This is a genomic window from Oculatella sp. FACHB-28 (assembly GCF_014696015.1).
Classification (GTDB): Bacteria; Cyanobacteriota; Cyanobacteriia; order Elainellales; family Elainellaceae; genus JAAUTN01.
Map to the genome: position 1 here is coordinate 1 of NZ_JACJPJ010000047.1, position 57,671 is coordinate 57,671.

Sequence of the window (57,671 nt, forward strand, 5' to 3'; positions counted from 1 at the left end):
TGAATTGAAAGATTTATTTCAAGCCATCTAATCGCAAATGGGAAAGAGGAAGCTTCTGATGATAAGAGGTGATGAAAAAAGCGGTGATCTGAGTACCCAGATCTGACAGTTTCGTCCCTGGTTGACCACAGTTATCGATACCTATTCCCGTTGCATTATGGGAATTAACTTAGGATTTGATGCCCCAAGTTCTCAAGTTGTGGCATTAGCACTCCGTCACGCTATTCTGCCAAAGAAATATGGGGCAGAGTACAAGCTGAACTGTGAGTGGGAAACTTACGGAAAACCACAGCACTTCTACACAGATGGCGGTAAAGACTTTCGTTCTAATCATGTACAGCAAATTGCTGTTGATTTGGGCTTTGTTTGCCATCTGCGCGATCGCCCTTCAGAAGGTGGCATTGTTGAGCGTCCGTTCAGAACCTTAAACGACCAGCTATTCTCAACCTTGCCTGGATACACCGGATCGAATGTGCAGGAACGCCCAGAGGATGCTGAGAAGGATGCTAGTTTAACGCTACGAGAGCTAGAACAGCTGATTGTGCGGTTTATTTGCGATCGCTACAACCAAGGCATTGATGCTCGGATGGGTGACCAGACGCGCTTTCAGCGTTGGGAAGCTGGATTACCTGAAGTACCTACTGTGATTGACGAGCGACATCTCGACATTTGCCTCATGAAAGCGTCACGGAGGAGAATTCAGCGCGGTGGTTACTTGCAATTTGAGAACCTGATGTATCGCGGAGAGTACTTGGCTGGCTATGCCGGAGAAACGGTAGCAGTTCGGTTTGACCCGAATGACATCACAACACTTCTGGTGTATCGACAGGAGAATAACCAGGATGTTTTTTTAGCTCGTGCCTATGCTCAAGGGTTGGAAACTGAACAATTGTCGTTCGAGGAAGCAAAAGCGAGTAGTCGGAGGCTCCGTGCAGTTGGCAAGACTTTGAGCAACGAAGCCATTCATCAGGAAGTATTAGAGCGAGATGCCCTGACAAGTAACAAGAAAAACCGGAAACAACGGCAAAAAGAAGAACAGAAAATGGCGCGATCGCAACCTGACAAGCCTGTTGAGCAACCTGCATCTTCACTACCAGAGCTAATTGAGCCTGAATTGGCTCAACCTGATGTTGAGGCACACTTTGATACTGAATTGTTTGCACCAATCGATTTTGATGAATTGCGAGGTGAGTGGTAAGTATGGTTCAAGCAAAAGAATGGGCTGAAGTTTTAGGCGAAACCCCACCTGATCCAGGTTGGTTACAGGGAGAAATTACGCGGTTGCGGAAAAAAACTATCATGCCTCTGGAGCATGTAAGCCAACTGCATAACTGGCTGGATGGAAAACGGAAATCAAGGCAATCCTGCCGAATGATAGGGGAATCTAGAACAGGCAAATCCGTTGCCTGTGAAGCTTACTTCTACCGCAACAAGCCCAAGCAGGAGTTAGGAAAGAAGCCTGTTGTAGCAGTTACACATATTCAGCCACCACAGAAGTGTAGTTCCAAAGATCTGTTCAAGGAGATTATTGAGTTTCTGAAGCATCGAGCAACTAAAGGAACGGTATCAGATTTTCGAGGAAGAGCGTTCGAGGTGTTGCAAGCCTGTGAAGTGGAGATGTTGATTATTGATGAAGCCGATCGCCTCAAACCTGAAACCTTTGCCGATGTGCGAGATATTTATGACAAGTTAGCGATCGCTGTCGTTTTAGTAGGCACCGATCGCTTAGATGCAGTCATCAAACGAGACGAGCAAGTTTACAACCGCTTTCGTGCCTGTCATCGTTTTGGCAAATTGTCGGGTGAGGATTTTAAGAAGACAGTTGCTATTTGGGAGCAAAAGGTTTTGCAATTACCCGTTGCATCCAATCTAACCAGTAAGGAAATGCTACGAATCCTGGTAACTGGTACGGAAGGATATATAGGGCGAATGGATGAAATTCTACGAGAAGCAGCCATTCGATCGCTCTCCAAGGGTTTCAAAAAGGTAGACAAAGGAGTTCTTCAAGAAGTAGCGAAGGAGTATAAGTAACGGTGGAAACGGGTATTCAGCCTTGGCTTTTTTTGGTAGAACCCTACACAGGCGAAAGTCTGAGCCACTTCTTGGGAAGATTTCGACGACCTAATCACCTTACTCCGAGTGGATTAGGGCAATTAGCAAGTATTGGAGCGGTCGTAGCTCGATGGGAACGATTTCACCTCAATCCACCTCCTAGCTCAGAAGAATTAAAGGACTTGGCACGAGTGGTTGGAGTCACTGCCGAACGATTGGCAGAAATGTTGCCTCCCGAGGGAGTAGGAATGCAGTGGAGTCCGATACGACTTTGCGGTGCTTGCTATGGCGAAACGCCCTGTCATCAGATTGAGTGGCAATATAAGTCGATTTGGAAGTGCGATCGCCATACTCTGAAGTTACTTGCTAAGTGTCCAAAATGCGAAACAAAGTTTAGGACTCCAGCATTGTGGGAAGAGGATGTTTGCCATCGCTGCCGAACACCATTTGCAGCAATGGCAATATACCAAAAATCTGCTTGATTAGCTGTTGAATTCTGCTGGAAATCAACCACAGAGTTGAGAATAGTTCGGCTCTCACGGACTTCTCAGAAGAACCATCCACTAACAATTGAAATTCAATCAATTCAGGAACTGGTTAAACTCCACAATTGTGTTTGCTAAAATCCCCTTTGTTGACGAGCAACCTAGCTGAAGTAACTGCGGGTTTGACAACCTTTAAACAACCTGAAGCTTCTTCTCAAGCCGTTCACCCAATGTTTCCATCCAAAGTGGAATGATAGCCTGTCCATTCTGGATAGCGGTAATTGCCTTCTCTTCATTGAATTCTACACAACGTAGTCTTTCATCTTCTTCACTTTGCCAGAGCATAAACCGCTTCTTAACCTTGTAGCTGAGCGGATTCTCAAACAAAGCTGGTTCAACCAATCTCAAAAAGTCCAAGGTAGATTGGCAAACCTCAAAGCTTAAACCCAGGGAAAGCAGGTACTGCATCAGAGTTAAAGTCCATAGGTCGGATACAGAGTAATAAACATTGCGTCCCTTACCTGTTGTATTCACAGTTGGTACAACGACTTTCCGTTCCCGCCAATACTGGAGTTGTCGTCGGGAGCATTGGGTAATCTTAGCCGCTTCTGTACTCGTAAAAAATTTCTCTTCCATACAATCCATCGTACAGAAGGAGATTAAATACACATAAGCCTCTTGAAAACACAATGTGTTTATAGTACATTTGTTCTAGTCAATAGGGTTTAGCTTATGAGCCAAATCACAATTCAATGTCGCCTCGTAGCTGATGAAGTAACTCGTCAATTTCTCTGGACGCTAATGGCTGGGCGTAACACGCCACTGATTAACGAACTCATTGAGCAACTTAGTCAACATGAAGAATTTGAAGCCTGGAGGCGCAAAGGTAAAGTTTCTTCCAGCGTAGTTACCCAACTTTGCAAGTCGCTCAAAACAGATTCACGTTTTAGCGGTCAGCCTGCTCGACTTTATGTTTCAGCAGAACATACCGCAGACTATATTTTTAAGTCTTGGTTAGCAATCCAGAAACAGCTTCAGCAGCGACTTGATGGGAAGCTGCGCTGGCTGGAGATGCTCAAGAGTGATGAGGAATTGGCTCAGGAAAGTGAAGTTGACATTGCAGAAATTCGCGATCGCGCCTCTGCTATCCTCGCTCAGTTTCAACCCTCAACTTCCTCAGATAAATCAATTCAGAAACAAAGTAAGAAGGGTAAAAAGAGCAGAAAGGCAGATTCGTCGGACCCGAGTTTGGCAAGCCAACTTTTCGACCGATATCGAGATTCAAAATGCTTATTGGAGCAGTGTGCGATCGCCTACTTGCTGAAAAATGGCAGCAAAATTCCTGACCAGGACGAGAACCCGCAAAAATTTACCCAACGTCGTCGCAAGGTTGAAATCCAAGCCAAGCGACTTCAAGACCAGATCGAGAGCAGAATTCCTCATGGACGGGATCTAACTGGGCAGAGTTGGCTAAACACGCTTGAAATAGCTACCCAAACCGTTCCACAAGATAATACCGAGGCTAAGCGCTGGCAGGACAGATTGCTTACTGATCCAACCTCTCTGCCATTTCCGCTCGTTTTTGAAACGAATGAGGATTTAGTTTGGCAGAAGAACGTTCAAGGTCGGCTTTGCGTTCGGTTCAACGGTTTGAGCGATTACACCTTCAAAGTTTATTGTGATCAGCGCCAATTACACTGGTTTAAGCGATTTTTGACAGACCAGAAAACTAAAAAAGCTGGCAAAAATCAGCACTCCAGTGGTCTATTTACGCTTCGCTCTGCCCGTCTAGCATGGCAGCAGGGCGAGGGAAAAGGAAATCCTTGGGATCTTCATCGCCTTACTCTCTATTGCACAGTAGACACTCGCCTTTGGTCTGCTGAGGGAACTGAACAAGTCCGACAAGAAAAAGCGGCTGAAGTTGCCCAAAAAATCACCCAAATGGAGAACAAGGGCGACCTCTTAAAAACGCAGCAAGCCTATGTAAAGCGCCTAAGTTCTACTCTTGCTCGAATTAACACACCCTTTGATCGACCTAGTAAGCCTCTTTACTGTGGACAGCCTCAAGTGATTGTTGGGCTTAGCATTGGTTTAGAGAAACCCGCTACAATCGCCGTTTGGGATGCTGCTACCAATCAAGTTCTTGCTAACTATGGTATCCGACAACTTTTAGGTAAGGACTACAGGTTACTTACACGACGACGTTCAGAGCAACAAAAGACGGCTCATCAGCGCCACAAAGCTCAGAAGCAGTCAGCCCCCAATCAGTTTGGTGAGTCTGAATTAGGTCAGCATGTTGATCGCCTCTTGGCAAAATCAATTGTGGCGATCGCAAAATCTTATAAGTCCGGCAGTATCGCAATCCCCAAATTAGGAACTATCCGTGAAATTGTGGAAGCAGAAATTAAAGCCAAAGCAGAGCAGAAGTGTCCTGGCTATGTCGAAGGCCAGCAGAAATACGCCAAGCAGTACCGTGCTAGCGTTCATCGTTGGAGCTATGGGCGGCTGATTGATAGTATTCGTAGCCAAGCCATTAAGCTCGGTATTGCCATTGAAGAAGCCAAACAACCTCTTGCAGGGAAGCTAGAAGAAAAAGCTAGAGATGTGGCGATCGCTGCTTATCAAGCCCGAAGCAATTGAGGCTGTAGGCAAAGTTTTGTACCTTGAAAATCAAATAGCTCAAACAGCGCCGCGACGTATGCTGCTTGCAGTATACGCATCGTGCAAAATTAGGGTTAGTTTGACTGTCGGTAGACAGTCTTGCTTTCTGACCCTGGTAGCTGCTCACCCTGATGCCGTCGGATGGGAAATTTCGGTTTCTCAGTCGAGATTAAGTCATGGTTGAGGAATTAGTCTGCTTCAATTATGGCGTAGGTGCGCTCCCGGCAAAAAGGGCGCGGATGTACTGCTGTAGTGGCTGCCAAACCACCCCCGACCAAGGGGGAACCCGCTTCTATTCTGAGTTCTGGCGATCGATAAGAGACTAGTTTCTCGAAGCGATCCGCGCAAAGCTTCAAATCAAGATACTCTAAAGGTTTCGGCCTCTAAGGGTATTTGAATCTTGAAGTTTGATGACCTGAAAAGGGAGAGACTAAAGCGATCCGCGCACACGAACCTTGAAATGCATAGCTAGTCAAGGTTTAAGAAATGTGCAGTCGCAATTGCCTGTCTCTATGGGGGCAGGTTGAAAGCAGCTGCGCCACCGGCTGAACCACTGCCACCGGTCGTCGCAATTGCCTGTCTCTATGGGGGCAGGTTGAAAGTAATGTGTGATGGGTAAGCGATAGACTGCCTCTGATGTCGCAATTGCCTGTCTCTATGGGGGCAGGTTGAAAGGCGAGCAAACAAGTGATTGAGTGAAATGAGTAACGTCGCAATTGCCTGTCTCTATGGGGGCAGGTTGAAAGTAAAAATTTTCCAGATCTAGATCCTGCTACGTAAGGTCGCAATTGCCTGTCTCTATGGGGGCAGGTTGAAAGACAGATGGAAGAAAGGACGAATTAAAGTTTCTTACCGTCGCAATTGCCTGTCTCTATGGGGGCAGGTTGAAAGCTATCAAACGAAGTTCGGCTACCACCCAGACAAAGGTCGCAATTGCCTGTCTCTATGGGGGCAGGTTGAAAGATAGCGTAATGCAGCAAAACCCGTGTAGCGGTTGTCGCAATTGCCTGTCTCTATGGGGGCAGGTTGAAAGGAAACACATGTAGGGAAGGATGGATTTGAGAGAACGTCGCAATTGCCTGTCTCTATGGGGGCAGGTTGAAAGATCCTGGCAATGCAGCAGATGAAACAGAAGAAACGTCGCAATTGCCTGTCTCTATAGGGGCAGGTTGAAAGAGAATACTCACTATCTTTTGGCGATCTTTGTTATGGTCGCAATTGCCTGTCTCTATGGGGCAGGTTGAAAGTAAATCCGTGCCATGCAGCGCCAAGAAGTCTAGATGTCGCAATTGCCTGTCTCTATGGGGGCAGGTTGAAAGAATTATCTCCTACACACATATCAGCGCTGCAACTCGCACTGAGTCACAATTGCCTGTCCCTATGGAGGCAGGTTGAAAGTATGTACACCAGCACTAGCAAGATGTCAGACAGCGGTGGGGGTCACAATTGCCTGTCCCTATGGGGGCACGTTGAAAGCTCATGCAGAGCAGATTGAGTCTAGCACCCTCATTGCAATTATCTGTCTCAATTAAGGTAGGTTGGAGGACAGTTCCTACTCAATAGGCAAACTGAGGACAGGTTGCAACACTTATCCCGAAGGTACAGTCTGGGGGGTTATGAAACCTCATCAATTGCCAAAAAGAATTTCTTACAAGCGGAAGTGGGTTGAAAGAGAGCACCGCCCTGTCACCAGGGAGGATGGACAGGAACGCGACAAATAATTTGTCACCAGTGCTTCAGCGACACTAATTTGTCACAACGACACTAACTCGTCACCGATGACAGTAATCTGTCACCGATGACAAATAATGTGTCACTGTACAACTCTACGGGACTGACGGGGCTCGAACCCGCAACTTCCGCCGTGACAGGGCGGTGCTCTAACCAATTGAACTACAGTCCCCTGTTAGGGGCAATATCTAGTGTGCCGAAAGAAGGCGGATTTGTCAAACAAAAATCGAAAATTTCTTTTGGACTTATTACCCAAACCATAAGCTTCCCATAGTCCAGCCTTTAGATGCGGGTGATATCTTCCTGAGCGGTAACCCGGTTTAAGCCCTCTAAACCTATATACCGCTAGCTTTTTCCATTTCCAGGAATAAAACTTTACCTCGTCAAGGAAGCTTTCATGGTAAATCCCGATACCGTTCGTTTTGCCCAGTTCAACGCCTCGCTGAACCGCAACAACGCAGGCGAACTAGTTACCGATTTGTCCACCCCCGACAATGCTCAGGCTAAGACCGTCGCAGAAATCATCCAGCGAACCAATCCGGATGTGCTGCTGATTAACGAGTTTGACTTTGATGAAAGCGGCACTGCTGCTGAGCTGTTTCAGCAAAACTATCTGGGTGTCAGCCAAAACGGAGTTGACCCGGTTGAATATCCCTATTACTACATCGCGCCTTCCAACACGGGCATTCCCTCTGGCTCTGATCTGAACAATGACGGCAGGGTGAGCGGGCCAGATGATGCCTTTGGGTTTGGCTTTTTTCCCGGTCAGTATGGCATGGTGGTTTATTCCAAGTACCCGATTGACACTGAGAATGCCCGCACCTTCCAAAATTTCCTGTGGAAAGACATGCCGGGGGTGCTGCTGCCCGATGCCCCCAACACGCCGGAGGCAAACGACTGGTATTCAGCGGAAGAGTTAGCGGCATTCCGGCTCTCGTCCAAGAGTCACTGGGATATTCCGATTGAGGTGAATGGCGAAACGATTCACTTTCTCACCAGCCATCCTACACCACCCGTGTTTGACGGACCGGAAGACCGCAACGGTCGCCGCAACCACGACGAGATTCGCTTTTGGTCAGACTATATAACTCCAGGCGAAGGCGATTACATCTACGACGATGCGGGCAATACTGGCGGCTTGGCGGATGGCTCGAAGTTTGTGATTGCGGGCGACCAGAATGCTGACCCCTTTGATGGCGACAGCGTTGAAGATGCCGTTCTCCAGTTGCTTAACAACCCGCTGATCAACACTAGCGTCACACCCAGCAGCGAGGGTGCAGTGGATGCATCAGAGCGTCAGGGCGGTGCAAACACGGCTCACATCAACAATCCGGCCTTTGACACGGCAGATTTTGCTGATACGACTCCGGGCAATCTGCGGGCTGACTATGTGTTGCCTTCCCAGAATTTGGAGATTACCGACGCTCAGGTATTTTGGCCCACTAGCGATGATCCTCAATTTGGGTTGGTGGGCAATTTTCCGTTTCCTAGTTCTGACCATCGGCTGGTGTGGGTTGACCTGGCAACGGAACCTGCGGCAGACCAGAATCGACAAACGGTGGCAGGGGTAGATTTCTTGGGAGAAGTGACGTTTCCAACCTCCCTCACCTTTGAGGGAACTCAGGTTGGCGGACTGTCAGGAATTGCGTATGACGCAGCTAACGACATTTACTACAGCATTGCGGACGATCGCAGCCAATTTAACCCAGCTCGATTCTACACGCTGTCGATTGACCTGAGCGCTGGAGAACTGCGAGACGGCGATATTAGTTTTGAAAACGTAACCACTCTGCTGGATGAGTCGGGTGAACCGTTTGCTGAACTTAGCCTTGACCCAGAGGGAATTGCCCTTTCCCCAGATGGCACCCTGTATGTCTCCTCTGAGGGTGACGCAACTCGACTGATTAGCCCATTTGTGAATCAGTTTTCGCTAGATGGGGAGCAAATTGGGGAATTGGCGATCGCCGACAAATACCTTCCCACCGCTGCCAACAGCAGCGGCATTCGCAACAACCTCGCCTTTGAGAGCGCCACTATTACCCCCGACGGTCGCTACCTCTACACCGCCACTGAAAATGCGCTCAATCAGGACGGCCCAGCCGCAGACCTGGAGCAGGAAAGCGTTTCCCGCATCATCAAATACGACTTGCTTACCGGCCAGCCCGTGCAGGAGTTTATCTATGAAGTCGATGCCGTAGCTGAAACCCCAGTTCCAGCGGATGCCTTCCGCACAAATGGGCTGGTGGAACTGCTGGCGATCGACAACAGCGGCACCTTGCTAGCCCTAGAGCGCTCCTTCTCCACAGGCGTAGGCAACACCGTCAAGCTCTACGAAATCAGTACCCAGGGCGCGCTGGATGTTAGCAGTAGAGATAGCTTGCTATTTGAAGACGGCGTTGCTTTAGAGGTTGACCCAACCGTTTCTAAGCGAGAACTGCTCGACTTTGCTGATTTCGGCATCACGCCAGACAACCTGGAAGGCTTGGCGCTAGGACCAAAGCTGGCAGATGGTCGCCAATCGCTGATCGTGGTCAGTGACAACAACTTCAGCGACACTCAGGTGACACAGTTCATCGCCTTAAGCCTGGATTTGGACACGATTCCCGTCGTTGCGCCAACGGTTGAAACGCCTCCTACCTTTGACATCGAGGAACCACCCAGCGGACCAGCTCTCTCCAGTGCAGACGATCCGGCGATTTACGTGCATCCAACCGACTCTTCGCTCAGTCTGGTGGTTACAGCGTTAAAAAATGGCGGCTTGCAGGTACACGACCTGAACGGGGAACTACTGCAAACGATCGCTCCTGACTCTCCCGAAGACCTGCGCTACAACAACGTTGATACGCTGTATGGCTTCAATCTGGGTGGTGAAACGGTGGATCTGGTGGTTGCTAGCGATCGCCTTAATGACACCATCGCCATCTATCGCATCAATCCAGAAACCCGCCAGTTAACCAACATCACTGCTCCAGACATTCTGGAAACCATCTTTGGCGTAGATGACGGCGAGAAAACCGCTTATGGGGTAGCAAACTATATCAGTCCCATTACGGGCAAAGCCTACGCCTTCGTCACCCAGGCTGATGGCAACCAGATTGCTCAACTGGAGCTGATCGACAACGGTGAAGGACAAATTGATGCCCAAATCGTCCGAGTTCTGACCGTTCCCGTTCCCGCAGACGGAGAGCGAGAAGCGCTGACCGAAGGCGCAGTCGTCGATGCTGAACTGGGCTACCTCTACATCGGTCAGGAAGATGTTGGCATCTACAAATTCTCCGCAGAGCCAGAAGGTGGCGACGAAGGCGTACTGATCGACGCGGTAAAGCCAGAGGGCAAAGCTCTCGAAGCTGACGTAGAAGGATTAGCTCTCTACTACGGTGCAAACAGTACGGGCTATTTGATTGCCTCCAGTCAGGGCGACAGCACCTTTGCCGTTTACAGCCGCGAAGGGGACAACGCCTACCTGGGTAGCTTCATTGTAGGTGAGGCAAATGGTATCGACAGCGTAGACGGCAGCGACGGGCTAGACGTCATTAACGTACCGCTTGGCCCCAACTTCCTCTCTGGGCTCCTCGTCGTCCACGATCAGCAAAATGAACCTGCCCTGATTGTTGAAGACGATGGAGAACTGGTCAACGCCAGCGGCAACTTTAAGTTTGTCCCCTGGAAGAATGTCGCCAGTAGCTTCCCAAATCCTTTAGACATCGACACCAGCAGCTATGATCCGCGCAATCCCTCTGCTAGAACCCTCATCGTTGGCACCCCAGATGCAGAGACGCTGGTCGGCACTGCCGATGATGAAGTCCTCAACGGCTTTGGCGGGAACGACACGATCGCAGGTGGGCTAGGCAACGATATCGTTTATGGTGGTGCAGGCAATGATGTGTTGAGGGGCGATCGCAACCAGTCCAGCACGGGCGGCAACACAGGCGGCGACGACATTCTTTATGGCGGCACAGGCAATGACCGGATCGGCGGTAAAAGTGGCAACGACAAACTCTACGGCGAAGCAGGCAATGATCATCTCTTTGGCGACAACGGCGATGACCTGCTGCGCGGCGGCTTGGGCAACGACAGATTAGTAGGCGGCAGGGGTCGCGACACCTTTGTCCTGGCAGCAGGCGAAGGAACCGACACGATCCGCGACTTCCAGGTCAGCGAAGACCGAATCGAACTGACAGAAGGCTTAACCTTCGGGCAGCTATCCGTGATTCAATCAGGTCAAAACACTCGAATTCTGCTAGGCGAAGAAACTCTAGCAATCCTCCGACAGGTCAATGCAAGTACTCTGGTAGAGACAGTTTTCACCATCATCTAATACCAATTTCAAAAATTAGGGCTACAGATGGAAGGGCACCCCGCGCTTTCCATCTGTAGCCTCTTTTTGGAGAAACGTTATAACCCTCTTTCATCACTCTCGCTGGAGAATAGCTGAAACGACATAAATTCGTTGTAGCCGAACCAAATGAATTCAGTAGAACCGTATGTCAACAGAACAAGAATTTATTCTCTTCTCAGAGTGATGAAAGAGGGATAACATCATTTGAACTTTGAACTGGTGGTTTCTCGTTGCCAAGCTCTGGCTGAGTGACGGCTGATAACAAGCTCCAGCTTCCAGTGGAAGCTGGAGCTTCTCCAGTTGTAGACAGGTCCCATAGAAGGTATACGAGAATGAGCCACTGCTAATGGCAAAATCTTGCAGTTAGAAACAATCATCATGGATTGGAAAACAACACTTTCATTTATCGTCAGCGCCACACTCCTGATTCTATTGGGCGGTTGGCTGCTTGAGGCGAGTGTATTGCCCATTCCAACTGAACTCAATTACAGTGAGACAGAGCAGCACCTCACAAGGATTTGGCTTCAGGCTGCGGTCGTAATTGGATTGATCCTGCCTGGAATTTCATTTTTGGCTCACCTGCGTCGCCCTAGAGCCAGATCAATCCTTGGGTTTTATTTATTGGTTCTTATTATTCAAATTATCACTGAGCAAATTCTTAGTGGCGTTTTTCCTTCTGGTCTATTACTTATTATTGGACCGCTCTACACCGCGTTTCGCGTTTGGCAACTATGGCAGGGGCAACAGCTGATGAGAGCGGATGCTGAAAAGAGGAGTAATCGCGATCGCGGACTGCTTGGCTTGCTGTGGCTCATGCTGCTGTTTTGGTCAGCAAACCTAATCGTTCTTGGGGCAATTGGCTGGTCTCAATTTACTCGATAGACTAAATTAGCGTGAATCACTTGGGCACGATGTCGTAGATTCAAGCGATCGAAAAGTGAGTTACATGAGTTTTTACCGTTCTTTCCGTAATGTAGAGCTGTTCAGCAATTTCTCGATTCGTTGAACCGTTCTTGTGTATAGCTCCGATGCGCCGTGTGTCTCGTAACGTTTACTTTGGCGATCGCCCTGCTCCTACCCAAATATGTCACCATTACCTCGTAGCTCGTCTACCGCTTCAACCGGTTCCTCGCATGAAAATTGCCCTCAAACTAGTCACACTCAGCAAGCGCTATGGCACTCATGAAGCCGTCAATCGCCTCAGCTTGCAGATTCCTCAAGGCTCTCTCTATGCCCTGCTAGGACCAAACGGCGCAGGCAAAACCACCACCTTGAGGATGGTTGCCGGACTGCTTCAACCAGACAGCGGCGATGTCCTGATTCAAGGACACAGCATCACCAAAAACCCTAGCGTTGCAAAGCGGGTTTTAGCGTACTTGCCAGATGAACCGCTGCTCTACGGCAAACTGCGTCCAATGGAGTATCTAGAATTTGTGGCAGGTCTGTGGGGAATTCCTGCAGTACAGGCAGAAACTCGTGCCCAAGACTTGCTAAAACAGCTCAACCTGTGGGACGTGAGAGGCGACCTGAGTGAAACTTTCTCTCGCGGGATGAGACAAAAACTCAGTCTGGCGGGCGCATTCATTCACCAGCCACAACTCATCATTCTAGATGAACCGCTGTCCGGGTTGGATGCTGCTGCTGCTCGCCTGGTCAAAGATATACTGACAGACTATGTACGGCAGGGCAACACGGTTATTCTCACGACCCACATCATGGAAATTGCCGAACGCATGGCTCAGCGGATTGGCATCATCAATCACGGACGGCTGATTGCAGAAGGCACTCTGGACGAACTGAGGATACAAAGCGGTGAAACAGGTGGCACTCTAGAAACCGTCTTTTTAGATTTAACTCAGAGCCAAGACATTAACGACCCGCAACCAGAGGGGCAAAGAGGATGAAAGCTGGTACTTTACCCTGGTTGCTGCGGCATGAGTTGCGCCTGTGGTGGCGTGAGATGAGAAGTAAAACCTTGTTGATTGCCCTAGCAGTTGCGTTTGGGCTATTGATAGCGGTGCTATTTACCCTGTCTTGGTTTGCTCTGTCCCCGGTGCGGCAGCAGGTTTCTTTTGACACGATTCCTGAACCTGCTGTGTGGGCTGCTGTAATGATTTGGCTGGTCGGATTTTTCTACGCCTTCATTCAAGCAATGGGTCAGAGTATTGTGGCCTTGTTTGATCGGGGTGATCTGGATCTGCTAATTGCTTCGCCCATTTCCAGCAAAGTTGTTTTTGCGAGTCGTTTGCTGGGAGTGGCGGTTGAAACTTTCCTGGGCTTTTGCTTGCTAGTTGTGCCGGTTAGTCTGGTTGCAGTTCTTGTGGGTGTGCCGCGACTACTCGGTCTTTATCCAGCTCTAATTGGAATCAGCCTTTACGCTACCAGCCTATCGATGCTGTTGTCACTGTTGTTGGTGCGGCTGTTTGGCGCAAAACGAGCACGCGTCTTTGCTCAGGTTCTCACCGTTTTCTTTAGCGCTATCGTATTTTTGGGTGCTCAACTGCCGAACCTGGTAAGTCAAGACTCGATCAACGGGATCAGCGGAGCAAGCGGAGCATTTTGGCTGCAGGTGCAGGGCTGGTTTCGTACAGGTAGCCTGCTCGGTGCAGACAGCCTGATCTGGTTTCCTGCTAAAACGATTTTTTTGGACCCGATCGCCACACTTTTGACGCTTTTGACCAGTGGCTTGCTAGCGTGGCTCACCGTAGAAACGCTGCACCGTTCCTTTGTTGCAGGAACGCAGCAATCGATGACCCGCAAGCAGCGGCAGCTTCGTCCTGATCAGTCCACGCGCTTTACCAGTGGGTTTAACCGCGTGGTTTTGTTCAAAGAATGGCGCATTGTTTGGCGCAATCCTTATCTAATTTCCAACATATTTTTGCAAATCCTGTTTTTGATTCCAGCGTTGGTGATTGTGTCGAGAGGAGATATGGGGGAGGCGATCGCCTCCCTTTCCACCTTTGTGGCCACCGTTAGTACTTTTGTGGGTAGCACCCTGGCTCAGTCCCTCACCCAAATCTGTATCTCTGGTGAAGAAGCTGCCGATCTGCTCAAAGCCTCTCCAGTGAACAGTGCCACCCTGCGCCGTCTGAAATTGCTGGCTGCCCTAATTCCGGTATGGCTGTTGCTGTCTCCCTTGTTTATCACACTAATTGTGAAAGGCGAAGCGTGGCTGGCACCGCTGGTGGTGTTCCTTTGCGCCACCACCAGTGCGGCAGTCTTGCGCCTGTGGAATTCCCGTCCCATTTCTCTGTCTGATTTGTTTAAGCGACGACAAAACGTTCAAGGCGACCCACTTTTAGGGTTCCTGGAATTCGTTTCTACATTTGCCTGGGCTGGACTAGGGTTTGGTTTAGAGCAAACTCACTCCGGCTGGATTTTTACCCCATTAGGTATTGTGCTGATGGCGATGACCATTGCCTACGGGCGCAGTCGCCAGCTAGGAACATCCTTAGGCTTTTAGGTAAACTGAACCTTCCTCCTCTTCACGTTTTGTCAGTCAGGTCAATGAGTCAATGAGTAGCGTGCTCTAATCCTCTAAACCTAGCACTGCTATTCATCTCCATTGAAGTCTTCACACTCCAGAAGCTCGTTGTAATAGTGCGATCGCTCACTGGGAAGATACATTGTTTGCTGCAACGTTTGGTGCTGTAGGCGAAACGAGCGAGTGATGTTAATCCGACTTAAGAAATCTAGATCATGTGAAATCACCCAAAGTGCGCCCTGATACTCGTTCAATGCTTCAACGATCTGATCAACGGTTGTAATATCAAGATTGTTGGTCGGCTCATCGAGAATCAGCAAATCAAGTTCTGAGATGGTAATCATGGCGATCGCTAATCTCGCCAATTCTCCACCACTTAACACCGATGCAGATTTGTATACATCGTCATTGAAGAACAGAAAATGTCCCAACTGCTGCCGCAATAGCTGATAGTTGAGAGCCGGATTTGCCCGCTGCATATTTTCCAGAACCGTTTGAGTGCGATCGACAAACTCATAGCTCTGATCAAGATACATAATCTGCATCTGCGCGAGTCGAATATTACCCTGAAGTTGAGCTAGGGCTGCTTCAATCCCCACAATTGCTTTCACAAAACAGGATTTACCGGAACCATTAACGCCTGCAATCGAAAGGCGATCGCCACTCTCAACCTGAAGCTGAATGTCTTTGAGCAACAGACGATGATCGACCCAAAGATTTGCCTGATTGATCTCGATTAAATTTCTGTGTTTTTGACTTTTTCCCTCTAGTTGAATGCTGGTTGTTTTATGTGTTCTCACTTTGGTCGCTGCAACTTTCTGAACTGCAGTCGCGATCGCCTGATCGTGTTTCACTTTCAACGTTGCTGCCGTTGCTTCGGCTTGCCGCTTTAAACCTCCTGCTGCAATGCGTGGCATATCGCCATTCAGCTGTCGCCTGCGACCGTTGCGGCTCGATTGAGCGGCTCGTTCCTGTTCGCGCAAGGCAGACGTTTTCGCACGTTTGAGTTCTTTTCGGGCAGTTTCATGCGATCGCATTCGTGCTGAGTGTTCTAGCTGCTTTTGTTCCCGGTATAGGGAATAATTGCCGCCATAAACTTGCAATCCTTCAGGTGTGAGTTCCCAGGTTGTGTTGGTCACTTGATCTAGAAAGAAAGGTTTGTGCGAGACAATCACAAATGCACCCTGAAACTGGCAAAGGAACTGCCTCAGTTCTTCGAGTGACAGGTAATCAAGATGATTAGTCGGTTCATCCAGAAACAAGAGATTGGGCGATCGCGCTAACCCAACCGCTAGAAGCAATTTGGTCAACTCTCCACCGCTCAGGTTTTGAATTAACAGCGACAGATCTAGAGTAGTGCTAAATATCGTTTCGAGAATCTGTTCAATCTCCCACCACTCGTTAGAGATGGCGTTAAGAAAATTAAAAATGGACTCTGATTGAATGGACTCTCGAATGGTGCTGATCTGGGGCAGATAATAGGTTGAACCATTGCGAACTACTGATCCCTGTCTAAGTGGAAACTCACCTGACAAAAGTTTGAGCAATGTTGATTTGCCGACTCCGTTGGAGCCGACTAAGGCAACTCGGTCACCTGCTGAGAGACTGAGATGAATCCCTTGAAAAAGATGTGTGGAATTCAGTTCATAGCTCAAGTTCTCAGCAATTAAGTAGGGCTGTCGATCGTTTGACATCCACTACCTCCTTACAAAATAAAACTGCAAGAGTGCTGATAGCGTAGCGATATTCGTTGTGTAAAAGCTTAAGAAGCCAGAGCAGAGAGTGATTTTAGCTCATGTCTGTTTTGCCATATCGAGAGCCCGGCTGATTTCAACCGTTTAGTAAACGACTCTGTTAGGTGCTCGGCTTTGGAATACTACTTCATTGCTGTTTGGACTTGAGGAGTTTTGATCAGGATAACGCAAATTTATCTACAACGTCTAGCGATCGATGATCGAGTTCATATTATTTCAGTACTGGTTAGTACTGACTAACCACCAAATGTCAGCGTTTATAGACCTTGCGTTAATCTTGCTGTGATTGGGTATAAGATATATTTTCATTTTACTTGAACACTTGTTCAAAGATCTCTAACTCTGTGCAACCTAGCAGTCCTAAATCAGCTGTAAGACAAGCAAGTTGCGAGAAGCATACCCTTCAGGGATACGCCTCCCACAACTGATCTAGGGTTGCTTACATCCATTAACAAAAGTGCGTCAGCAACTGGTTAACACGTCACTACTTTGCTTGAGCTACGCTTGTAGCGATCGCAAACCCAAGCCCTCTTCAAATTTCCTCAAGTCCTATTAGTTCGCAACAATTCTTTTAACGCATGTGTACGATCTGTAACTTTTTTGGTTTGAGCGACTCTCTGCCTCAAACAACTTCCAGCGCTGCTAAAACTTCAGATTCCACCGTGGGCGGTGCAGGTGTAGGTGATTCACTTTATCCGGGTTTTGGCAACAGTGGCTATGATACTCAACATTACACCCTTGATCTCAATGTTACTGATGTTGACACCAGTACGCTCGATGCAACTACCACAATCGAGGCGATCGCAACCCAAGATCTGAGCAGTTTTAATCTAGATTTTATCGGATTCACCATTGACGAGATTATTGTCAACGGAAAGCCCGCAGAGTTTAGTCGCGATGGGCAAGAGTTAACCATTACACCAGCAGATCCTCTGGCTGAAGGTGAAGCGTTTACGGTGGCGGTAGATTACAACGGTGCCCCAACCCAAATTGATTCGGTTGCCTTTACTTTCCCTGTACCAACCGGATGGGTCATCGTTGATAGCGGAAACTTCGTTCTGAGTGAGCCAGATGGAGCTGCCAACTATTACCCAGTCAATGACCACCCCCTGGATAGAGCCTCGTACACTTTCCGTGTGACGGTTCCAGAGTCCTATGAGGTGGCTGCTAACGGAGTGTTGGAACAAACGGTTGATAACGGCGATTCGACCACTTATGTGTTTGAAGCTCGCGATCCAATGGTGAGTTACTTGACAACGGTAAACATTGGCAGTGGTTTTAACATTGAGACTTCAGAAAGCTTATCCGGTGTACCCATTCGCAATTATTTTGCGGAAGGACTTCCAGAGGAAAAGCTTGCGCCGTTTGACCTTCAGCCAGAGATGCTAGATTACTTTAGCGAGATCTTTGGACCCTATCCATTTGAGGTGTATGGCTCTGTCGTCGTAGATGCTGAAACGGGTGGAGCACTGGAAACTCAAACTTTATCTATCTTTGGCTCAGATTTACTAGACTCACCTACCTTAGAAGAAACCATTGCCCATGAGCTATCGCACCAGTGGTTTGGTAATGAGGTAGCTCTAGCAGACTGGAGTGATATTTGGTTGAACGAAGGGTTTGCGACCTACTCGGAAGGGCTATGGATTGAATACAGCAGAGGAGATGAAGCCCTGGATGAGTGGGTTGAAGGACAGTATAACGAGGTTGCCACTCGTCTTAATCAGTTGGTGTCGCCTGGTGAACCTCCTGCTGATGATCTATTTAACAATGGAGTGTACAGTTGGGGAGCGTTGGGGTTACATGCGCTAAGGCTAGAGGTTGGTGATGATAGCTTCTTCGACATAGTGCAGACGTATTATGATCGCTTTAAGGGCGGCAATGTTAAAACTGCGGACTTAATTGCCGTTGCAGAAGAAGTCAGTGGACAAGAGTTAGTATCATTCTTCGATCGCTGGATTTACAGCGGCAACTTGGCTCCCCTCCCAGAACTAGGTTTGGTATTTCCCGGCACGATTTCTGGTAGTACTGCTGGTGAGCAGTTGGTTGGTTCCGATGATGCAGACGACATTATCTATAGCTACAAAGGCAATGATGTAGTTGCGGGTGGCGGGGGCAACGATATGCTCTACGGTGAGGCAGGCAATGATGTACTGCGGGGTGATGCTAATAGACCCTCCAGTGGCAGCCCTGTAGGGGGAAATGACATCCTCTATGGAGGTGCTGGGAGCGATCGCCTCGGCGGTAAGGGCGGCAACGACTCCCTTTACGGTGACGAGGGCAATGACGCAATTTGGGGAGATAATGGGGACGACTTACTTCGGGGTGGAAGAGGTCGCGATCTCCTTTATGGTGGCAAGGGGATAGACACATTCGTCATTGCCCCGGGTGAAGGTACAGATGTGGTTCGGGACTTTAAGCTGGGTGAGGACAAAATCGGACTAGCAGATGGGTTAACTTTTGCTCAATTGTCTCTGGGGCAAAGCGGCAAGACCGCACTCATCAGCTTTGAGAATGAAGTTCTATCCCGGGTTAATGGTGTAGCTGGCTCACTTACAAGCGCTGATTTTGTGGCGATCGCCTAAGCGATCGGTGTTTGTTATAACGTTTCTCTAAAGAGGCTACAGATGGAGGGGCACCCCACTACGCGGGGTACCCCTCCATCTGTAGCCCTAATTTTTGGAATGGGTATTATCCGATCGCCAAAGCGATGACTCCTAAAACCATCAGACTCGCTGCTGTGAGCCGACCTCTGGCGTTGCCTTCAGCTAACAACTGTGTTCCCATTAATGCTCCAATGACAATACTGATTTCACGGGTAGGAGCAACATAGCTCACTGGGCTAAAGGTTAACGCAGTGAGAACCAATATATAAGATAAAGGAGACAAAACTGCTACTCCAACGACCTCTCGATGATGAGTTTGCCAGAGCTGCTTTACTTCCCCAAGCCGGGACAATGTGAAGGGGGTAACTAATGCAGCACGAGTCAGATTAGATGCCCAATCTTGTAATAGAGGAGGCACTGCCAGTTGGCTTACGGCATATTTGTCCCACTACGCTATGGCTTACCCACTTAAAAAAGCTGTATCAGCTTATTGGACGTACTCCCAGGCTAGGAACGATCGCTCCATCTGGAGGAACAATAAATCCCACCATGCCGTGATGAGTTGTGCAGAGATTGCAATCGCCCAAAGACTGAGTGATTTGTTGATAAAGGCTGCTATCCCAATTCTGTCGGCTTGTCAATTGGCTAAACTTGTGACGAATTGTTGCGTCTCCTCCCCAGAGAACCCGTGCAAACAGAAATAAACTGAACACCGGCAGCACCCCTTCAGCAGAGAAGGAATAGCTAATGCCAATAGAGCCTCCCGGTAGTTTGTTGCGTAAAGCATATCCATAACTTTCTTCCAGAAGTTCCAGGAGTTCCTGAGCTCGCTCTCCTAGCCCACAGTAAATCATTAGGTTTTTCAGATGATAGGGAGTGGCATTGGTAACACGAAAATAGGATTCAAGTCGGTGTGCTGTGACGTGATAGCCAAGCATCCGCAGGGGAACGGGGCGATCGCTCAGTTGCGGACGGGGAATTTGCAGGGTGTGAAGAGCTTGCTCTAAAGAAGACGAATTCTCTTGAGGAACTTCTACATAGAGCTTGTAGCTGTCATTGGTGTTGCTATGGCGTCCTCCCACCCAGGCTCCATATTGCAGATCTGCACCCTGCTGCATTTGACGAAATGTATTCTGCATTGCTGGGGAAACGGGATGACCCAGTTGAGCGAGTTGTTGAAAGGTTAAGGAAAGTCGCTGTGGTGGTGGAATGAGCGGTGTCCCAACCTCGGTTGTATAGCGGAGGTCGGTATCTGCGGGAGTAAAAGCAAACTCAAGGGGGAAACCATCGCCTGTGAGAGAACTGCCCTGCCAAGTGATCGCCTCATCGGGTTCGCGATACATTTCCTGAAGCAGTACTTGCAGCGCTGAACTTGCACGTTGGGCAGCGGTAGGCATGGGTTGCGCGAAAATATCCAAACTAGATTGGACATCTGATTGGTGAATGGATGCAAGTGTCGCAGTCATGATGAGTTTCTTAAAGAGAATGGATTGAATAATATCGGTTTTCTGAAGTTGGACTATACACCAACCCCCTCTGTAGGGCGGTTCGCGAACCGCCCCTACGCTATGACTTACCCACTTTAAACTGGCTGTAAGTGCTCACCAACAAAGACGACGGCTGCATCTGTGGTGACAGGTTGCTCCCGACGAACAGAATGATCTGTTCCCAGAACAGTAAGTTGGAAAGTGTAGGTCTTCCGTTGAGGATTAATTCGAGCAATCCGTAGCTGCTGGGGCTCAAGGCTTTGCCCCTCAAAGCGCAATCGCTCTTCTCGGGTGTAATGGTTTTGCGGATCTTCGTACTTCACATCAATAATCAGCATCCGAATAGCAGATGCATCATAGTTGGGGAGAAACTCAAGATTGAGCGAATCCTCAAACGGATCGTTAACCACAAGGGTAGTTGCCTGAGTCGTGGTAGGAATCCCCTCTCGCACTGAGCCATCTTTTAAATGGTGAACTAACCGATAAGAGTAGGTGCGCTGTTCTGGACGGTTGAGCCGCAGCCGCCAAAACTGTTCCTCTGAATCTGGTTTAACGGTAATTACCTTGTTACGTGACCAGTTCCCGGGATCTTCGTAGTTGAAATGCACATCGATTGAGTCCACCATGCCTGCGTCGATATCTCCTGGAAGAACTTTGATTTCCAGGAAACCAAAGTCATTAAAAGGATTAATCAACAAGGTGCGATCTTGGGTAGGACGCGATGCAAATTCGTAGCTGAACGCATTTCCATCCCACCCCGACAGCGGATCGAAGTGATACTGCACCTGATAGTGATAGCCCAGATCGAGTGCCCGATTCATAAAGAAGGAATAGCTTTGTTCTCTGGGGCTATTGCGGTCAAAGGTAAAGTCTTTGTGTCTCAGGGTAGCTGGATCTTCTGCACTGCCATAATCCAGGGCTACATCGATCGCCGTTAAACCCAGTCGCTCCAGATCAACAGGTGCATCTACAGTTACGTCGATCTGACGGAAAAAGGGATGATCCAAATCAACATCAATAAAGTGTCCAGTACCTACCAGATCACGAGCTAGCAAACCAATCAATCCTTGGGGGGCGTAGGTTCGCTGTACTGCATCGGTGCGGTTATACCGTAACGTGATCACCTTGTCCTCAATCTGTTCAATCTTCTTGAGACTGAAGGCAAGCCGTATGCCCAGTGGAGGCTGTCCATCTGGCTGTTCCTCGTTGGGTTGCTCATCGTTAGGCGGCTCTCCACTAGGCGGCTCTCCACCAGGCAACTCTCCACCAGGCAACTCTCCACCAGGCAACTCTTCACCAGGCAACTCTTCACCAGGCAACTCTTCACCAGGCGGCTCTCCTGGCTGATTAGTAGGACGAGATAGTGTAGCTTGCAGGGCGATCGCCTCATCTCCCTGCACCATTCCTCGAACAATCGCCACCCGATCGGTAGGATCGCCGTTTCGCCCTGCGGTAAAGGCTTCGGTATGTCCGTGAGCAGCATTGGACAGGATAGCAGGAGGATTAGGAGTGTCGAGAATGATACCTTCTGCAACCTGTCTGCGGCGATCGCTTAAATCCTGGTTGCGCTGTCGCATCTGTGGAGTATTGTTGCCTTCATAACTAGCATAGGCATCAATGCGAACTTGTCTAGGAGTCGCTAGCGAATTCTGAATCCAGTTCCGCAAAGCGGCAGCACCCTTAGCGCCGCCGCCAATCGAAAGAATGTTACCTGTGCTGGCTTGAAAACGGCTGTCTAGAGGCGTTGTCGCATTATTCAGATAGCGTCGGTAAGTAGTGCTGGGAGGATTGACAGACCAGCCTGGTTGAAGTGGTTTATCGTAATCAAAAAACAGGTAGAAGGCTTCCTCATGCTGTACCGGAGGGTAATCTGCCTCGATCGCCAAATTGGCACCGGGAGGCACGTCCAACGTCCTCTGACGTGCGGCATTTAATGTTTGCACAGCATCCCCAATTTTCACGACGGGAGGTTGACTGCCACCTGCAAAGGTCAACGTTACCTGGGTGCTGTCGGCAACGGGAGTATGGGTGACGGTGTAGCCTGATCGGTTGGGTGTAACGCTAGTAATGGACAGTTGATAGGGCTGTACCTCATCGGTTGCTGATGCTGTTTCAGCTCGATCACGAAGGGCGATCGCAGTCCGTCTCACCCCCGTCGTTGCGGTCCTTTCACTGCCCCCTGAAGTACCTCCTGGCGCAGAGCCACTTCCTGACGTAGAACTACTTCCTGAGTTTCTGCCCCCTGCATTTCCCTCTGTACCATTTCCCTGTGGATTTCTGCCGCCTGTATTTCCACCCGCAGTTCCATTTCCCGGAGAAGGAGTACCACCCTGCCCATTGCCCGTCCCTGGAATTCCTGGTAATCCGGGAATTCCTCCACTGTTGTTATTGTCAAAGGTAATAGGGGCGAGAGTGGGTTTAAACCACTCATTCAGCAGCGTTTCCTTAAAGAAATCCAGTGCCCATTGCTCTTTGTTGGTCTGATCCTGTGCGTCAGAGAAGTTAATTACCTTAATCTGGATGATCCCTTCCTGTTTGAGTTTCTCGAACGCCATATCGACGCCTGCTTGCAGATACACTGGAACACCAGCGATAGGTCCACCCGCACTGAAATCTACACCAAAACTCAGGTGATCATAGATGCGCTTATAGTTTGCTGTAATCTCGACTTCAAGCGCTGGGCGTAGGGCAGTGTATTTCAGGTCGTAAATCACCCCGACAGGCTTCCCCCCCTCCTGAAACGCCTGGCGCAGAATGATCGCCCCTTCCTGACTTAGAGTGAGTCCAAAGACAGCATTGTTCGTGTCGTCAAGGGCTGGTTTAGTCGTACCGAGAATCTTTTCGACAGCACGAAATGCACCGGGAGGAGCAGGCTCAGCATTAGTGCCACCGCCTCCCTGCAAGTCCAGTGCCATCACCTGCACGGTGCCTTCGTCAAAGGGAACGGCGGCAAGACGCGGACGACCACGAGTAACAGAAGCCAGTTTGCTTAGAATTTTTTGTTCCAGTTCTTTTTTAAGCTTCAGTTCAACTTCCAGGGTCAGGAAGCCGCCCCCGGAGATGCCGCTGTTGGCTACGGCAGGTCGATATGTAATCAGGGTGAATTGTGGTTCTTCGTCGGTTCCTCGTCGCGCTAGATCGACCGGATTAGGTAAGAACCAGTATTGTTGAGGGTCGGCATGGTCGGCAAAGACCGTGACTCCCTCAATGGTCATTGTTTTGCTGCCAAGTTGTAACATGGCACCTCCTTGAAGTAGGTAATAAATTAATGAGTTAGCTCACCCGCAAAACCAATTGGTCGCGTTCAATCTCGCCTAAATCCGTTTCCCTGGACATGCCATTGGTGTAGATCGTTCGGACAGTACAGGAGTAGGCTTGCTTTTGGGCATCAGCGTAATCGTACTCAAACAGGTTTCTGTCATTCGGCGAGGTAAAGATGAAGGTGTCCGCAAATCGTAAGCCTGCATCGGGGTCTTCGTACCTGAGCTTGACCTCTAACCGAACAATATTGCGATCGCCAAATTCCACGGGTTCGGGTTGCACCGTCACAATCCGATGACCCATCATATCTGCCCGCACAAAGATCTTGTCGCCCATCGTTTCTGAAGGGGCCACTTCGATCAGGCGATTGTCGGTTAGCAGTAGCCGCACTACATAGCTGACTCGTCGTTGCTCAGGATTAATCAGATCCACCACGAAGTGTTTGGGTTTATTCGCATCTTTGTCAAAAAACAGTGACTCATCCACCCAAATATCGTTATCCAAATCTCGATAGGAAAGATCGACAAAGATCATTGAAACCAGGCTCCAGGTCACTGCTGGCACCACAGTCACGGTTCGTCTGCGAGGAGTCGGATTGGGGACAGTCAAACGCTCTTGAGTGGTAGTTTCCCATACCGTCTCGCGATCGCCAGAACTCACCGATCGATAGATCAGTTTGTACTTAAACGCATCATTTTTGCGGTCTAAGCGAAACCGTTTCCAAGTCACTTCTGGTCGGTCAGGTTTGAGGATAAAACTCTCTTCTAGGTCAATTTGTTTGTCTGGATCAGCATATTTCACCAGCACCTCAACCGAAGAATAAGTGTTCCAGGGAAACCGGTCGGTCACCCCAATTTGAATATCATCCAGGAAGTATAACCCTTCACCTCGTGGATTAATCTCAAACCGATCGCCCGTTGTGACTAATTCAGGGGACTGCAATACCCCCGGTCGCTCAGCAGTGTCTACATCTTTGAAATTCACCCGATAGCTGTAGCGCACCTCCCGCTTCATTAAGCGGTTCTCCAAAATGCTGTTCCATCGAGTGGTTGCGGTGGAGTTTGCGGCATCTAACACTAGGGTTTTCGGCTCATTACCATACCAGAGGGTAAGGTTCACCGAGTCTACTGAATCATTGCTGAAGTTTAGAAGCGATCGCGCCGACACTTCTCGCCGCTTAAACCAGGGATCATCCAGAGTAATTTCTCGCACAAAACGGCTCAGATCCACTGTTCCTTGACTATCGCGCAGCAACCGAAACATTCCCCGTAAATGTGCCTGAGGATGAATGCTCCGACGCACCGTGGTTCGCTCACTCATCGCCAGATTCATCCGCTTCTGGTCAATCCGAGTGATGTCTACCTTCTTGTAATGGAACATCGCCGCTCCTGCTGGAGCAATCTGACTGAGACGTTCAATAGTGTCTAAAAATTCGTTGTCATTCTCCTTGATTGGGTCGAGGCTGGGTTCAAAAAAGTTTTCGAGAATCATGTCTTTGAAGTTGGCGATCGCCTCATCCCGTCGCCCCAGCACACCACCTGAATCCTCACCTTCAGGAATAAAGGTATCAACATTGATTTCGATTACTCGGTCTTCAATTAACTTGTCAACCACCGTGTCAATTTGCAGCGATGAGAACAGCACTTCTGCCCCAAAGGACTCCTGAAAGTGTGTTTGTACTCGATTCCAGTCCGCTACAATACTAACGTTGTAAGCCGGACGAAGCGCCAGAAAATCAAGGGAATAAACAATTCCCACGGGCATCATTTCTCCTTTCAGCGCCTCTTCAATCATCATTGCCCCTGCACTGTCAAGCTGCACCGAAAAGATGGCTTGATGGTCGTTATATAACGCAGGTTTACTGTAATGTTCTAGCTTTAGGACAAACTGGGGTTGTCCAGGAAGCGGTTGAGGGGCACTACTTCCAGTTGATGGCGTTCCAGGCTGTCCATTGGTAGAATCAGGAGACTGTTTTCCTAAAATCATCAACCGTACCTGCCCATCTTCCACCATCACGGGGGACATTCGAGGAGTATCCCGCAGCCCATGCAACTGCTGCAGTTTGCGCTGCACTTCCTCCAACTTTTCCTGATTAATTCCCAGATTAACTTCAAAGTTAAGGAATGCCCCAGAACCTGCCTCTCCACGATATTTGAGTAATGAGAGTTGAGGAATTTCTTGCCCCACCACCGAATCAAACTCGGTCGTTAAGTGAGGCATAGCAGGCAAATAGTGAAATTGTGTCGGGTCTGCATGATCGGGATAAACCGTCACGCCCTCAATAATGTAATAAGGAGGATTGAGATATAGCATCGTAGCCTCATTGTGCAAATAAGTCTGTGTGGAGTGGACAACAGGTGTCCAGAGTAAATCTACGAGGGCATTGCTGCTCGAATGACGAATCGTGTAGGGGCGTTTCGCGAAACGCCCCTACCAGAGGGCTGTGCGCTTTAGAGTTATATCTGAGTTCAGCAGTGCCTCTACAGGAATGGATACTAGGTGCGGCTAAAACACTTAGGGTTGTGGATTGAATAACCTGCAATTTTTGCGTAGGATGCGTTAGCGTAGCGTAATGCATCGCTTAAGAAGGTTGATGCATTACGGCTAACGCATCCTACAAAACCTGATGTTATTTGATTCCCACTCCTTGGTGCCTCAGACAACTACATCTCAGGAATTTCCAGGATGATGGTGTTATCTGTTGTTGCAGGCGGGCTCACTGCCTTTTGTGTACCGTTAGTCAGGTAATACACGACCTTGTAGGTAAACTGGTTCTTGGTTTTATCCTTCAACTCTACCTTCCAGGTCTGCATATCCCTTCTCTGAGGAGTCAGGATGAAGTCCTTTGTTTCGTTGATGTCGTTGTCAGCATCCTGATATTGAAGTGACACTTTAACTAGCCGCAGTTTCGTCCAATCTAACAAGTCAGGAACGATCGCCACCTCTAGCACATCTTGAGGAGCCTTGGGCACCAAAATGGTATCTGTCGCTGCGGTTGTTTCCGCGATAGGTTGAACTGTGCCATCCTTGAAAACGACTGTACCGCTGTAAACAACCTTTCCTAAAGTAGGACTGATAACTGGAAAAGACCAGTCAACGAAAGGAGTATCCTTACTTAGAACGATCGCTTTTGCTTGAGTGTAGTTATCGTTCTGCTCGTCCACATATTTGAGGTCAAGATAGACCTGGCTGATTCGATTCACAAAATCGCCCACACCCCGGATGCCAACAGTCTTCCGTCCACCAAAGGGATCTTGAATAAATAGGTTCTCAGCCCGTCCCTGCTTTTCATCTCCCTCCAGCTCCTTACCATCTTTCATAAAGTATTTGACGAAATACTTGTAGCTCTTCCGCATTGGCTTGAAGATGACTTCTTGAACCAGATGGTTTGGCAGTGTTTTCGTCAAAGTGAACTGATCTTCAAAGGGTTCAACCCCTTCATCTGGATCTTCATACTTCAACGTCACCAGAACTGAGTCCACATCATTCCAATTAATGTCGCCTGCGGAGACATTGACAGACAAAATTCCGATATCATCTACCCCAATCGTCAGGTTGCCTTCATTTGTTTCAACTTCTTCTGACTCAAAAATGCGGCTTTCACCTTTGTAGTTGACCTGATAGCTGTACTTGTACTTCCAGTTATCGTTCTCAACATAAGTCGCAAAGTGACCAATCTCATCAGGTTTACGCAACACAACCTCACCCTCTGGAGCATCAGGAGCCAAGTTGGGCATGGGTCTGCCATCGTAGAGCAGCTTTACCTCAACGCTGTGAATGGGTAACTTGTTGAAGTCTGCGTTGACGTAGGTATTCACCCGCAATTGACGGAAGAATGGATCATCCAGATTAATGGTCTTTGCATAGTCCTCCCACCGAAGAAGATTGCCATCCTTATCTTTCAGGTTGGTGATGTTCTGTAATTGTCCCTGAGGAGCTAGATTCCACTCAACAGTTGTATGCTCTTTGTAAAACAGATTAAAGCTGGAGATTTGAAAGTTGCTGAGATCACGGGTGACATTTTCAATTCCTTCAGGCATGTCGCGCTGGTCTTCGGGAACAGGGGCGATCGCCTGAATCATGTTCCGTTCCACTGCATCTTCTAGTGAACGGAAAGCCCAGTCACGCAATTGGGTCTTGATTTTCTCATCCGTCAGTCCACCCCAGTCCGGCTCAATTCCCATTGATTCGGAGGAGATCATCGTCTCCCGCACGGTTTCGCGGTAGTCATCTTCGCTCCACAGGTGCCAGTCCACATCAATCGTCTGGTAGAAGCTATAGAACTTTGATGCATTAAACCAAGCATTAATGGTTACGGGAGGTAGTTTTGCCCAGAAGTGCAAGTCATAGACCACAGACACAGCGCCGCCCTGTCCCTGCATTGCCTGTTCAAAGAAGGTTGCCCCCTCCGGCGTAAACTCCAGCATAAAAGTGGTGATGTTGTTGCCATAGAGAGAAGATTTGCCGGGGTTATGAAGCTCCTCCACAAAGGTCCCATCCGCCCCGATGACAAATAGTTTTACCTCACCTTTGGTGTAAGTAATTGTGCCAATTTTGACTGGAGGAGCCTGCACATTCTGACGGTTTGCTTCCTGCTGAACCTGTGCCGTCAACACCTCCATAATTCTGGGCATCTTATCTTCAGGCACCACAAATTCTGCGTCAAACAGGACTGCACCACCGCCCTTACGACCATCAGCCCGATCGATTGGAAAACGATATTTAAGGAAGCGGAAAGCAGGCGTTCCATCTGGATTCAACCGATAGCGAGGCTGCTGTGGCACCAAGTAATAGATTGAGAAGTCACTATCATCGCCGTAAACGGTTACGCCTTCAATTTGTTGAACTTTATCAATCAACAGTGTCATTGAATTCTCTCCTGAAGTGTAAAAATTGTCGTTGTTGTTGGAATATCAGGCTGAAAACAGCTCTTCGTCGAAACTTTTGCTCGCACCCAGTTACATCATTCAGCTTGTTCTTCGGCTGTGAGAACAATGTGTGGAGATGTCGTCTCTGTCATCTCGTGTTTAACCAGATCACCGTTTTCTAACGTGACCTGCCACTCGTATTGCAAAAATCCTTGTAAGTCATCACCCCGACTGATTACAAACCAGTTCACTTTCCAGAGGCGATCGCGCAAATAAATTGTTGTCTCATCTTCCACTCCATTCCCATCAGGATGATAATGTAGTCGGATGCGGGCTTTCTTTGCTCCAGCCGCTTCCAGTGCAGTGGCATCAACTGTTACCTGAGTTAAACCCAAATCCGCAGGGGAAAGAGATAATTTCCCAGATGCAGGAATTGATATGTTCTTTGAAAATGTTCCCCAAAAGGTGTAGCTTGTCTCAACTTCCAGTGGCTCTTCTCGAAGATTAGACAGGGTAGTGGAAAAGTCGGGTGGAATCAGGGTTGTCTTTGCTGTTCCCTGCTGTACCGTAATGAGGGCTAGGGGTGCCTCAGTAGGGGAAAAGTTGAGTTGGACGGGGAGAGAGGAAGAAGGAGAAGAGAGGGGGGAGGAAGGAAGCGGTGAGGTTCCACTAGGGGCAGGCTGAATTTGATTGAAGCTGCTGCCGTTGGGAAACCAGTTCGCCACATCGTTCTTTAAAACCAGGTCGATCTGTCGAGGTTCGGTTTTTGAAACCGTTACCCTGAAGTGAGTGATATCGGGAATCCGCTCCTCGCCCTGTAAAAATCGTAGAAGGAGATCTGCGCCCTGAGCCAGAACGTGAGTACTGACTTGTTCAATCAGTTGGGGTGAAGCATCCTCAGAGGTAATTACTGTAAGCTGTAACTCGCCTTCATCAATACTCCGTTTCAGAACTTCTTGAACTTCATCTTGATTGAGAGTTCCACGCCTATCTTTAAGCTGAGCAATAACGTTAGCAGCGTTACCCGTTATATCTGCTGAGGCTTCTGCTACTCCATTGAGAAAAGCATGATATTCAACCTGTAAGCAGTTCTTCCGTCCATTTAAAGCTGCTGCCACCTGCGTCTGTTGTTCTGCGTTGAAGTGTGCATTAAACAAAGCAGCGTAAGGGGGAAATCCAGAAGACCTGCTGGTGACGATCGCCTCCCATCTCTCCCCTTCATTGCTTAGCAATAGCGAAACTTGCTGAACTGTCACTGGAGCAAAGGCAAACCGTAACACTGCTGGATTATCTAAGCTCTCACGTTGTGCAATTTCTTGGCGCAGGGCATCTAATGTCTCAGAAGGGGCTTCCCAACTCACACTCAACTGGAGATAACCACTGGTGCCCATGCTGATCAAATTGATCATGGGTGTGCCATCGGTACTGCGTTGGGGCTGGGGCTGAAGCGGTAAGTAATAGTAGGACAGGGGTTGGTCAGGATTTGGATAACAATATACCCGTTGGAATTCAAAACCATTGGGAATTTCAATGTTCATAACCGTAGACTTGCGAGTGAATGTGGGGGGCATTTAACTTGTTTCGACGGCTGATGAGGCGATCGCTTGAATCACAAGTGGCTCAAAAGGAGACTGGATCGTTGACCATTCTGAGACAGTTTGAGAAAGTGGTGAGTAGATGCGGTAGCGATAACCCGACTGAAAAGGCGATCGCGCCAGATAGCTCCAGGTCTTGCTAGGTTGTTGAGGAGTAAAGGAAAGAACACTTATTTCTTCGGATGTTTCGGGGCGGTCTTCGGGCAGGAGGGCGATCGCAAATAGCGGCAAACTGTCATTGAAGATACAGTTAATCTTCACCTGGTGAGGACCATATTCCCGAAAAGAATATAGCCCTAACTTCAAGTTTTTTGCAGGAAAAGTTCCGAAATTAATGATTTGATTCGTTTGTAGTGAGTGAGCCGAGATGTCAATCGTGGCATCCTGAGTTCCCTTGGAAAAAGCCAGTGCAACAGAAGGTTGTTGCTGACTTAACTCAAAGGTTCGTTGCAACGGGATACCTGCCTCCTGCCAGTGACAAATACCCTTCAGAGTCGTCAATTTTAGCAGCGGTGTATCCGCTTCAACAGTAAAGAATGCCAGCGGAAAATCACTCGGATTGAGGTAAAGTAAATTTCCCTGACAGGATTTTTCTGTACCCTCCAGCTTGCGGATACCCTGTGAGTCACTCAGCAATGCATAGGGTGTTGCCGTATATTTTGGAGGTTCAATAGGAGAAAGCCGGAAGAGGGCAGATGCAGTATCCTCTGGTGGTTTGAACTCAATCGTTTGCACGATCGCCTGTGGACGGAAGGGGCGAAAGGGAGCCGCTCGTAACGTCACCCCAACGGCTTCCACCCCCGGACGATTTCTGGGCAGGTTTGCCAGCAATGAGATAGGCAACATGCCACTCGGCAATGCAGGCACAACAGTATTTCGCACCAGCGCATCCAAACCAAACTGCTGAACTGCTGCTCTGGCTGCTTCTAACGGATTTAGTTGGAGTACGACTGGACGCGCTGTCTGCAAAGGTTGAGCCAGATTCCACTCACTGATGCCGTCTCCTACTTGCTCCGGTTTTGGGAGTTGCAAATAAGCATTTCCAAGCTGCTCTGGAGCGGGGACAAACTCACCAAAATGAGTTCTTATCCAGTCCGTCATGGTTTCTGCAAAGGTAACTGTATCCTGCACCTCGCCGATCATCTCTAGAGGTAACAGATGCACTTCTTGACGAAAAAAATTCTCCAGATCCACTCTTGCAATTCGCCGTTCACTATCCCCTAGTGAGTTGAGTACCCGGAGCAACCGCGCTGGGTTAAACCGTACCCATAATGGCAACCGGGGTGCAACTCCCGCCATTTCCATCTCTGCCCAGGCTGTCCACAGAAATGTTTCCTGCTGCAACGCATTCTTCAATAGCATCGCACTGTCAGAAGACAACCGCAGACTAAAGCGTACATTTCCTAATCCATTCCAGACCAGTGGCATAGGAGATTGGATATCGGCAGGAAAATCAACGCCGTCTCCAATCGGTAACAGCCGCAGATAGCCCGTTGAAAAGACGGCAGGTTCTACCCTGCTTTCTGGGTAGCGATCGCGCAACGTTGTCAATGCAGCCTCCATCTCATACTGAGGTTGCAGTCGCAGATTCAGCAATCCGTAAGGAGTGAGAGCAGGAGTCTCACCGCGCACCAGTTCCAGCAGAAAGTCAGCATATCCATCAGTCCGCAAAGCCACTTCCAGGCTTCTAGGCAACACCGCAAAGCTGCCTGCATTTTCATAGGGGTAATAGATGCAGTTGTCACTTGTGGTGAGAGGTTGGAAAAAGTCTGGAAGTCCTTGCAGTGACATCTCAACGAACCTCAGCAGGCAGGGTAGGCAGATCAGAATTGGTTAGGGAGAAGGGGTTTTCATTCTCCGTTTGCCAATAATCTGGTGGGTCTTGAATTTTACGACCATCTTTTAACAGCACAATGCGTTGAAACTCGTAAGTTCCTAAGTCCTCCTCTTTCAGGAAAAGGCTCTTGATCGGAGAAAGTAATGTTGTGGTTGCGGTGAGTTTGTCAACACCGGGAGCAAAGTCGTCATAGCTCAGCTTCAGAGTACTTCCGCGCTTGAAGACGAGGCTAATATCAGTGATGCGATCGCCAAACACCACTCGCCGCACATCTACTGTCAGCTTTTTCTTGAAAGTAGACGGACAATCAGGACGTAGAATCACGTTGAAGAGTGCATCGCGATCGGAAATCACTTTTACACTATTCAAGTTGAATAAAACATTACTAAGATTGATATCTGCACCAGGGTTTTGAGGAGTTACGGTGAATGAAATCGTTTCTCCCGGTTTTAACTCCACTGGCAATGCTCGGCTAAAGCCACTCATCACTCCTTCAACCTGGGAATAACCCTCCTGAAAAACACAGGACAAAGATTCAATTCGCAGTGGGCTTTCAATTGAGTTTCTAAGGGTAAAGGCTACCGTTTTATTGGCTGAATCTACGTTTTTTGTGTAATCAAAAACCTCGCCGACCAGATCATCAACTTTAGGAATGAAGTTAATCCGTTCGGGCGCGTGCCCCTGAATATCGACCTGCACAAAGCCCTCAAAGATTTGTGTTGTGTGGCTAAACATCGCCTCATAAAGGGCCTGCACCTCCTCAAAGGAAAGGCTGAGCGAATCGCTAAAGCCCGATCGCAATTCAACAGAAACGTGAGTAAATTCCTGAAGCTGGGGGGTTGCATTTGCTTTAGGAAGTTTCAGAAACAAACGCGGCTTTTCTACTAGCAAAGGTTGAAATTCTAGCTGTCCTGAGATTCTAAACTTTTCCCTTAGAATGGGAGCTGCTGCAAGCAGTCGCGCTCGTTCTACATGAGGAAATGCCCAGTAATCAAAGGTTGCTCTCAATGTGGCAGGGTCATCATTCACAGCCGCAAACCGCATCGACATCATTGGATGGTAAGGTGATTTTGGCTGCCGCATTAACTTGAAACAATCAGGCAAAAAGTAAACAATTTCGCGGCGTACTGGGTCTTGATAGTAGCTTTGAGGTGTCCCATCCCAGGGAACTGTCCACTGTTGCAGGGTAAACGTTTGATTAGGACTTCCGGTGATGCCTTGGTAAATGTAGGGATAAATCGCTTGGGGAAAGACGAAAGGACGCGGTTCTACTCCACTCTCCAACACACGAGTAACTTCTCGAAACAGGGCTTCTCCAGCAGGAGGGGTGTCAGGAGGTGCGGGGGCGATCGCCGCAGGATTAACAGAATTTGATGCGTAAGTGATATTGTTGCGTCGGTCAACCAGTGTGATGTAAACCGAAGCAGGAGGCTGTTGCCCACGCGGTCTGGCAAACCACAGATCCTTCAAATTGCTGGGGCTTCCAAGGGCACAGAAGCCATACAAGGTTGCACCTCCCTCAGCATGAATGTTGACCCAGGTGCGCGAAGCATTGCGGTTGAGCCCACAGGGCGGCAGATCGGGAGATGCTGCAAATAGGTCAGCGGGGAAAGCGGCGTAGTTGTCTACACTCAGGCAATAGCGCGTCCACGGTTGTCCACCAGCTTCATAGTTCTCAATCCTTACCACGCGCAACTGAGGCATTGGGATCGTAAAACTGGCACCCGTGTTCGCAGCACTGTTGTTTGGGACTGTACCTGTTGAGTTGTTGACATATACCGGAATCCCAACTTTGACAGCCCGCCGCACCGTCAACACTGCACCATATTCGGGTAAAGTTAGAACCTGAAATAATAGACCGAGTTCCGTTGAAGTGGTAATCTGCAAGTCTACCCGCACCATTCCTGAATCCAGTACAGGGGCAGAAAAAGCGAGTTCTTTTTGACCTCCGTTAGCATCTCCCGGAGTTAAGCGATGTTGCAAGACCACACTCAATTCATGGGCGAGTTCTTGATAATCTCGCGCTGCAATTTGCAGTGAAGGAGCAGGAAACTTTTCCAGGTAGACTGCTAGATTCCAGCCTGTTTGAGTTTGCGTCAGCACCATCTGTACCTGGCGGTTACGCTCTGCGATCCGGTAGCGAGGCAGATAATATTTCTGTGCCGAATTTGTTGGAGACTCAAACACCGTTTCGTCACTCACGTCTGCGGTGAGACTGAGGGGAACAGTGATTTGGTTGCGGGGGGTACCCTCGGTCGGGGTACGAATGTCAGCGATCGCCCTGCCTAAATCTGGATTAATCCACCGAATCTGTTCGGGACGCATGTACAAAGAAGAGTCAATGCTGGCGATCGCTTCGGGTTGTCTCGCAACCACTGCATCTGCCAGGATTGAGCGGTCAATTCGGGCAACTTGAGTCTCAGACACTACTGAGGCAGGGGCAGGTTGTGCCAGTTGAACCGCTGCAATTTGACTGAGGACTACAGTATTTGAGGTAACATTTGAGGCGATATCTGAAGCGACTGTATTTTGAATAGACACATTAGAAACTGGCATTCTTCTAAACGCATTGTTGACCATGAGTTCTCCATGTCGGGCAAAATCTAAATCGATAATCTCACTTCACTCCGCGCACTAGCGAGGCGTTTGAGATCATGCGAGTGTAAATCCGTCTAACAGATACAAAAGATAGAACCTAATTCCGCTAATACTACAAATTAAGTTAGACTTTTAGGATGAATTGAGTCACCGTCTAAGATTCTCAATCTGGGGACAGCAGTGAGTTTTCTTGACAATGAGGTAGAGCACTTTCAGGGCAGCGATGTGAGTTGAACATGTGGCGTTTGTTCTGTTTTATCCCATTCTCTTGAGTTAAACAGGCGATCGCAGTACCCCTGGGGGTACTTTTGGGCGTTGTGTTACAAAAAAGTTGAATGATGTTGTCATTCAACTGCTTTCAAACTTCGTATAGGTCTTGCAACACAGCAAAAATTCTTGCCACAGAACTCAGATTATTTTGATCGGTAAATATTCTTGCGCATAAAAATCACCTGTAAGGGTACTGTCGGGGTGCAGTTATGTCGCTTACGATTAAACAAGTTTTGCCTAACCCTTCATTTGACCCATTTTATGTCCCGCGAAGATAAGCCGCAGCGTGTTGGTATCTTAGTAGTTCATGGTATTGGTGAACAGTGTCAGTTTGAGCATCTTGAGGAAGTAGTCAGAAATATTGCCTCTGCTTTGCAAGCAGATAGCAAACAGGCAGATTCCAACATAGATAGTGTTCAAGTTAACATTAACATTAGCAAAGATGCACCTTACCGAGCCAATCAACAGACCTGGCGGGGTGAGGGAGCTGCGACGGCAATTATTGAAGTTGTAGACAAAAATGACCAGCAAACAAATCTAGAATTCAGGGAAGTTTGGTGGTCTGACTTAGATGAGCCAAACAGTTTCAAAACATTCAGGAGTTTTTGGGCTTGGGGTCTCTCTCTATGGACAAAACCTAGATATGACCAAAGAACTGATACTGAGTTCCCGGACAAGGAGGTACCTCTGCATCCTGATAGGCGATTGCCTGGGCGCAGCTTTAATCAAGCAAAGGATCTTTTACCTGGAGAAGGTGAACCGATTCAACTCGTCCATCGTGTCTATTTGCTCCTTGTGTCCTTTGTGGTGTTCTTACTTCTACCGTTCCTTTGGGTTTTAGGAAGAGTTTCACGGAGTATTTTAGGACTGGAAATCAGACCTGATCTCCTAGTTGAGTACCTAGGTGATGTCAAGTTATACCAACAGGATGCAAGGGAAGGGAAAGGACCATTGGTCGATTTGGGGAAAGCCCCTCCTCGTTTTTCCATACGTCGGCGCTTTATCAAAGCTTTGGTCGAAATGAGTTTGGAGAAATACGAGCGTTGGTACATTTTGTCTCATAGCTTAGGTACTGTGGTTGCTTTCAATGGACTGATGGAGATCGAAACAGCATTGCCTAGATACTTAGACCAAAAGTTGTGGAAAAGATGGTGCCGCAAGCATCAGGGTCGGGTAAAAAGGCAACTCACAGAGGATGAAAAGAAAGTTCAGAAATATGTGCTTCCTCAACGCCCAAGCTGGCTTTCTCGTGATAATGATGATGTGATCAGTCGGAAAGAACTATTCCGCAACTTGAAAGGCTTCATGACGTATGGCTCTCCGCTCAGCAAATTTGCTGTTCTTTGGCCATTGGTTGTTCCTCTTAACAAAGACGAATCAGTATTTAAAGAAGATTTTGAATGGATTAATGTTTTTGATCCAACCGATCCCGTCTCAGATTTCACTCGTTTCTTTGATAGCCAACAAGGTAAAGAGTCGCCCTTAACTCCAAGAGAAATCCCATATAAGGCAGAGAAAATTCATCTCCTAAGCCACGGGCAGTATTTGACTTACAATCCAAAGCGAAAGAACCCGTTAGTTCGTCAAGTTTCTGAATGGTTATTGAGCGGCGAAAAGTTTAAAGAACCACAAGTTGAAAAAGATGGCTTTTCTTTCCATTTAGGCTGGCCTAATCCAAAAAGCGCTCATAGTGATAAAGACTCCCCTATTGTTTCTTTTTATTTTGGATTAGGTATTTTTGTCTGGTTCCTGTTGGGAGTCATTATTTCGTTCGCTTTAAGCTGGTTTATCCCCTCGCTCCTCACTCAAGTTCCTCAGCTTTTAGCACAGATAGGTCTGAAATCTACCATTATTGATGAAGCGTTGTTACAGCTCAGTCATTTTCTGTCTAACCCTCTCTACTGTGTTGGAATAGCTTTTTGTACCATCATTAGTGTTGGACTAGTAGTCAGAGTGTTTGGGCTGAATAAAAATCGCGGCATTTCAGTTGAATCAAAGAAGCCGTAGCAACATCATTTAGCCCCCAATTCTTACGGCGTTGGGAGTTAGAACGTTGTGGAACTTTTAATGTGCGAATGGACTCCTGTAGGGGCACGGCCTTGCCGTGCCCCTACGAAAATCATTCATCAAAGTGTGATATGGCTCCAAAAGGCTGTATTTGAAAGTACTCGCAAGCGCGTGTTTAGTGAAGTAATTGAGTATTTACTTGGAAAGATTAGGGGCCACAACATCGGGAAAACTCTCAAAGTTACGGCGAACCCAATCCATACCGACTTCGTTGTTGAGTTTAATCTTCTGCGGAGTGTTTGGATAAAGCTTGCTCAGAATATCAGCATCTTGATCAATCACCACCTGACCGAATTTGAGATAGGTACTACCAAACAGCCTAAAGGCAGGATGTTTTGCTTGTCCAAAAAGCAGGATGTAAGTTCGGGTGCGGTTTTCGGCTTCTGGAATAAAGAAGTGGCATTGGGCTGCTTTCCCTAATGGCATTTCACCGTGAAAGATAACGAGGGACGGAAAATGGTTCTCCAGGTGTGCCTTAATGTTGGTGGGTAGCAGAAGCAAATCTGGTTTTCTCAGTTTTTCTGTCAGCGTGTAGGGTGCCGTGGGCATGTCATAAAATGCATGGGAATGATACCCCTCGTCAATGAATTGGTGAAACTCAACATCCGTGATGCGGAATAAGTCTCGATGAGTGCCATTCTGGTGATTGTAGTCATGCATATTCAGCAGCATGGTCAGCAGATCGGTTTCAACGCTGCGATCGCCCGTATACCCGACAAAATAATATTGCTCTACAATCTCATCCAACACTTTGGGAATTGGAATTTTTGGCTCATGCCCACCATATGACCAGATGAAATCGCCTTGAATCATAAGTTCTAACGGTTGCAACTGAGGCAATGTTTTTTTGCCTGAACCCGGTAGAACGGTACAACCAGCCGCATCAAAAGGTAGCGCATGAAACGGGCAGATGACAACGCTTTTACCGTCACTTTGCGTTTCACACCATCCCTCTGAGAGCATGGCTCCCATGTGTGGGCAGGCATTTGGTAAAGCATGGACTTCTCCTGTCTCATCCTTCCACATCACATAGTCAACACCGTATAGAGAAACCTTGCGGGGCTGATTAACCTTCAGCATGGATTTGTGCGCCAACAGCCAGGGCGCACCGGGGAGCATTGAGCGCATAGCGTCCTCCATTGATAAAATTATGAAAAATCTGTCGCATTTCAATCTATGAACTTCAAAATATGACAGAACATTCACGTTCGTCAAGCCCCCAAGCAGCTAATAGTTTGCGTCGTCAGCCTAAACAGCAGCGCGGCAAGGAGCGAGTCGAGAAAATTCTTGATGCGGCGGCGGCTGTATTTGATGAGGTGGGCTATGAAGCTGCAACAACCCACATGATTGCTGCCAGAGCCGGAACGGCGATCGGGTCGCTCTATCAGTTTTTCCCAGATAAAGCCGCTATTTTCAAGGCGATGGAGTTACGTCATGCAGAGCGGGTGAAGGCGATGTGGGCGCAGGTGGATATCGCGACCATTATCCAATTACCACTCCGTCAGATGATCCATGCGATCGCGACCAGCGTGGCAGAACTGTTTGAGCAACCCGTGTCGCGAGTCGTATTTGTGCAGTTTTATCTGGCACGCGAAATTTTTCAGTCGATTGATGAAAGCATGACACAGGAAGCGATCAACTTTATGGCAAATATTTTGAAGCACCGAAATGCTGCCCTAACTGAGGAACAGTACAGCCTGTTAGCAGAAGTATGTGTGCACAGCAGTAATGCGGTGATGCTGGCGGCACTTCGCAGCCCTAGTCTTGAGCATCGCCAACGCTTGACGCAGCAGATTGAGGAGCTATTAGTGTCATATTTAGAGCCGCACGTCGGCGATCATCAGTTAGGCGATGTAATGAAAGTAATGATATGCCCTCACTGTCAATCCAGCCAGTTATCGAAAAATGGATATCGTCGGGGCAAGCAGTGTTATCTCTGTAAGGATTGTAGAAAGCAGTTTGTCGCTCAATAGCCCGCTAGCAACTGCAAAATTCAGGGTTCTGTTTTTACAGAAGGAAACTGTTCAAAATTCCGACGAACCCAATCCATTCCTACTTCATTGTTGAGTTTGATTCGTTGTGGCGTATTCGGGTAGATCCGGTTGAGAATCCTGGCATCTTGCTCTACAACAACATCAATCAGCTTCAGCAAATTTCGTTTCAGCAAGTGAGCGATCGGGGAATGCGCCTGCATGTACATCAATACAAACACGCGCGATCGCCCCACAGATTCGGGCAAATAAAAGTGGCATTCCTTTAAACTCAGAATTTTGTTGTCGCCATGCATCACCCCCATAAACGGAAAGTAATTTTCCAGATGCGCTTCCAGAACTTTTGGTAATGCCAATTGTGCCGGATTTCTGAGAATCTCCCGCCATGTTGGTTGTTTCCTGGGTTGAGCCAGATAAGCGTGAGAATGTAACCCTTCATCAATGAATTGCTTGACCTGAACCTCCTCAATTTCAAATAGCTCCCGATGCGTGCCGTTCTGATGGTTGTAGTCGTGCATATTCAGCAGCAAACTCAGAATGTCAGTGGGAATGCTGCGTTCACCTGTGACCCCAATGAAGTCATACTCAGTGGCGATCGCATTCATCAAATTAGGAATTGGAATCTTTGGCTCATAGCCACCATAGCTCCAGATCAAATCCCCCTGAACAATCAATTCAAGTGGTGACAGCAAGGATTTCGTTTGCCTGTTGGAACCGGGTAATACAGTACAGCCCTGGTGATCAAACTCTAGAGCATGAAATGGACAGGCGATCGTACTACTACCATCACATTGAGTTACACACCAACCTTCCGAAAGCATTGCGCCCATGTGAGGACAGGCGTTAGGTAAAGCAGTAATTTTGCCTTGTGAATCTTTCCAGAGCACGTAATCTCGACCTAACAGGGAAAACTTTCGGGGCTGATTCGGCTTCAGCATTGAGCGATGTGCCATTAGCCAGGGAGAACCCTGTAATTGCTCCATAACCTTAAAACTTTAACTTACTAATTAATTAGTAAGCTTATCAAGAGCTTGTCATTTCGTCAATTCCACGATGTTTAGTCTCTGCTAAGATGGCTCTGGTAGGACAAGAGTGATAGGAGTCGTGGGTCGATTGGGGAAACGAGCAGTAAAATCAGTGCGTCCCGTGCGAGATGCAGCGGCAACACAACAGCAAATTCTGGACGCTGCTGAGCAGGAGTTTGCCCACCACGGCTTAAAGGGGGCACGAATGAGCGCGATCGCCCAAGCTGCCCAGGTTACTTCTGCAACATTGCACTATTACTTTGAGAACAAAGAAAATCTATACAAAGCTGTTCTCCAGCGCCCTGTGGATGAGGTTCAAGAAATACTGGCGCAACACAATTTTGATGCTCTATCTCCTGAAGAGGCTCTGAAGCAAATCATTCGCATTGCAATCTCCAACGAAGCCGCGAACCCTCAACGACAAATGCTGTGGTTTCAGGAGTCGAGCCAAAATCAGGGCGCGTACTTTAAAGAGTGCAACGTATTGACACTTCACGAGTATCTGTTAAAAGTTCTAGAACGAGGCATGAAAGACGGTTCCTTTCGTCCACTCAAGCCATTTCTCACCTTGACCTACATCTTGAGTATTTGCCTCTTCTATTTCACAGTTCATGAAAATTGGCGGCATCTTACTCCAGAAATCGATCGCCTCAGCCCAGAAATGATAGAAGAACATACCGAAGCGGCGATCGCATTCATTTTGGCAGCGATTCAGCGAAGGGATTAGGTTAGCGAAGAATTAGTTTGCTGCCGTAGCGCCGATGGATCGTTGTTTTACCGACCCCTGTACGGGCGGCGATCGCTCTGCTTCAAACTACTGTTGAGAGCGCATTTCTTGCTGGCGCATTGGCATCGCATCAATCGTGCGAAATAGCACCGCCAAATCAATCGGAGTTTGGCTCCGTTGCTTCTCCGTACTATCTTTACCAACTAGAATTACCGCAAACTCCTCAGGAGTGATCTCGAACTGTCGTCTAAGCCTTTCCGCCGATGCTGAACTGATCGATTGTCCATCGACTTGGCTTTCTCCAGTTTCCAAAACCTGCACCAACTTGAGGTCGCGCTCATCTATGCCTGCTCCGTCTACCTGCCATGCTTGCATCTGTTGTTGATAGTCAGATGAACTAGTTGAGGGTGCAAAGACCAGCAAGATGCGGTGTTGCCATTGATATTCGCTCAAATTAAATTCAACCGACTGTGAATGATCAGAGGGTGCGGCAACACGGGCTATCTCTGAGGGGTGGGAATTAGAAAGGTTAGAGGAATCACTCATAGAAATGAAAGGCTGAGCGTAGACACAGCCCTGTAGCAGGGACAGAAGGACAACAAATACAGATAGAGACTGCATTGCTCAGACAGAAACAACCTCCTTACTGTAGCCAAATCTATGAGAGAGCAACTGGTTCCGAGGAGAGAATTTCAGGGTACACAGGTCAAGCCGAGAGCGGGAAACCTGCTGCCAGCAACCAGCCAAAAAATAGAGCAGAGCCGATCGCGTAGATCCATGCTTGATTCAACAAACCTGCCACCAGAGACAAAATCCCCTTCAGTGGTGGGAACAACGGCAAAAGCAAAAACATAAATCCTAATTGAGGTAAAAAGTTGAGCGTTAGGACAAAGCCACCAATCAGGACAACGCTTTGTCCCAGCCACCAGAGGATGCGTTTGCCGACCCCGACATTCTCCTGCACAATTCCAGATGCCAGGAACCAGGGGAAACAAGCGATCGCCACTGGCAACCATACTCTCAACCGAATTGGGATGAGCCACCATTGAAGCCAGACCACCTGCGCCATTGCACCAAAGGCAACCCAGAGGATGACAAACAGCACAATTCCCAGCCCAATGGTGCGCAGGGTCGGACGAGGCAGCCTTGCCAGCACTCCCAACCAGGTTAATCCGGCAATCAAAAACCAGACGCCAACCGCTCCGCCAACTTGAACCCCACCCAAATCCTGGAGGTCAAACCGCTGACTCAGCAACACTAATCCTGCGGTTGCTACCAATGGCGCGGCGGTTAATCCTGCCCACCGTTGAATGAAAGCTATTTTCAAGGTGATGGTTTCTGGTTGAGTCAGGAGGGGTGAAATTGCTGCCAACCCCACTAACCAACCCAGTAGATGTAAACCATACCAAGCTATACGGCGATCGCTGTACTGACTCTCTTGGGTTCTCCCAAACGTAGCGTCGAGCCACTCCAGTGCTGCCTGATGACTACCATCACTAAACAGAATGGTGATGTGTTCGACACCAGGAATGACAACCAGTTCTCGTCCCTGTCCTGCTGCTAAGTTTGCGTTTTCTCCTCCTGCCTGTGCTAGCAGCCGTTCGGCATTGCCAATAAATCTTCCCTCTCCACCCCCTGCCTGCAACTGGAGATTCTGGGGAGCTTGAGGAGTCACATTTGCCCCAGTTGGGGAAACAGCAACGGTTGCAGCAAAGCGATCAGGGCTACGAACGCCAGCCGTCATCACAATTCCGCTACCCATCGAGTGCCCCAGCAATGCTAAACGGTCTGAGTCAACCTGAGGTTGTTCTAATAGAGCTTGCAAAGCAACATCCAGGTTGTTCTGCAACTCATACTGCTGTAAGCGAGCAGGATTCGCCCCATGCCCGTCAAAATCCCACAGCATTACCGCATAGCCTGCACGAGCCAGTACGTGCCCATAACCCAACATTAACTGTTTGGAACCTGCAAATCCATGTGCAACTAGAACTCCTGGGACTGCCTTCGCCCCTTGAGGGGCAATATATAGCAGAGGAACTCCCTCCTTTTGGAGCGATCGCACCTCTAATCCCGATCGAGCAATCGCGATTCCTAACCAAGACGAAACAACCAGCAGGATTGCCAGTAACAGGAGTCCTAAGCGTTTATAGTTCAATTTCACAGGCTTCGGCCAACATCCAAACACCACTTACTGGTGTAACGCAAAACGGGCTTAAGGATTGGAAAGTAGTGAGGTTTATCGTTTTCGGTCGATTTTGACTCGCTTATTGGGGTCTTGCTTGTGAACCCAGGCTAAAAATTTCTGTAGCTGCGGGTCCTGCTTGAGCTTTTCCAAGGTGTTTAAGTGCAGTGCTAAATGAGAGTTGTCATAAAGGGTGTGGATCTGGCGATGACAGGCAGAGCAAATTTGAATTGTGGGACTGGGGTCGAGCCCCTGGCGTTTGGTCTTTTGACGAGGAGTTAGGTGATGCTCTGTGAGAGCAGGCATCTCTCGGTGGCAAAGTTCGCACGGCTGCAGCATTGCTAGAAATGAGTGGGTAGTCGGGAACAGTGACAAGTAAAATAAACAAATAAACTACTGCATTAACTGTTGACGCAAATCCCGCAAAGCAAACCCAGTTCCCTGTTCTGCTGCAACTTGCAGAACTTGAGTAATCAGGATGGGCAGATCAACATTGGGGAAATAGCGACTTATAGACTGTGGTTGATAAACCTCCCCTTGCAGACAGTAAATCTTTAAGCCACTCTTTTTAAAGAGCCAAACTTCTGGAACTCGATAAGGCGCATAGTCTTCAGCAGATGTATAAGTGGTGACATCAATTTCAATCACCAGATCGGGCGGCGGGTCAACTTGCCAGTCAATCCGATCTTTACCAACAGCAACTTGCCAGTTATCGATATAAAAGCAGTAATCTGGCTCAATGCCTCCCGATTCAGGGATGTCCATCGTAATCGGGGTAAAGGCTTCGTAGTTGCGAATTTCGCTGTCCAGCAAGATTTCCACAACTCTAGCAAGCAAATGGGCTTCACGTCCGTGACGAGGAAGGGGACTCATAAGCAAGATTTCGCCGTTGCGATATTTAATTCTGGGAATAGAGCCATCGCCTCGGCTATCTCGCAGAATGCAATAATCTTGCCAGGTTCCGGGCATCCGCATCACACTGCCCGGTGGAAGGTGAATTTTTTCGCGAGACACGACAGCGTACATAGGAGATCTCTTGTTCTTACTGACCAAATTATAGCGATCGCTATTAAAGAACCTTACAGTTGCTCCATGATCAGGGCAAAGACCTCATAGGATGTCATTAGTAACAGAAAATTTAGAACGATACCCTTTACTCTAGGTCGGACGTACTATGCCATTGTCCACTTCAATATTGTCTGATTTAACCGTTATGACATTTAGCAGAAGGATCAAGTTATCTATGTGGCATCGTTTAATTACCGCATTTTTAATTGGTTTATTAGGGTTAACCAGTGGAATGTTGCTTGCTCAGCCTGCTCAAGCAGCGGGCTGCACGTTGACGGCGATTGTCTGGGAAGGCTATACCGATGTTTCCTTTGCCCAAAAGTTTGAGCAGGAAACAGGCTGTGCCATCAAAGCAACCTATGCCGGGTCGAGCGACGAAATGTTTGCTAAGTTCCGCACGGGCGGCGGTCGCACCTATGACCTAATTTCTGCATCAGGCGACATCACCGAACGGCTCTACAAAGCTGGATTAGTCAGACCGATTGACACCAGTAAACTCGAAAACTACGATTCAATTTTTTCACCGTTTCAAAAAGGTGACTGGAATAGCTTTGATGGCAAGCCCTACGGTGTAACCTTTGCCTGGGGTCCAAATGTGCTGCTCTACAACACCGAAAAAGTAGCAACTGCGCCCACTTCTTGGGATGTACTGTTTGACCCCCAGTATGCCGGACAGATTACCATTCCCGACAATCCAATGACGATCGCTGATGTTGCGCTCTGGTTGGGCAAGCCAGACCCCTATGACCTAACAGACACTGATCTGGCTGAAGTGAAAGATAAGCTACTGGAACTGCGTCCCAGCATTCGCAAATTCTGGGCAACTGCTGGTGAGTTGGCAAACTTGTTTCAGTCGGGTGAAGTAGTGCTTGCCCATGCCTGGCCACTCACCTATACGCAACTGATTGAGGCAGATTATCCGGTCGGTTCTGTTAACCCTAAAGGGCAACTGACAGGCTGGACGGACTCCTGGATGATTTCTAAAAACTCTCGTAACGTGGATGCTGCCTACAAGTGGATTGATTTTATCCTCAGTGGTGAAGGTCAAAAGGGTGTAATGGATGTAACAGGCTACTCTGGCGCAACGGAATTGGGCGTTGAAGCAGTCGGTCCAGAACGCGCCAAGGAACTGTTTATGGATGACCTGTCGCTGCATGAGGAAATCAAAATGTGGCAGAGCGTCCAAAATTACGATAAGTGGGTACAGCTTTGGAACGAAATCCGCAGTTAGAACCGTTGATCACTCAACCGTCAGAAGCCCAGTTTTCAGAGGCGCAACCAAGACGGCGCGATCGCACACCAGTCGCACTCTACGCAACTTTGTTACCGCCGCTGGTGTGGATGACGCTGCTGTATTTTGTGCCGATCGCCATTCTGATCTCTTACAGCTTCTGGCGGTTAGAAGCGTTTGATATCGTGCGGGAGTTTAGCCTAGTCAATTTTCAAACGATCTTTGGCAATACGGCATACAGCACAGTAATTGTGAGAACGGTAATGACTGCGCTGGGGGTAACGGCAATTGATGCGGCGATCGCCCTCCCCCTGGCTTTCTTCATTACTCGTTTCGGTGGTCGCTATCGCACGTTGTTAATGCTGTTAGTCATTCTGCCGCTGTGGTCAAGCTATCTGGTGAGGGTCTTTGCCTGGAAAATTATCCTTGGGTATAACGGCATTCTCAACAGTGCCCTACTCTCTTTAGGAATTTTGCAGCAGCCCAGCCAGATTTTCCTTTATAACCAGTTTTCAACCACACTTACCTTTGTGCATGTCTGGCTACCTTTCATGATTTTGCCTGTAATCACAGCCTTCGAGCGACTACCCAAAGATTTGCTCGAAGCATCAGCAGATCTCAACGCTCCACCTCTCACCACTTTTCGTAAAATTGCTTTACCGCTGGTGACACCCGGATTACTGGCAGGTTCAATCAATGTATTTGCCCTAACAATGGGTGACTTTATCACTCCCAATTTGATCGGAGGTCCCAGTGGCATCATGTTAGGCAATGTGATTTCCTCCCAATTCGGCGTGTCCTACAACTGGCCACTAGGAGCCGCATTTGCACTGGTAGTGATGCTAATCGTATTTTTAGCCCTGACCGTTGTAGTGAGACGAGGAGCTTTGGAGTAAGGAATAGAAAGTAGAAGAACAGTACAGCTATCTAAGCCTATTCAGTAATGGGTGTAGGTTGGGTGAAGCAGAGCGGAACCCAACGCTTTAGATTTGCCGCGTCAGTAAATTCTTGTAAATCTGCAAATGTTTTTGGGCGATCGCCTCCCAACTAAACTGTCTGACAAACTCACTTCCTGCTACACTCAGTTGTTTCTGCAAATCTGGATTTTCAATTAACTTCAGTAGTGCCGCAGTGAGAGAATCTGGGTCACGGGATGGCACAGGACAAACAATATTTGCCACAGCAAGTTCCAGGTCGGGTGGGTCAGAATAAGCCGCGACAGTAGGTAAATGATGGGCTAAAAGCGCTAGTAGGGAACCACTTTTGAGGGTGACACCGTGATTGAAAGGTAACACGCCTAAATCAGAACCGCTTAAATAGTGAGAGGCGATCGCTTCGCTCACATAGCCTGTCATTTTTACTTGTTCACTAAGCCCTAGCTGCGAGATCTGAGCCTGCAACTTATCCCAATAGCGTTTGGCTTCATTCTGAGGTAAAGCTAAGCTCTCTACTCCACCGATGAGCAATAGTCGCGCCTGGGGAATAGTGGTTAGTATCTGTTTGAATGCAAGAAATAAGTTTTCCAGTCCTTTAACGGGATGTAAAAAGCCGAAAAAAGCAATCACTAACGATTCCTCTGACCAACCGTAGGTTTGGCGCACAAGCTGGCGAGTAAGCGATCGCTCAATGGGTGCCACTTCCACATTAGCGGCGATCGGAATTCGACAAAGGCGATTGGATAGGTGAGGGAGGCGATCGCGAATTGCACTCTCTGCTTCTACATTAGTGGTAATGATTGCCTGACTACCCGTTAGTAAAAAGCCATCCTCTCGATCCCACCATTGATGCTGTTGTCCCCATTGCTTCAGCCATTCCAGCAGTTTCGGTGGAACGCCTTTGGGTTGCCATTCCCACCAGCCATACTCATGCACTGTTGTAATGATGGGTTGACGATAACCTAAAGCCCGTAGGATTAACGGCAGCAAAAAAATAGGACGCTGAAAGCTATAAGTGCCTGCTGCATGTTGAATATGCAGAATATCAGTTGGAGTTGTTTGAATCGTCCGCACTAATGGCAATAGGCTAGCTAACCTCCAATCTTGCACCACTCCTCGAACGCGGGTATCTTGTACTGCTTGAGCTGCTGCTTGGGTAGTGAGCACTATAGACTCAACCTCTTCTGCCAAAGCCTCTCGTAAGCGTGAGGTGTAGTGAGCTACACCACAGCGATCGGGTTGATAGGTACCAGCAATTAAGGTGACGCGCAGCATGGGATCTGAGTTTTGGTCATTGGACGTTGGTCATTGCAAACTTGTGAACAGCTACAGTACCTCTACCTGAGAGCTGTTACAACAGCATTAGTTTCTCTTAAAAGCTCCAGTGCTGCTGCAACCACAGTTTCGGGAGGGATGTCTAAACACTCCAAGTTATAGGGACAAGTGAATGCATAGCAGGGGCTACATACAGTAGGGCGACGCAGCAACCGAACAGGAGCATGACGAGGACACCATTGTGATTCCCGTTCAGTTCCGGCAAACAAAACAACCATTGGAGTTTGTGTTGCGTCGGCAATGTGCATGGTTGAGGTGTTGTTGGTTAACACCAGTTGCGCCTCTGCCACCAAATTTGCTAATTCTGACAAACTGGTTTTACCAATCAGATCAATGGCACAGTTGCCTAACACCTGAAGTAAGGGGAAAGCACGATCGCGATCTTTTTCAACCCCTGTTACCACCACTGACCATTTGGTAATCTCACTCAGCCGTCGAGCCGCAGCGGCAAAGCGATCGGGGTCATAGTTGCGAGATTGGCAGGTTGTCCAAGGGTTGAGCAAAATGAATTCTCTAGGAAGCTTAAATTTTGAGTTTTGAATTTTGAATTTTGAGGTTTGAATCGCTAAATGGCGATCGCTCACTTCAAAACCAACTGATTCAATCAGTCTCAGGTTGCGCTCTACCTGGTGGATTTCATCAGGAGCAGAGTTCAATTCGTGAGTCAGAAAGCCCAGTCCTTTTTCTTTAGATTCTCCTAAACGCAGGGGAATTCCTGCCAAATGACAAATTAGGGCTACTGGATGAGGACTTTGGCTGAAACTGGTGAAAATGATGGCTGCATCGAAGTGGCGATCGCTCAAAAACTTAACTAACTCCCATTCCCGCTCTGGGTCAAATGGTAACCGTCCTAAATCTTGCCACAGTACTCGCCAGGGCAACACTTCATCTACCCAGGGTAACAAGGGCGCAGTGAGTGCCCCAGAAGGACTTGCCATTAACGTTAGTTTTGCCGCTGGTAAATTTTGCTTGATTGCCCGCAAAGCAGGGCTAGTCATAATCACATCGCCAATATTATCCAATCGCATCACCAGGAGGTTGCGAACATTTCTCCAATCTACTGAAAGTGAGTTTTCAGAATTGAATTGTAAGTTTTGAGTTTTAGGGTTTAAGCTTTGCTTTCCTGCTCCCACACTCTTCTGCTCCCATATCCTTTCTACTGCCGCCAACACTTCAGCAGGGGCGATCGCCTGCATACAGCTCTCCCATTGGTCAAATGGGCAAACTCCGCCATACCAGCAGCGTTGCTCAGTAAAGTTCTGAACGTTTCGCTCAGGGCACTCAGGATAACCTTGCAAGTTGATGTGAGGGAAAGGTTGTCCATAGCGACCGTGCCAGGACGGTCCGAATAGGGTAATTGTGGGGATATTCAAAGCCGCAGCAATGCGCGCAGGTCCAGTGTCAGCAGCAATCACTAAATCTGCTTCTGCCATTACCGCTGCTAGTTGTCTTAGAGAGCCTCGTTGCCATACTCGTGCCGTGCCACCAATATGTCGAGCAATGTGCTCAGCTTGTGCCGGGTCTGCACCTACGGGAATTAGGATCGTGGCACCATACCGTCGTTGTAATGCGCGTCCTAGCTGTACAAAGTTTGCGGTTGACCACCGTTTGACAGCCATTCCAGCATCAGGACATAAAACGATGAGTGGACAATAAGCTGCACCTAATGCTTGATGTGCTGACTCATGTTCTGCTGCGGTTAGGTGAATCAATGGTTGGTCAAGGGGCATCGCATCCACAGCAATCACTCCCTCTTCAACCAGAATGTTGAGGAAGCGATCGCCTACCCTCTGGTGCTCTGGAGGATTGCGCCACAGGTTCGTTACTGTCCGTTTTGCGCCACTGCTCTGAATTGCTTCAGCGATGCCATCGTAATTAGTATCTGAAACGATTAGATCAAAAGACTGATTCTTCAACGTCTGATCAACTGCCTGTCGAGCCTCACCTTGTTTGACCTCAATCACTTGATGAATGAGTGGATGCTGCTGTAACAGTTGACTCCCTGGCGCAAATGTTAAAACGGTGAGTTGTGCTTGGGGGTGCGAATTTGCTAGAGCGGCGATCGCAGGTAGTGCAATCAATACATCCCCTAACCCCCCTAATAGCTCAACAAATAAAATCTGGTGGAATGTGTCAGCGTGTGACATAGCTTTTTATTGATGGCTTTTTATTGACGGATGAAATGACCAATGACTACCCTAAATCGACAACAACTGGGGAGCATCCTGACTGCGATCGACAATCGTAGTTGGCAACTCCTGATGATAAACTCCCGATGGCAGTAAGCCGCAGCCACCATAGCGAGACATGACCCTCAGTTGGGCCAACACATCCTCTCCACAGTGGTTAGGGGGAAGTTCTTGCCAAAAGCTGAAGCCACCGACATCTCGCAGTTTTGCGGCATCGTATAAAACGCATCCGGCGACCCAGGCAACTTTATATTTGTATTTTTTTGCGGGAAAGTGAGAAGCTTGATTGATGCAGCCAAGCTGTTGCTGAACGTGGTACAAGTTAGCCGCATTATGTAACTTATATCGTTCCCATTGCGGTGTTCCAGAGCGGACTACTTCTGGCTGAACGGGTTCCTGCCAAAGTTCGATCGCCTGCTGATCAGGGCGTACATCGTTCAAAAAACTTAGCCCAATCACCGCAGATCCAACAAATCCACACTGTTCTTCTTGAATTGCCTGTAGAAGATACTCCAGGACATAGGGTTCTAGAATTAAGTCATTGTCTAGAAACAAAACATAAGGTGCGGTGGCTTGTTCCAATAAAAACTGACGCTGCTCTGCGATGCCCCGTCGAGGCAGATGTTTATGAGTGACTACCGAATTTCCATGAGCTTGAAGTACCCGTATTGCGACCTGCACTTCTCCAGTAGCCAGCGGATCGCTGTCCTCTGTCTGGTCAGAAATGATTACCCGAAAATCCCGGTAAGCTTGGGCACAAAGACTGGTCAAAGTAACCGCTAATGCAGCAGCGCGGCGATAAGTGGGAATGAGAATATCAATGGTTGCCATCACACGAGTTACCATTACACGACTTCTAGTAGCTGAGAGTGAGTAGTTAGGGGTTGGGTAAAGGAAGGGGCGATCGCCACTGTCGCACCCACGCAATAGCCATGCTGTCCTGCTTGCAAAAGTTCTAAAGCAGCATTAACGACCGTTTCTGGTTCTACTAACCGCAGACAATGATAGTGCCCTTCTGGACAAATGCTCTTATAGCAAATACGGCAGGGAACATCATGAAACAATACGCGATTAGGCACTTCCCAGGGAGTGTGTTGTGGGTTGGTCAAAGCATACAAATCAACTACAGGGGTCCCTACGGCTGCTGCGATGTGAACTGGTCCTGTGTTGTTGGAGATTAACAGAGGAGCCACATTTAACAGTGCAGTGAGTTCTCCCAAATCTAGGCAGCCAACAAGTGCGTGAGAAGGTGCGTTCATGTCTTGACGAATAGACGCAATGAGTTCTTGCTCTGGTTCTGTTCCAGTAAAGATAACTGGAATACCGTACCGCTGCACAAGCTGATCTGCAACGATCGCAAAGTGTTCCGGAGGGTAGCGACGCGAGAGGGCTGTTGCGCCAGGGTGAATCACAATCCAGGGACGTTCCAGGTTAATGTTTAATTCCTGTAACAGTTGCAGAACTCTAGTTTGAGCTACTTCTGGAACTTGCAAACTCATTCGCTGATCGGCAATTTCACTGCCCACGCTAGCTACCAAATCAAGCTGACGACGAACTTCATGGCGAGTAAATTGATCGGGTTCAGGATCTTTGACCCAGTCAGTGAGTAGCTGATAAGGATTTTCGTGACAGTGTGCCAACCGCAGTGGAATTCCTGCCATGTAGCAGAGAAATGCTGATGGCAATGGGTTCTGGCTATAAACTGTGAAAATTACGGCTGCATCAAAGTTGGCTTGTCGCAGTCGCTCAATCATTTCATATTCTAGACTGCTATCCTTGCGAGGAGCCGTTGCTTTTAGCCAAGGTGAGTCATAAATAATCAAATCATCCAGTTCTGAGATAAGAGGGGCAACCACACTTCCAGCCGAAGAGGTGAGCAAGGTGATGCGTCGTTCAGGCTGTGAGGCTTTTAGGGCACGCATGGCGGGTGTGGTCATAATCACATCACCAATAGTGTCTAACCTAACGCAAAGGATATTTTTGGCGTTATCCCAAGCTGCTTGTGTCATAGGTTTTTAGGTTTTGAATCTGTTGAATGAGTTGAGTGGTAGAGCGATCGCTCACGAACGGCAAAATTTTAACGACACCTCCCAGATCCTCAACTAGTGAAGCTTCGGGAAGGGTTTCTCGTGTGTAGTCGCCTCCTTTGACAAAAACTTGTGGACGGATAACTTGAATAAGATTGCAAGGATTGATTTCGTTAAAGGGAACAATCGCATCTACACAGTTCAACGCTGCTAATACTGCCATGCGATCGGCTAAAGCGTTAACTGGTCGGGTATTTCCCTTTAGTTGTCGAACGCTTTCATCAGAATTGACTCCAACAATCAAAATATCTCCCAATGCTTTAGCTTGATTGAGATAGGTAACGTGACCACGATGCAAGATATCAAAACAACCGTTGGTGAAGACGATGCGTTGCCCAGAGTTACGATAATGGTTAAGTTGATGTTCCAACTGGTTTTGAATCGTCAGCAGTTTGGAAAAATTCCTCTCATCCCCAATCTTCTGATTCAGCTCAAGATTGGGATGAGGCAAATTATCATCCATCTCATCAACAGATTGCCGTAATGCTTCAATAGTGCAAGCGGTTGTCCCAGGCTGAGCTACAACAATAGCTGTTGCAGCCGCTGCAAGATCAGCCGCCGTTGAAGTATCAGCACCCGCAGCGATCGCCAAAGCTAAAGTGCTGGTAAAAGTATCGCCTGCACCAGAGGTTTGTGATTGAGGAGCAGGTTTGACATAAGTGCGATGAGGAGGGCGATCGCGCTCAAAAATTAAAGCACCGCCGCGATCTAAAGTGACTGCTGCAATATTGGCTCTGGTTAGATCAAGAAGCTTTTCCCCATGTAGCAGGATTTGATCGATTCGATCTGCATTAGTTTCAAGCTTTTTCAGTCCTAAAAGGTGAGTGGCTTGACTGTAATTAGGCTTAACGGCTGTGACATTAATAGACTGATATTCGGTGAGTTGCTTGGAGTCTACAACGAGAGTGCAAGGCGATCGCCGCTGCAATTCTTCTAAAGTACGAATCACAGATGGAGTCAGAATGCCATAGCCATAATCGGAGACAATAAGCGCATCACAGGTCGGAAATAGTTCAACCAGGCGATCGATGAGTCTTGTTTCAAGTTCAGATGAAATCGGATGAGTGCTGCCCTGATCAAATCGAACTAACAAATGAGAGGAAGCAATAATACGCTGTTTACTTAAAGTTTGGCGCGATCGCTCCTGAAGCAAATAAGCAGTTGAAACGCCTTGCGACTCCAAAGACTGTTTCAGCAAAGCTGCTTCTGGATCTTCACCAATGACTGAGAGAAATTTGACCTGACCTCCTAGACTACTAACGTTGAGAGCAGTGTTTGCGGCTCCGCCCGGTACGTTGAGACGTTCGGTGATGTTGACGACGGGGACGGGAGCTTCGGGGCAGAGGCGATCGCTACTGCCGTTGAGGTAACAGTCGAGGATAGCTTCACCGATTACCAGAACGTTGAGTTTTGAAAAACTGTTGATTAAGGATAAGTTGGACATGGCTTATTCTGGGTGATCCGCGCCTTGGAGGGCTGCCCCCAAACCTTCTCCGAAGGTACTGGGGAGAGGAGGCAGGGGAACGCTTCGCATCGGTGGTGTCTCAAGGGCTCTGGGAACGGTTGGTACAAGATTTTGGTGAAGTTTAACGTGTGTTTTTGGGGTAGGGGAGGCGATCGCTTGAATTACATTTGCGGCTTCGATCAAATTGTTGACCATGTGATGAGGGAGACGCGGGCGAGAGAGTTGCCATTCGGTTTCGTTGCCGTTGTCAATCAAGATGGTGCGACAACCCGCCTGTCGTCCTGCTTCGATGTCATTTAGAATGTCACCAATGAACCACGATTGTTTTAAGTCAATTCGATGTTCACTAGCAGCGCGATGGAGTAAACCAGGCTGGGGTTTGCGGCAGTTACAGCGAGTGGCGTAATGAGTAATCCTGCCGTCAGGATGGTGAGGGCAGTAGTAGAATCCAGCCAAGGGTACTCCAACAGATTGAAATAACTCACGTAAGTGTTGCTCGACAGCAGTTAGTGCTGATTCGGGGAAGTAACCACGAGCTACCCCAGACTGATTGGTGATGATTAACAGTTGATAGCCAGCGCGATGGAGCGATCGCACTGCCTCCAAAGCTCCCGCTGTCAGTCGGATTTTCTCCGGATCAACGTTGTAAGGCACATCTTCAACCAATGTCCCATCCTTATCTAGAAAAACTGCCCTTTCGCTCATCCTTGATTCCTCGTTATGTTGCTAAAAGGGTATTTTTGAACGTAGAACAATAGTTCACATAGAATAAAAGTTCACGTTCAAAAATATTCCTCTAATTTATGGCCAAGACGATTCTTGCATCGGCAATACCATTACTTCTGGAATTACTGTCTCTGCTGGCTGAGTCAGCAAAAAGCGAATGGTATTGGCGACGTGCTTGGGGTCTTGCAGTTTGTCTAAAGGTGTATCGGGAAAGCGATCGAGAATGAAGGGGGTTTGCATTCCGCCTGCAACAACGGCAGTCACTTTAACCTGGTGCGATCGCGCCTCAACATGCAGAGCGTGACTAAATCCTAACAAGCCCCACTTACTGGCATGGTATGCAGAAGCATTTGCCCAAACTCGCTTTGAGGCAGTTGAGGCAATGTTAACAATGTGTCCGCTTCCTTGCTGCTTCATTAGAGGTAGAACTAGCTTTGAGAGTAGGAATGGGCCGCGCAGGTTGACGCTGATTACCCGATCCCAGTCTGCAACTGTAAGTTCTTCAATCGGTAAGGTGACATCGGTTCCGGCATTGTTGATGAGGATGTCGATCTTGCCGCATTGGTCGATCACTTTCTGCACAACGGCTTCGGCTTGCTGGTCTTGGGTAATATCAAGGGGTAAGGCGATCGCCTCAAATCCTTTACTCTGAAGCTCTTTTGCAACTTGTTCAGCCAGGTCAAACTGAATATCGGCGACAACTACAACTGCCCCTGCTTCTGCTAAAGTGTGGCAGATTGAGGCTCCTAAACCGCGTCCGCCACCCGTCACTAATGTAACTTTTCCGGTCAATGCTTCCATTTGTCTCTCCTGGTTAATTTAGTTACTTATTCAGTTACTTGTTCAATCACTTAGTCGATAGAGGAGCCTTCTCACCTATTCCTCGGTCTCGCTGTCCTGCTGCTTCAAATACACCCAGTTCCCAACTGCCTAATCGCTCATTAGTGTCCGGCTCTTGGGGGGTGAGTAGCTGGGCTTCAACCAATTCACAAAGTAGGTGAATGACTAAAAGCTGTACTTCCTGAATTCGCTGAGTTTCATTTGCAGGAACTACGATTGCAATATCTGCTTGCGATCGCAGCTCTCCACCTTCTCCACCTAACAAAGCGATCGAAGTGAGATTATGTCGCTGGGCTGCTCTGAATGCTGCTATCACATTTTTAGAGCGACCGCTGGTACTAATTCCAACTAATACATCATTGGGCTGGGCGAAGGTTTCAACCTGTCGGGCAAAGATGTCTTCGTAATTCACATCATTTGACCAGGCGGTGATAAAGGCGCTGTCCGCACTGAGAGCCATTGCGGGTAATCCTGCCCGATGAGGACAACAGAACCGACCGACTAGCTCAGCTGCAAAGTGTTGAGCATCGGCTGCACTGCCACCATTGCCGCAAATCAACAGTTTGCCGCCTCTTGAAAAACAAGTACTCATGGCTTGGGAGGCAGCTTGAATGGAAGGACGCAATAACCGTTGCGATCGCTCCACTGCCACCATCGCAGACTCAAAGGCGCGATCCAAAATGGCAAACTGATTCACTTCTGTAGTGGTGCTGCCTCTGCCAACCAAGACTTCTTCATACAGAGCCGCGACAGCACTGGTGACTTTTTGCCAGGTAAAATGCTCTTGCGCTCGACGGGTTGCCTGTCTTCCAAACAAACTCCGTAACTGAGAGTTTTCTAACAAGCGAGCAAGGTGAGTGGCGATCGCCTCTGGATCTTTAGGCGGAACGAGATAACCTGTTTCACCATCTTTAACGGTGAACTTAATGCCACCTACGTTTGAGCCGATTACAGGGGTTCCACAAGCCATTGCTTCGATGGGGGTAATGCCGAATGGCTCGTACCAGGGTGTAGTGACAAATACATCGGCCGCACTGTAATAATATTTCAACACATCTCGACCCCGCCGTCCGACAAAGGTGAGTTGAGATCCAATATCGAGTTCATGGGCGATCGCCTGAAGCCGTCCGATTTCGGGCGTGATCTGAGGATCGGGAGTTTCGGCTTCTCCACCCACAATCAGCAATCTTGCTTTCAGGTGACGCTGTTTCAACAACTGAGCAAATCCTCGAATGACCGTGTCTACACCTTTGCGGGGCACCATGCGCCCGAGTTGTAAGAGCAGCGGTTCATCTGGAGGTAAACCCAAGGTGAGACGCGCTCGAACTTTGTTAATTGCCCAAAATTCAGTAGTGTCAAACCCGCAGGGAATAACACTAATCCGCGATGGGTCGGCATGATAAAGCTGTAGTAAATCCTCTCGATCTTGAGGACACTCAGCAATGATATGATCAGCTTCCCTCACGACTCGATCTTCAATCGTGAATCGCTCATCAGGAAACTGATCGTCCTTGCCCTGATAAAGCCGACGAACTCTACCAAGAGCGTGAAAGGTGACAATAAATGGAATTCCCAATGCTCGCTTGATGTCGGCTGCAACCAATGCCGACATCCAGAAGTTTGCGTGAATTAAATCATAACTCAGACGATGATGAGTACACCAATTCAGCATAAAGCGAGTAAACTCACTCATGTGTGGTAACAGATCTTCCTTGGGTAAGCAGGTTGGTAAACCTGCCGGAACGTGAATGACTCGTACCCCGTTGAGCCATTCCACGACTTCGGGAAGCTGTTCGTTGTCTCGCCGAGTAAACACATCTACGTCGTAACCGATCGCCGCCAGGTTTTTAGCTAGTTGTCCCACATATACGTTTTGTCCGCCGCTATCAACTCCGCCAAAGATACCCAGCGGCGTAGCATGTTCACTAATCAAGGCAATTCGTTTAGTCATCATGAGTTTAAAGGGGGTTTTGTTTAAACAGTGATAGATTGACTGATAGATTGTCGGGTAGAAGTTGCCACATGAACGGTAGAAGACTGATCAACCGCACGCTCAAAAACCTCACACCAGTCCTGAATAAAGCGATGGATGTTAAAGCGGGCGATCGCCACTTCTCGCGCCCCTTCCCCTAAACGACGGGCTTTTGTTGGATCATGCAGCAGTTCTTTCATGCGGTTCACTAACTGCTCAAGGTTGGTATCCACATAGCCAGAAACATCGTTTTCAATTACAGTAGCGAGTTCAGTGGTTGCTAATCCCACGATCGGCAAACCCACCATCATCGCTTCACAGACCGCTAATCCCAAACTGGTGTAGCGCACTGGATGGAAGAAAAACCGATAGCGTGACTGAAATGCTGGAAGCTGCGCGTGGGGTATTTCTCCTAGCCCATCTAATGATTGAGCGTCCATTCCCACCAAGTCCAGAGGAATGCGATCGCGCACTTGCTCAAAAATATCTAACCCTAACCGTCGCCCGCGAGTTCGCAGTCCGTTTGCGACGACTAGACCCTTTGCTAATTCTCCAGTGTGGCGATCGCCTTCGGGCACCATCACACCATGCTCTACCACACAAGTAGGACTGTTGCCGTTATCCCACATTAAATTATTGAAATGAGTGACATGGACAACTAACACATTTGGGTCGTCAACCACATGGCGAGTATCGGTCGGATGTTCTCTCGGTGGGTCATGCTCTAAATACACACGAGGCAATCGACGCTGTGCCTCCGACAAGATTTCATGCTGATCCTGTAAATAGTTGCGGCGAGACTGAAA

General features: G+C 48.3%; 37 protein-coding genes, 1 tRNA gene, 4 pseudogenes and 1 CRISPR repeat array (1 of these 43 running past the window's edge). Of the genes and pseudogenes, 15 read left to right on the forward strand and 27 right to left on the reverse strand.

What is annotated here, in order from left to right; translation table 11 throughout:
- Positions 1-112 precede the first annotated feature (112 nt).
- The 3 genes and pseudogenes from H6F88_RS08375 to H6F88_RS08385 form a co-directional block, all read left to right on the forward strand.
- Positions 113-1,198, forward strand: a pseudogene (locus tag H6F88_RS08375) (transposase family protein); the annotation flags it as partial.
- Between the two features lie 2 nt (positions 1,199-1,200).
- Complete coding sequence (locus tag H6F88_RS08380) at positions 1,201-2,031, forward strand: TniB family NTP-binding protein (protein ID WP_190642298.1); 831 nt, start codon at positions 1,201-1,203, stop codon at positions 2,029-2,031.
- A gap of 2 nt (positions 2,032-2,033) precedes the next feature.
- Positions 2,034-2,534, forward strand: a complete 501-nt coding sequence (locus H6F88_RS08385; RefSeq protein ID WP_190642299.1) for a TniQ family protein — start codon at positions 2,034-2,036, stop codon at positions 2,532-2,534.
- Positions 2,535-2,729: 195 nt separating this feature from the next.
- Here the strand turns inward: H6F88_RS08385 and H6F88_RS08390 are convergent, their stop codons facing one another.
- On the reverse strand, positions 2,730-3,173 hold the full coding sequence (locus H6F88_RS08390) for a MerR family transcriptional regulator (RefSeq protein ID WP_190642300.1): 444 nt from the start codon (positions 3,171-3,173) through the stop codon (positions 2,730-2,732).
- A gap of 96 nt (positions 3,174-3,269) precedes the next feature.
- On the opposite strand from H6F88_RS08390, the gene cas12k reads away from it, so the two are divergent.
- Positions 3,270-5,177, forward strand: coding sequence for a type V CRISPR-associated protein Cas12k (cas12k, locus tag H6F88_RS08395; RefSeq protein ID WP_190642301.1), 1,908 nt, complete (start codon positions 3,270-3,272; stop codon positions 5,175-5,177).
- Between the two features lie 514 nt (positions 5,178-5,691).
- Positions 5,692-6,674: a CRISPR direct-repeat array (repeat unit 37 nt; unit sequence GTCGCAATTGCCTGTCTCTATGGGGGCAGGTTGAAAG).
- Between the two features lie 353 nt (positions 6,675-7,027).
- On the opposite strand, the gene H6F88_RS08400 is transcribed toward cas12k, so the two are convergent.
- Positions 7,028-7,101 (reverse strand) — tRNA-Asp (locus H6F88_RS08400).
- A 225-nt stretch (positions 7,102-7,326) separates the two neighbouring features.
- Between H6F88_RS08400 and H6F88_RS08405 the strand changes: the two genes are divergently transcribed.
- Positions 7,327-11,247 carry a phytase gene (locus H6F88_RS08405; protein ID WP_190642302.1) on the forward strand — a complete coding sequence of 1,307 codons (3,921 nt, stop codon included), beginning with the start codon at positions 7,327-7,329 and terminating at the stop codon, positions 11,245-11,247.
- Between the two features lie 399 nt (positions 11,248-11,646).
- Positions 11,647-12,150 (forward strand): hypothetical protein, encoded by a 504-nt coding sequence (locus H6F88_RS08410; protein ID WP_190642303.1) that lies wholly within the window; start codon positions 11,647-11,649, stop codon positions 12,148-12,150.
- Here H6F88_RS08410 and H6F88_RS34350 read toward each other — a convergent pair.
- Positions 12,135-12,280 (reverse strand): annotated as a pseudogene (locus H6F88_RS34350) (LuxR C-terminal-related transcriptional regulator); the annotation flags it as partial. The gene H6F88_RS08410 and the pseudogene H6F88_RS34350 overlap by 16 nt on opposite strands.
- 121 nt (positions 12,281-12,401) lie before the next feature.
- Between H6F88_RS34350 and H6F88_RS08420 the strand changes: the two are divergent.
- Positions 12,402-13,172 carry an ATP-binding cassette domain-containing protein gene (locus tag H6F88_RS08420; RefSeq protein ID WP_190642475.1) on the forward strand — a complete coding sequence of 257 codons (771 nt, stop codon included), beginning with the start codon at positions 12,402-12,404 and terminating at the stop codon, positions 13,170-13,172.
- On the forward strand, positions 13,169-14,731 hold the full coding sequence (locus H6F88_RS08425) for a hypothetical protein (RefSeq protein WP_190642304.1): 1,563 nt from the start codon (positions 13,169-13,171) through the stop codon (positions 14,729-14,731). Before H6F88_RS08420 ends, H6F88_RS08425 begins: the two co-directional genes overlap by 4 nt.
- A gap of 89 nt (positions 14,732-14,820) precedes the next feature.
- On the opposite strand, the gene abc-f is transcribed toward H6F88_RS08425, so the two are convergent.
- On the reverse strand, positions 14,821-16,446 hold the full coding sequence (gene abc-f, locus H6F88_RS08430) for a ribosomal protection-like ABC-F family protein (protein WP_190642305.1): 1,626 nt from the start codon (positions 16,444-16,446) through the stop codon (positions 14,821-14,823).
- Between the two features lie 665 nt (positions 16,447-17,111).
- Here abc-f and H6F88_RS08435 point away from each other — a divergent pair.
- Positions 17,112-19,088: a M1 family aminopeptidase gene (locus H6F88_RS08435; RefSeq protein ID WP_206756430.1), complete on the forward strand. Its 1,977-nt coding sequence runs from the start codon at positions 17,112-17,114 to the stop codon at positions 19,086-19,088.
- A 106-nt stretch (positions 19,089-19,194) separates the two neighbouring features.
- Here H6F88_RS08435 and H6F88_RS08440 read toward each other — a convergent pair whose 3' ends face one another.
- The 8 genes from H6F88_RS08440 to H6F88_RS08475 all read right to left on the reverse strand — a co-directional run bounded on the left by H6F88_RS08440 (position 19,195) and on the right by H6F88_RS08475 (position 34,737).
- A complete protein-coding gene (locus tag H6F88_RS08440; RefSeq protein WP_190642307.1) occupies positions 19,195-19,527 on the reverse strand; it encodes a hypothetical protein in 333 nt (110 codons plus the stop codon).
- Positions 19,528-19,591: 64 nt separating this feature from the next.
- On the reverse strand, positions 19,592-20,575 hold the full coding sequence (locus H6F88_RS08445; RefSeq protein WP_190642308.1) for a hypothetical protein: 984 nt from the start codon (positions 20,573-20,575) through the stop codon (positions 19,592-19,594).
- Positions 20,576-20,691: 116 nt separating this feature from the next.
- Positions 20,692-23,835 carry a hypothetical protein gene (locus tag H6F88_RS33170; RefSeq protein ID WP_242050462.1) on the reverse strand — a complete coding sequence of 1,048 codons (3,144 nt, stop codon included), beginning with the start codon at positions 23,833-23,835 and terminating at the stop codon, positions 20,692-20,694.
- 34 nt (positions 23,836-23,869) lie between these two features.
- Positions 23,870-26,170 carry a hypothetical protein gene (locus H6F88_RS08455; RefSeq protein WP_190642309.1) on the reverse strand — a complete coding sequence of 767 codons (2,301 nt, stop codon included), beginning with the start codon at positions 26,168-26,170 and terminating at the stop codon, positions 23,870-23,872.
- A gap of 350 nt (positions 26,171-26,520) precedes the next feature.
- A complete protein-coding gene (locus H6F88_RS08460; protein ID WP_190642310.1) occupies positions 26,521-28,725 on the reverse strand; it encodes a hypothetical protein in 2,205 nt (734 codons plus the stop codon).
- Positions 28,726-28,820: 95 nt separating this feature from the next.
- On the reverse strand, positions 28,821-30,263 hold the full coding sequence (locus H6F88_RS08465) for a hypothetical protein (RefSeq protein ID WP_190642311.1): 1,443 nt from the start codon (positions 30,261-30,263) through the stop codon (positions 28,821-28,823).
- A 33-nt stretch (positions 30,264-30,296) separates the two neighbouring features.
- Entirely contained in the window at positions 30,297-32,111 is a 1,815-nt protein-coding gene (locus tag H6F88_RS08470; RefSeq protein WP_190642312.1) for a hypothetical protein, read from the reverse strand.
- A 1-nt stretch (position 32,112) separates the two neighbouring features.
- Positions 32,113-34,737: a hypothetical protein gene (locus H6F88_RS08475; protein ID WP_190642313.1), complete on the reverse strand. Its 2,625-nt coding sequence runs from the start codon at positions 34,735-34,737 to the stop codon at positions 32,113-32,115.
- A 549-nt stretch (positions 34,738-35,286) separates the two neighbouring features.
- On the opposite strand from H6F88_RS08475, the gene H6F88_RS08480 reads away from it, so the two are divergent.
- Positions 35,287-37,032 (forward strand): hypothetical protein, encoded by a 1,746-nt coding sequence (locus H6F88_RS08480; RefSeq protein WP_190642314.1) that lies wholly within the window; start codon positions 35,287-35,289, stop codon positions 37,030-37,032.
- Positions 37,033-37,227: 195 nt separating this feature from the next.
- Here H6F88_RS08480 and H6F88_RS08485 read toward each other — a convergent pair whose 3' ends face one another.
- Positions 37,228-38,220, reverse strand: coding sequence for a Rieske 2Fe-2S domain-containing protein (locus H6F88_RS08485; protein WP_190642315.1), 993 nt, complete (start codon positions 38,218-38,220; stop codon positions 37,228-37,230).
- Between the two features lie 215 nt (positions 38,221-38,435).
- Here H6F88_RS08485 and H6F88_RS33175 point away from each other — a divergent pair.
- Together H6F88_RS33175 and H6F88_RS33180 are read left to right on the forward strand one after the other, a co-directional pair.
- Positions 38,436-38,852 (forward strand): annotated as a pseudogene (locus H6F88_RS33175) (TetR family transcriptional regulator); the annotation flags it as partial.
- A 108-nt stretch (positions 38,853-38,960) separates the two neighbouring features.
- Positions 38,961-39,053 (forward strand): annotated as a pseudogene (locus tag H6F88_RS33180) (TetR/AcrR family transcriptional regulator); the annotation flags it as partial.
- A gap of 32 nt (positions 39,054-39,085) precedes the next feature.
- On the opposite strand, the gene H6F88_RS08495 reads toward H6F88_RS33180, so the two are convergent.
- A complete protein-coding gene (locus tag H6F88_RS08495) occupies positions 39,086-40,066 on the reverse strand; it encodes a Rieske 2Fe-2S domain-containing protein (RefSeq protein ID WP_190642317.1) in 981 nt (326 codons plus the stop codon).
- A 121-nt stretch (positions 40,067-40,187) separates the two neighbouring features.
- Here H6F88_RS08495 and H6F88_RS08500 point away from each other — a divergent pair, with 121 nt between their 5' ends.
- Complete coding sequence (locus tag H6F88_RS08500; RefSeq protein ID WP_347277677.1) at positions 40,188-40,835, forward strand: TetR/AcrR family transcriptional regulator; 648 nt, start codon at positions 40,188-40,190, stop codon at positions 40,833-40,835.
- 87 nt (positions 40,836-40,922) lie between these two features.
- On the opposite strand, the gene H6F88_RS08510 is transcribed toward H6F88_RS08500, so the two are convergent.
- The 4 genes from H6F88_RS08510 to H6F88_RS08525 all read right to left on the reverse strand — a co-directional run bounded on the left by H6F88_RS08510 (position 40,923) and on the right by H6F88_RS08525 (position 44,043).
- Positions 40,923-41,456 (reverse strand): DUF4174 domain-containing protein, encoded by a 534-nt coding sequence (locus tag H6F88_RS08510; protein WP_190642318.1) that lies wholly within the window; start codon positions 41,454-41,456, stop codon positions 40,923-40,925.
- A gap of 85 nt (positions 41,457-41,541) precedes the next feature.
- Entirely contained in the window at positions 41,542-42,990 is a 1,449-nt protein-coding gene (locus H6F88_RS08515; RefSeq protein ID WP_190642478.1) for an alpha/beta fold hydrolase, read from the reverse strand.
- Positions 42,991-43,071: 81 nt separating this feature from the next.
- Positions 43,072-43,323 (reverse strand): hypothetical protein, encoded by a 252-nt coding sequence (locus H6F88_RS08520; protein ID WP_242050464.1) that lies wholly within the window; start codon positions 43,321-43,323, stop codon positions 43,072-43,074.
- 87 nt (positions 43,324-43,410) lie between these two features.
- Positions 43,411-44,043 carry a Uma2 family endonuclease gene (locus H6F88_RS08525; protein WP_190642320.1) on the reverse strand — a complete coding sequence of 211 codons (633 nt, stop codon included), beginning with the start codon at positions 44,041-44,043 and terminating at the stop codon, positions 43,411-43,413.
- A gap of 217 nt (positions 44,044-44,260) precedes the next feature.
- Between H6F88_RS08525 and H6F88_RS08530 the strand changes: the two genes are divergently transcribed.
- On the forward strand, positions 44,261-45,316 hold the full coding sequence (locus H6F88_RS08530) for an ABC transporter substrate-binding protein (protein WP_190642321.1): 1,056 nt from the start codon (positions 44,261-44,263) through the stop codon (positions 45,314-45,316).
- The gene (locus H6F88_RS33185; protein WP_206756431.1) at positions 45,283-46,212 is read left to right on the forward strand and encodes an ABC transporter permease; all 930 of its coding nucleotides are present in this window, start codon (positions 45,283-45,285) and stop codon (positions 46,210-46,212) included. Before H6F88_RS08530 ends, H6F88_RS33185 begins: the two co-directional genes overlap by 34 nt.
- A gap of 87 nt (positions 46,213-46,299) precedes the next feature.
- Here the strand turns inward: H6F88_RS33185 and H6F88_RS08540 are convergent, their stop codons facing one another.
- From H6F88_RS08540 to H6F88_RS08580, 9 genes are all read right to left on the reverse strand, one after another.
- A complete protein-coding gene (locus H6F88_RS08540) occupies positions 46,300-47,526 on the reverse strand; it encodes a glycosyltransferase (RefSeq protein WP_190642323.1) in 1,227 nt (408 codons plus the stop codon).
- A 62-nt stretch (positions 47,527-47,588) separates the two neighbouring features.
- The gene (locus tag H6F88_RS08545; protein WP_190642324.1) at positions 47,589-49,733 is read right to left on the reverse strand and encodes a glycosyltransferase family 9 protein; all 2,145 of its coding nucleotides are present in this window, start codon (positions 49,731-49,733) and stop codon (positions 47,589-47,591) included.
- 51 nt (positions 49,734-49,784) lie between these two features.
- Positions 49,785-50,621 (reverse strand): glycosyltransferase family 2 protein, encoded by an 837-nt coding sequence (locus H6F88_RS08550; protein ID WP_190642325.1) that lies wholly within the window; start codon positions 50,619-50,621, stop codon positions 49,785-49,787.
- Positions 50,621-51,784: a lipopolysaccharide heptosyltransferase II gene (waaF, locus tag H6F88_RS08555; RefSeq protein WP_190642326.1), complete on the reverse strand. Its 1,164-nt coding sequence runs from the start codon at positions 51,782-51,784 to the stop codon at positions 50,621-50,623. Before waaF ends, H6F88_RS08550 begins: the two co-directional genes overlap by 1 nt.
- The gene (rfaE2, locus tag H6F88_RS08560) at positions 51,762-53,306 is read right to left on the reverse strand and encodes a D-glycero-beta-D-manno-heptose 1-phosphate adenylyltransferase (RefSeq protein ID WP_190642327.1); all 1,545 of its coding nucleotides are present in this window, start codon (positions 53,304-53,306) and stop codon (positions 51,762-51,764) included. The genes waaF and rfaE2 overlap by 23 nt, the downstream gene beginning before the upstream one ends.
- A 3-nt stretch (positions 53,307-53,309) precedes the next feature.
- Entirely contained in the window at positions 53,310-54,032 is a 723-nt protein-coding gene (locus tag H6F88_RS08565) for an HAD family hydrolase (RefSeq protein ID WP_190642328.1), read from the reverse strand.
- A gap of 96 nt (positions 54,033-54,128) precedes the next feature.
- Positions 54,129-54,854: an SDR family oxidoreductase gene (locus H6F88_RS08570; RefSeq protein ID WP_190642329.1), complete on the reverse strand. Its 726-nt coding sequence runs from the start codon at positions 54,852-54,854 to the stop codon at positions 54,129-54,131.
- Positions 54,855-54,900: 46 nt separating this feature from the next.
- Positions 54,901-56,847, reverse strand: a complete 1,947-nt coding sequence (locus H6F88_RS08575; protein ID WP_199333514.1) for a glycosyltransferase — start codon at positions 56,845-56,847, stop codon at positions 54,901-54,903.
- A gap of 20 nt (positions 56,848-56,867) precedes the next feature.
- Positions 56,868-57,671, reverse strand: the 3' portion of a protein-coding gene (locus tag H6F88_RS08580) for a glycosyltransferase family 4 protein (RefSeq protein ID WP_190642330.1). It continues 204 nt past the right edge of the window; the window shows 804 of its 1,008 coding nt (coding positions 205-1,008); its start codon lies beyond the right edge, outside the window; it ends in the stop codon at positions 56,868-56,870.

Excerpts from the sequence above, each read along its gene's own strand:
- H6F88_RS08380 (WP_190642298.1), top strand. The coding sequence starts at position 1,201 with ATGGTTCAAGCAAAAGAATGGGCTGAAGTTTTAGGCGAAACCCCACCT.
- H6F88_RS08390 (WP_190642300.1), bottom strand. The coding sequence starts at position 3,173 with ATGGAAGAGAAATTTTTTACGAGTACAGAAGCGGCTAAGATTACCCAA.
- cas12k (WP_190642301.1), top strand. The coding sequence starts at position 3,270 with ATGAGCCAAATCACAATTCAATGTCGCCTCGTAGCTGATGAAGTAACT.
- H6F88_RS08405 (WP_190642302.1), top strand. The coding sequence starts at position 7,327 with ATGGTAAATCCCGATACCGTTCGTTTTGCCCAGTTCAACGCCTCGCTG.
- H6F88_RS08410 (WP_190642303.1), top strand. The coding sequence starts at position 11,647 with ATGGATTGGAAAACAACACTTTCATTTATCGTCAGCGCCACACTCCTG.
- H6F88_RS08420 (WP_190642475.1), top strand. The coding sequence starts at position 12,402 with ATGAAAATTGCCCTCAAACTAGTCACACTCAGCAAGCGCTATGGCACT.
- H6F88_RS08425 (WP_190642304.1), top strand. The coding sequence starts at position 13,169 with ATGAAAGCTGGTACTTTACCCTGGTTGCTGCGGCATGAGTTGCGCCTG.
- abc-f (WP_190642305.1), bottom strand. The coding sequence starts at position 16,446 with ATGTCAAACGATCGACAGCCCTACTTAATTGCTGAGAACTTGAGCTAT.
- H6F88_RS08445 (WP_190642308.1), bottom strand. The coding sequence starts at position 20,575 with ATGACTGCGACACTTGCATCCATTCACCAATCAGATGTCCAATCTAGT.
- H6F88_RS33170 (WP_242050462.1), bottom strand. The coding sequence starts at position 23,835 with ATGTTACAACTTGGCAGCAAAACAATGACCATTGAGGGAGTCACGGTC.
- H6F88_RS08455 (WP_190642309.1), bottom strand. The coding sequence starts at position 26,170 with ATGCTATATCTCAATCCTCCTTATTACATTATTGAGGGCGTGACGGTT.
- H6F88_RS08460 (WP_190642310.1), bottom strand. The coding sequence starts at position 28,725 with ATGACACTGTTGATTGATAAAGTTCAACAAATTGAAGGCGTAACCGTT.
- H6F88_RS08465 (WP_190642311.1), bottom strand. The coding sequence starts at position 30,263 with ATGAACATTGAAATTCCCAATGGTTTTGAATTCCAACGGGTATATTGT.
- H6F88_RS08470 (WP_190642312.1), bottom strand. The coding sequence starts at position 32,111 with ATGTCACTGCAAGGACTTCCAGACTTTTTCCAACCTCTCACCACAAGT.
- H6F88_RS08475 (WP_190642313.1), bottom strand. The coding sequence starts at position 34,737 with ATGGTCAACAATGCGTTTAGAAGAATGCCAGTTTCTAATGTGTCTATT.
- H6F88_RS08480 (WP_190642314.1), top strand. The coding sequence starts at position 35,287 with ATGTCCCGCGAAGATAAGCCGCAGCGTGTTGGTATCTTAGTAGTTCAT.
- H6F88_RS08485 (WP_190642315.1), bottom strand. The coding sequence starts at position 38,220 with ATGCGCTCAATGCTCCCCGGTGCGCCCTGGCTGTTGGCGCACAAATCC.
- H6F88_RS08495 (WP_190642317.1), bottom strand. The coding sequence starts at position 40,066 with ATGGAGCAATTACAGGGTTCTCCCTGGCTAATGGCACATCGCTCAATG.
- H6F88_RS08510 (WP_190642318.1), bottom strand. The coding sequence starts at position 41,456 with ATGCAGTCTCTATCTGTATTTGTTGTCCTTCTGTCCCTGCTACAGGGC.
- H6F88_RS08520 (WP_242050464.1), bottom strand. The coding sequence starts at position 43,323 with ATGCCTGCTCTCACAGAGCATCACCTAACTCCTCGTCAAAAGACCAAA.
- H6F88_RS08525 (WP_190642320.1), bottom strand. The coding sequence starts at position 44,043 with ATGTACGCTGTCGTGTCTCGCGAAAAAATTCACCTTCCACCGGGCAGT.
- H6F88_RS08530 (WP_190642321.1), top strand. The coding sequence starts at position 44,261 with ATGTGGCATCGTTTAATTACCGCATTTTTAATTGGTTTATTAGGGTTA.
- H6F88_RS08540 (WP_190642323.1), bottom strand. The coding sequence starts at position 47,526 with ATGCTGCGCGTCACCTTAATTGCTGGTACCTATCAACCCGATCGCTGT.
- H6F88_RS08545 (WP_190642324.1), bottom strand. The coding sequence starts at position 49,733 with ATGTCACACGCTGACACATTCCACCAGATTTTATTTGTTGAGCTATTA.
- H6F88_RS08550 (WP_190642325.1), bottom strand. The coding sequence starts at position 50,621 with ATGGTAACTCGTGTGATGGCAACCATTGATATTCTCATTCCCACTTAT.
- waaF (WP_190642326.1), bottom strand. The coding sequence starts at position 51,784 with ATGACACAAGCAGCTTGGGATAACGCCAAAAATATCCTTTGCGTTAGG.
- rfaE2 (WP_190642327.1), bottom strand. The coding sequence starts at position 53,306 with ATGTCCAACTTATCCTTAATCAACAGTTTTTCAAAACTCAACGTTCTG.
- H6F88_RS08565 (WP_190642328.1), bottom strand. The coding sequence starts at position 54,032 with ATGAGCGAAAGGGCAGTTTTTCTAGATAAGGATGGGACATTGGTTGAA.
- H6F88_RS08570 (WP_190642329.1), bottom strand. The coding sequence starts at position 54,854 with ATGGAAGCATTGACCGGAAAAGTTACATTAGTGACGGGTGGCGGACGC.
- H6F88_RS08575 (WP_199333514.1), bottom strand. The coding sequence starts at position 56,847 with ATGATGACTAAACGAATTGCCTTGATTAGTGAACATGCTACGCCGCTG.